Origin of the sequence: Aminobacter ciceronei (genome assembly GCF_014138625.1) — a bacterium.
GTDB classification, from domain to species: Bacteria; Pseudomonadota; Alphaproteobacteria; order Rhizobiales; family Rhizobiaceae; genus Aminobacter; species Aminobacter ciceronei.
This window is the reverse complement of the sequence record NZ_JACJHY010000007.1, coordinates 1-57,142: the sequence shown is the minus strand read 5'-3', so window position 1 is coordinate 57,142 and position 57,142 is coordinate 1. Positions and strand designations below refer to the sequence as shown.

Annotated in this window: 52 protein-coding genes and 3 pseudogenes; 29 read left to right on the top strand and 26 right to left on the bottom strand. The window is 59.1% G+C overall.

The window, feature by feature from the left end:
- Positions 1-232: 232 nt before the first annotated feature.
- A complete protein-coding gene (gene dusA, locus HNQ95_RS09215) occupies positions 233-1,228 on the bottom strand; it encodes a tRNA dihydrouridine(20/20a) synthase DusA (protein WP_182573933.1) in 996 nt (331 codons plus the stop codon).
- A 113-nt stretch (positions 1,229-1,341) separates the two neighbouring features.
- Here dusA and HNQ95_RS09210 point away from each other — a divergent pair, with 113 nt between their 5' ends.
- Positions 1,342-2,403, top strand: a complete 1,062-nt coding sequence (locus tag HNQ95_RS09210; RefSeq protein ID WP_182573932.1) for a tyrosine-type recombinase/integrase — start codon at positions 1,342-1,344, stop codon at positions 2,401-2,403.
- Positions 2,404-2,776: 373 nt separating this feature from the next.
- Complete coding sequence (locus HNQ95_RS09205; RefSeq protein WP_182573931.1) at positions 2,777-2,929, top strand: hypothetical protein; 153 nt, start codon at positions 2,777-2,779, stop codon at positions 2,927-2,929.
- A gap of 104 nt (positions 2,930-3,033) precedes the next feature.
- Here HNQ95_RS09205 and HNQ95_RS09200 read toward each other — a convergent pair whose 3' ends face one another.
- A complete protein-coding gene (locus tag HNQ95_RS09200; protein ID WP_182573930.1) occupies positions 3,034-3,495 on the bottom strand; it encodes a chromate resistance protein ChrB domain-containing protein in 462 nt (153 codons plus the stop codon).
- Positions 3,492-4,349, bottom strand: coding sequence for a Fe-Mn family superoxide dismutase (locus tag HNQ95_RS09195; RefSeq protein WP_246340638.1), 858 nt, complete (start codon positions 4,347-4,349; stop codon positions 3,492-3,494). Before HNQ95_RS09195 ends, HNQ95_RS09200 begins: the two co-directional genes overlap by 4 nt.
- A gap of 208 nt (positions 4,350-4,557) precedes the next feature.
- Here HNQ95_RS09195 and HNQ95_RS09190 point away from each other — a divergent pair, with 208 nt between their 5' ends.
- Both HNQ95_RS09190 and chrA read left to right on the top strand, forming a co-directional pair.
- Complete coding sequence (locus HNQ95_RS09190) at positions 4,558-5,544, top strand: chromate resistance protein ChrB domain-containing protein (RefSeq protein ID WP_182573983.1); 987 nt, start codon at positions 4,558-4,560, stop codon at positions 5,542-5,544.
- Between the two features lie 15 nt (positions 5,545-5,559).
- On the top strand, positions 5,560-6,975 hold the full coding sequence (gene chrA / locus HNQ95_RS09185) for a chromate efflux transporter (protein ID WP_182573928.1): 1,416 nt from the start codon (positions 5,560-5,562) through the stop codon (positions 6,973-6,975).
- Positions 6,976-7,105: 130 nt separating this feature from the next.
- Here chrA and HNQ95_RS09180 read toward each other — a convergent pair whose 3' ends face one another.
- Entirely contained in the window at positions 7,106-7,978 is an 873-nt protein-coding gene (locus tag HNQ95_RS09180; RefSeq protein WP_246719230.1) for a LysR family transcriptional regulator, read from the bottom strand.
- A gap of 98 nt (positions 7,979-8,076) precedes the next feature.
- Here HNQ95_RS09180 and HNQ95_RS09175 point away from each other — a divergent pair, with 98 nt between their 5' ends.
- The gene (locus HNQ95_RS09175) at positions 8,077-8,874 is read left to right on the top strand and encodes a phytanoyl-CoA dioxygenase family protein (RefSeq protein ID WP_182573926.1); all 798 of its coding nucleotides are present in this window, start codon (positions 8,077-8,079) and stop codon (positions 8,872-8,874) included.
- Positions 8,875-9,074: 200 nt separating this feature from the next.
- Here HNQ95_RS09175 and HNQ95_RS09170 read toward each other — a convergent pair whose 3' ends face one another.
- Both HNQ95_RS09170 and HNQ95_RS09165 read right to left on the bottom strand, forming a co-directional pair.
- Entirely contained in the window at positions 9,075-9,353 is a 279-nt protein-coding gene (locus HNQ95_RS09170; RefSeq protein WP_182573925.1) for a metal-sensing transcriptional repressor, read from the bottom strand.
- 70 nt (positions 9,354-9,423) lie between these two features.
- Positions 9,424-10,773: a cation diffusion facilitator family transporter gene (locus HNQ95_RS09165; RefSeq protein WP_182573924.1), complete on the bottom strand. Its 1,350-nt coding sequence runs from the start codon at positions 10,771-10,773 to the stop codon at positions 9,424-9,426.
- Between the two features lie 353 nt (positions 10,774-11,126).
- Here HNQ95_RS09165 and HNQ95_RS09160 point away from each other — a divergent pair.
- Positions 11,127-11,413, top strand: a pseudogene (locus HNQ95_RS09160) (HupE/UreJ family protein); the annotation flags it as partial.
- Between the two features lie 336 nt (positions 11,414-11,749).
- Here the strand turns inward: HNQ95_RS09160 and HNQ95_RS09155 are convergent.
- From HNQ95_RS09155 to HNQ95_RS09140, 4 genes are read right to left on the bottom strand one after another with little or no spacing between them, the layout of a single operon-like run.
- The gene (locus HNQ95_RS09155; protein WP_182573923.1) at positions 11,750-12,115 is read right to left on the bottom strand and encodes a RidA family protein; all 366 of its coding nucleotides are present in this window, start codon (positions 12,113-12,115) and stop codon (positions 11,750-11,752) included.
- 52 nt (positions 12,116-12,167) lie between these two features.
- Positions 12,168-13,538, bottom strand: coding sequence for an NAD(P)/FAD-dependent oxidoreductase (locus tag HNQ95_RS09150; protein ID WP_182573922.1), 1,371 nt, complete (start codon positions 13,536-13,538; stop codon positions 12,168-12,170).
- Complete coding sequence (locus HNQ95_RS09145; protein ID WP_246340635.1) at positions 13,535-13,813, bottom strand: (2Fe-2S)-binding protein; 279 nt, start codon at positions 13,811-13,813, stop codon at positions 13,535-13,537. Before HNQ95_RS09145 ends, HNQ95_RS09150 begins: the two co-directional genes overlap by 4 nt.
- Positions 13,814-13,856: 43 nt before the next feature.
- Positions 13,857-14,996, bottom strand: a complete 1,140-nt coding sequence (locus tag HNQ95_RS09140; protein WP_182573920.1) for an NAD(P)/FAD-dependent oxidoreductase — start codon at positions 14,994-14,996, stop codon at positions 13,857-13,859.
- 155 nt (positions 14,997-15,151) lie between these two features.
- On the opposite strand from HNQ95_RS09140, the gene HNQ95_RS09135 reads away from it, so the two are divergent.
- Both HNQ95_RS09135 and HNQ95_RS09130 read left to right on the top strand, forming a co-directional pair.
- Complete coding sequence (locus HNQ95_RS09135; RefSeq protein WP_182573919.1) at positions 15,152-15,502, top strand: IS110 family transposase; 351 nt, start codon at positions 15,152-15,154, stop codon at positions 15,500-15,502.
- Positions 15,503-16,799: 1,297 nt separating this feature from the next.
- Positions 16,800-17,735: a LysR substrate-binding domain-containing protein gene (locus HNQ95_RS09130; protein ID WP_182573918.1), complete on the top strand. Its 936-nt coding sequence runs from the start codon at positions 16,800-16,802 to the stop codon at positions 17,733-17,735.
- 247 nt (positions 17,736-17,982) lie between these two features.
- Here the strand turns inward: HNQ95_RS09130 and HNQ95_RS09125 are convergent, their stop codons facing one another.
- From HNQ95_RS09125 to HNQ95_RS09095, 8 genes and pseudogenes are all read right to left on the bottom strand, one after another.
- Positions 17,983-18,879: an ABC transporter permease gene (locus tag HNQ95_RS09125; RefSeq protein WP_182573917.1), complete on the bottom strand. Its 897-nt coding sequence runs from the start codon at positions 18,877-18,879 to the stop codon at positions 17,983-17,985.
- Between the two features lie 2 nt (positions 18,880-18,881).
- The gene (locus HNQ95_RS09120; protein ID WP_182573916.1) at positions 18,882-19,799 is read right to left on the bottom strand and encodes an ABC transporter permease; all 918 of its coding nucleotides are present in this window, start codon (positions 19,797-19,799) and stop codon (positions 18,882-18,884) included.
- A gap of 166 nt (positions 19,800-19,965) precedes the next feature.
- Positions 19,966-21,783 carry an ABC transporter ATP-binding protein gene (locus HNQ95_RS09115; RefSeq protein ID WP_376769252.1) on the bottom strand — a complete coding sequence of 606 codons (1,818 nt, stop codon included), beginning with the start codon at positions 21,781-21,783 and terminating at the stop codon, positions 19,966-19,968.
- Between the two features lie 129 nt (positions 21,784-21,912).
- Positions 21,913-23,442: an ABC transporter substrate-binding protein gene (locus HNQ95_RS09110; RefSeq protein WP_182573914.1), complete on the bottom strand. Its 1,530-nt coding sequence runs from the start codon at positions 23,440-23,442 to the stop codon at positions 21,913-21,915.
- Between the two features lie 322 nt (positions 23,443-23,764).
- A pseudogene (locus HNQ95_RS34160) lies at positions 23,765-24,103 on the bottom strand (Tn3 family transposase); the annotation flags it as partial.
- Between the two features lie 116 nt (positions 24,104-24,219).
- Positions 24,220-25,539 (bottom strand): MFS transporter, encoded by a 1,320-nt coding sequence (locus HNQ95_RS09105; RefSeq protein ID WP_182573913.1) that lies wholly within the window; start codon positions 25,537-25,539, stop codon positions 24,220-24,222.
- A gap of 31 nt (positions 25,540-25,570) precedes the next feature.
- Positions 25,571-26,107, bottom strand: a complete 537-nt coding sequence (locus HNQ95_RS09100) for a hypothetical protein (protein WP_182573912.1) — start codon at positions 26,105-26,107, stop codon at positions 25,571-25,573.
- A 104-nt stretch (positions 26,108-26,211) separates the two neighbouring features.
- Positions 26,212-27,738 carry a GNAT family N-acetyltransferase gene (locus HNQ95_RS09095; RefSeq protein WP_182573911.1) on the bottom strand — a complete coding sequence of 509 codons (1,527 nt, stop codon included), beginning with the start codon at positions 27,736-27,738 and terminating at the stop codon, positions 26,212-26,214.
- Positions 27,739-27,748: 10 nt separating this feature from the next.
- Here HNQ95_RS09095 and HNQ95_RS09090 point away from each other — a divergent pair, with 10 nt between their 5' ends.
- The 3 genes from HNQ95_RS09090 to HNQ95_RS09080 all read left to right on the top strand — a co-directional run bounded on the left by HNQ95_RS09090 (position 27,749) and on the right by HNQ95_RS09080 (position 31,866).
- Complete coding sequence (locus HNQ95_RS09090) at positions 27,749-29,503, top strand: ParB/RepB/Spo0J family partition protein (RefSeq protein WP_210289153.1); 1,755 nt, start codon at positions 27,749-27,751, stop codon at positions 29,501-29,503.
- Positions 29,504-29,565: 62 nt separating this feature from the next.
- Positions 29,566-30,618, top strand: a complete 1,053-nt coding sequence (locus HNQ95_RS09085; protein WP_182573909.1) for a DUF7146 domain-containing protein — start codon at positions 29,566-29,568, stop codon at positions 30,616-30,618.
- Between the two features lie 321 nt (positions 30,619-30,939).
- Positions 30,940-31,866 carry a DUF2493 domain-containing protein gene (locus HNQ95_RS09080; protein ID WP_182573908.1) on the top strand — a complete coding sequence of 309 codons (927 nt, stop codon included), beginning with the start codon at positions 30,940-30,942 and terminating at the stop codon, positions 31,864-31,866.
- A 22-nt stretch (positions 31,867-31,888) separates the two neighbouring features.
- On the opposite strand, the gene HNQ95_RS09075 is transcribed toward HNQ95_RS09080, so the two are convergent.
- Positions 31,889-32,776, bottom strand: coding sequence for a hypothetical protein (locus tag HNQ95_RS09075; protein ID WP_182573907.1), 888 nt, complete (start codon positions 32,774-32,776; stop codon positions 31,889-31,891).
- Positions 32,777-33,487: 711 nt separating this feature from the next.
- On the opposite strand from HNQ95_RS09075, the gene HNQ95_RS09070 reads away from it, so the two are divergent.
- A complete protein-coding gene (locus HNQ95_RS09070) occupies positions 33,488-33,814 on the top strand; it encodes a DUF736 domain-containing protein (protein ID WP_067965029.1) in 327 nt (108 codons plus the stop codon).
- A 185-nt stretch (positions 33,815-33,999) separates the two neighbouring features.
- On the opposite strand, the gene HNQ95_RS09065 is transcribed toward HNQ95_RS09070, so the two are convergent.
- The gene (locus HNQ95_RS09065) at positions 34,000-34,728 is read right to left on the bottom strand and encodes a helix-turn-helix transcriptional regulator (protein WP_182573906.1); all 729 of its coding nucleotides are present in this window, start codon (positions 34,726-34,728) and stop codon (positions 34,000-34,002) included.
- Positions 34,729-34,887: 159 nt separating this feature from the next.
- Positions 34,888-35,112, bottom strand: a complete 225-nt coding sequence (locus HNQ95_RS09060) for a helix-turn-helix domain-containing protein (protein ID WP_182573905.1) — start codon at positions 35,110-35,112, stop codon at positions 34,888-34,890.
- A 584-nt stretch (positions 35,113-35,696) separates the two neighbouring features.
- Here HNQ95_RS09060 and HNQ95_RS09055 point away from each other — a divergent pair.
- From HNQ95_RS09055 to HNQ95_RS09045, 3 genes are all read left to right on the top strand, one after another.
- Positions 35,697-35,981, top strand: coding sequence for a hypothetical protein (locus HNQ95_RS09055; protein ID WP_182573904.1), 285 nt, complete (start codon positions 35,697-35,699; stop codon positions 35,979-35,981).
- 472 nt (positions 35,982-36,453) lie between these two features.
- Positions 36,454-38,382, top strand: a complete 1,929-nt coding sequence (locus HNQ95_RS09050; protein ID WP_182573903.1) for a TIR domain-containing protein — start codon at positions 36,454-36,456, stop codon at positions 38,380-38,382.
- On the top strand, positions 38,379-39,935 hold the full coding sequence (locus tag HNQ95_RS09045; protein ID WP_182573902.1) for an argonaute/piwi family protein: 1,557 nt from the start codon (positions 38,379-38,381) through the stop codon (positions 39,933-39,935). Before HNQ95_RS09050 ends, HNQ95_RS09045 begins: the two co-directional genes overlap by 4 nt.
- 93 nt (positions 39,936-40,028) lie before the next feature.
- Here HNQ95_RS09045 and HNQ95_RS09040 read toward each other — a convergent pair whose 3' ends face one another.
- The 4 genes from HNQ95_RS09040 to HNQ95_RS09025 all read right to left on the bottom strand — a co-directional run bounded on the left by HNQ95_RS09040 (position 40,029) and on the right by HNQ95_RS09025 (position 47,133).
- Entirely contained in the window at positions 40,029-43,592 is a 3,564-nt protein-coding gene (locus HNQ95_RS09040; protein WP_246340634.1) for a DEAD/DEAH box helicase, read from the bottom strand.
- A gap of 63 nt (positions 43,593-43,655) precedes the next feature.
- Positions 43,656-44,603, bottom strand: a complete 948-nt coding sequence (locus HNQ95_RS09035; protein WP_182573900.1) for an aminotransferase — start codon at positions 44,601-44,603, stop codon at positions 43,656-43,658.
- 621 nt (positions 44,604-45,224) lie between these two features.
- A complete protein-coding gene (locus HNQ95_RS09030; protein WP_182573899.1) occupies positions 45,225-46,580 on the bottom strand; it encodes a phage exclusion protein Lit family protein in 1,356 nt (451 codons plus the stop codon).
- Between the two features lie 289 nt (positions 46,581-46,869).
- Complete coding sequence (locus tag HNQ95_RS09025) at positions 46,870-47,133, bottom strand: helix-turn-helix domain-containing protein (RefSeq protein ID WP_182573898.1); 264 nt, start codon at positions 47,131-47,133, stop codon at positions 46,870-46,872.
- Positions 47,134-47,268: 135 nt separating this feature from the next.
- Between HNQ95_RS09025 and HNQ95_RS09020 the strand changes: the two genes are divergently transcribed.
- From HNQ95_RS09020 to HNQ95_RS08955, 14 genes are all read left to right on the top strand, one after another.
- Positions 47,269-47,910, top strand: a complete 642-nt coding sequence (locus tag HNQ95_RS09020; RefSeq protein ID WP_182573897.1) for a hypothetical protein — start codon at positions 47,269-47,271, stop codon at positions 47,908-47,910.
- Between the two features lie 110 nt (positions 47,911-48,020).
- Positions 48,021-48,914, top strand: a complete 894-nt coding sequence (locus HNQ95_RS09015; RefSeq protein ID WP_182573896.1) for a transporter substrate-binding domain-containing protein — start codon at positions 48,021-48,023, stop codon at positions 48,912-48,914.
- Entirely contained in the window at positions 48,911-49,570 is a 660-nt protein-coding gene (locus HNQ95_RS09010) for an amino acid ABC transporter permease (protein WP_182573895.1), read from the top strand. The genes HNQ95_RS09015 and HNQ95_RS09010 overlap by 4 nt, the downstream gene beginning before the upstream one ends.
- Entirely contained in the window at positions 49,560-50,219 is a 660-nt protein-coding gene (locus HNQ95_RS09005; RefSeq protein ID WP_182573894.1) for an amino acid ABC transporter permease, read from the top strand. Before HNQ95_RS09010 ends, HNQ95_RS09005 begins: the two co-directional genes overlap by 11 nt.
- Positions 50,220-50,308: 89 nt before the next feature.
- Positions 50,309-51,058 carry an amino acid ABC transporter ATP-binding protein gene (locus HNQ95_RS09000; RefSeq protein WP_182573893.1) on the top strand — a complete coding sequence of 250 codons (750 nt, stop codon included), beginning with the start codon at positions 50,309-50,311 and terminating at the stop codon, positions 51,056-51,058.
- Between the two features lies 1 nt (position 51,059).
- On the top strand, positions 51,060-52,100 hold the full coding sequence (locus tag HNQ95_RS08995) for a succinylglutamate desuccinylase/aspartoacylase family protein (protein WP_182573892.1): 1,041 nt from the start codon (positions 51,060-51,062) through the stop codon (positions 52,098-52,100).
- Between the two features lie 161 nt (positions 52,101-52,261).
- On the top strand, positions 52,262-52,474 hold the full coding sequence (locus HNQ95_RS08990; protein ID WP_182573891.1) for a transcriptional regulator domain-containing protein: 213 nt from the start codon (positions 52,262-52,264) through the stop codon (positions 52,472-52,474).
- 130 nt (positions 52,475-52,604) lie between these two features.
- Entirely contained in the window at positions 52,605-53,036 is a 432-nt protein-coding gene (locus tag HNQ95_RS08985) for a DUF2285 domain-containing protein (RefSeq protein WP_182573890.1), read from the top strand.
- A gap of 154 nt (positions 53,037-53,190) precedes the next feature.
- Entirely contained in the window at positions 53,191-53,472 is a 282-nt protein-coding gene (locus tag HNQ95_RS08980) for a helix-turn-helix transcriptional regulator (protein WP_182573889.1), read from the top strand.
- Positions 53,450-54,376 carry a replication initiator protein A gene (locus HNQ95_RS08975; protein ID WP_210283741.1) on the top strand — a complete coding sequence of 309 codons (927 nt, stop codon included), beginning with the start codon at positions 53,450-53,452 and terminating at the stop codon, positions 54,374-54,376. Before HNQ95_RS08980 ends, HNQ95_RS08975 begins: the two co-directional genes overlap by 23 nt.
- 211 nt (positions 54,377-54,587) lie before the next feature.
- Positions 54,588-55,058, top strand: a complete 471-nt coding sequence (locus tag HNQ95_RS08970) for a DUF2840 domain-containing protein (protein ID WP_182573888.1) — start codon at positions 54,588-54,590, stop codon at positions 55,056-55,058.
- Positions 55,055-55,600 (top strand): S26 family signal peptidase, encoded by a 546-nt coding sequence (locus HNQ95_RS08965; protein ID WP_182573887.1) that lies wholly within the window; start codon positions 55,055-55,057, stop codon positions 55,598-55,600. Before HNQ95_RS08970 ends, HNQ95_RS08965 begins: the two co-directional genes overlap by 4 nt.
- 68 nt (positions 55,601-55,668) lie before the next feature.
- The gene (locus HNQ95_RS08960; RefSeq protein ID WP_182573886.1) at positions 55,669-56,004 is read left to right on the top strand and encodes a DUF736 domain-containing protein; all 336 of its coding nucleotides are present in this window, start codon (positions 55,669-55,671) and stop codon (positions 56,002-56,004) included.
- A gap of 120 nt (positions 56,005-56,124) precedes the next feature.
- The gene (locus HNQ95_RS08955; RefSeq protein WP_246719229.1) at positions 56,125-56,805 is read left to right on the top strand and encodes a lytic transglycosylase domain-containing protein; all 681 of its coding nucleotides are present in this window, start codon (positions 56,125-56,127) and stop codon (positions 56,803-56,805) included.
- Between the two features lie 106 nt (positions 56,806-56,911).
- Here the strand turns inward: HNQ95_RS08955 and HNQ95_RS08950 are convergent.
- Positions 56,912-57,049: pseudogene (locus tag HNQ95_RS08950) on the bottom strand (transposase domain-containing protein); the annotation flags it as partial.
- Positions 57,050-57,142: the final 93 nt, after the last annotated feature.

Below are 57,142 nucleotides of genomic sequence, written 5' to 3'. Positions count from 1 at the left end.
GGCAATCGGCACATGAAACCGCCCCTCCTCGAACATGCCCCCGCCAAATGATCACACAAACCAAATGGCGAGGCCAGCCCGTCCGGCAACGTCGGAGCATGAGCGGCCATCGGCGCAAACGTTTTGCATGGGGGCAGCGACAGTGTGCGGCCGAATCCTGCGCGAAGTTCGGCTTGCCAACGCGATCCGGGACGTGCCGCGGCCAGACCGGGCAAGGCCTAAGTTATGGAAGCTATGCAGCCTCGCTGCGGCTCGTCAGGTCGACGGCGGCGAAAGCGTCGCGCAACACCTGCGGCCCGGCACCTGGCTTGTTGGCGTCGGTCGACAGAACCTGACGGTAGCGCCGCGCGCCCGAGAGACCGTGGAACAGCCCGACCATATGGCGCGTGACATGACCGAGACGACCGCCTGATGCGATATGCCGCCCGGCATAGTCGGCCATGGCGTCGATCAGCACCGCATAGTCCATCTTGTGGGCCACTTTGCCATTCAGCAATGCGTCGACACCGCCGAGCACGCTCGGCGTGTGATATGCAGCACGGCCGAGCATCACGCCATCGACCTTGTCGAGATGGTCGCGGCTTTCGTCCAAGCTCTGGATGCCGCCATTGATGCCGATGAATTTGTGCTGGTAACGTGCTTTCAGGCGGTAGACCCGGTCATAGTCGAGCGGCGGGATTTCGCGGTTTTCCTTTGGACTGAGCCCTTCCAGCCACGCCTTGCGGGCATGCACCCACAGCGCGTCGGTGCCGGCAGCAAAAACCATGTCGGCAAGAATATCAAGCGCCGGCTCGGGGTCCTGGTTGTCGACGCCGATACGGCACTTTACCGTGACTGGAATGCTGACCACAGCTTTCATCGCCGAAACGCATTCGGCGACGAGCTCCGGCGTCTTCATCAGGCAGGCACCGAATGTGCCCGACTGCACACGGTCGGACGGGCAGCCGACATTGAGGTTGATCTCGTCATAACCGAAGCCTTCGCCGATGCGCGCGGCTTCCGCCAGCTTGGCCGGATCGGAGCCGCCGAGCTGAAGCGCGATAGGGTGTTCGACGGCATCGAAACCAAGCAGGCGCTCGCGCGGACCGTGGATGACGGCATCGGCCACCACCATCTCGGTGTAAAGCAGCGCATCGCCGGTGATCTGCCGATGGAAATTTCGGCAGCATCGATCGGTCCAGTCCATCATGGGTGCAATGGCTAGTATATGTCCTTGATATTGCATCATTTTTTATTAATCTCAATTAGTTAGGTCGCACCGAGTGCACACGAATGTACGCCGCACTGCGACGCTTTTCGCCACCTTTCGACGGCTGAGTGCACACGGAGCGCACACGAAAAATGGCCACTTTCACAAGACTTCATTCCGGCTCCTGGCGCGTTCAAGTTCGTCGCAAGGGCCGTTACGTCAGCGAGACCTTCTTGCGGCGAGACGATGCACGACGCTGGGCCCTGGAGGCGGAGTGCCAGATTGATCGTGGCGAAACGCCAAGCCAGTCGCGCATAGCACGCCTAAAAACCTTCGGCGATCTCATCGACCTTCATATCGACGACATGTGTGACGTCGGCAAGCCCCCTCGACGCTCGAAAGCTGCGACTCTGGATATGCTGAAGCGGCAGCTTGGAAAGTGCAACATGGCTGCGCTCGATCGCGAGCGGCTCATTCGGTTCGGCCGCGATCGAGCGGCAAAAGGTGCAGGTCCTGCTACCCTCAGCATAGACATGGGCACTATCAAGCTCATTCTGTCTCACGCGGCCGCAGTTCACGGCCTGCCCGTTACAATTGAGGCCGTAGACCTAGCCCGCATTGCTTTGAAACAGCTAGGTCTGGTTGGCAAAGGGCAGGAGCGCGACCGTCGTCCGACCCAGGACGAACTCGACCGGTTGATCTCGCATTTCGACGCAAACCCGCGTCAGATCGCGCCAATTGGCCGGATCATCCGCTTCGCTGTTGCTACCGCAATGCGCCAAGAGGAAATCTGCACAGTGCGTTGGTCGGATCTGGAATGTCGCACCCGGATGCTTCTCATCCGTGACCGGAAGGATCCCCGAAACAAGAAGGGAAACAACCAGCGTATTCCACTTTTCGCTGCATGCGGATACGACGCATGGGCCATCGTGGAGGAACAGCGCGCCTGCCGAAGTAACAACGATGATCGGATTTTCCCATTCAATGGCAGATCAGTCGGCACAGCTTTTCGTCGCGGATGCGCCGACCTGAGTATCCTCGATCTTCACTTCCACGACTTGCGACATGAAGGTACAAGCCGACTTTTCGAGGCCGGTTTCACAATCGAGCAAGTTGCACTCGTTACCGGGCACAAGGACTGGAAGATGCTGAAGCGATATACGCACCTGAAGCCAGATGCCCTCCACGCTCTACTTGCAGCCCGCGCTGCATGAGTTTGCGATTACGTTAGCTCAGACGGGGGTACGGCGGTTTCGCCTAATTCCAAGGTCGCAGCTCGAAGATTGATAAGGCGCATACCAAATTCGACAATCGACGGCAGGCACCGCTTTTCTGGAAACACATTCGAACGGCCTTCGATACAGTTCTCCAACCCTCTACCATTGTTCATGGCCAGTAATTCCGAATAGGCTGTTCCACAATCATCCTACTCACCCCCTTTCGATCACACCCGGTCACGCCACTACCCATTGAATCACCTATGTTTTCTGACTCGTCGCTATGCCGGATGGCGCAGGCAGGCTGCTGCTCGATTTGAGATGGCATGCGGTTGGGCATCGGGTTGGTCCATCCGTGATATCGGACCGGATGATCGATGGCATGGTCGCCAGACCGTTTGAGCAAGCGGTGCATTTCCCGGCGTTGATCCTGCGCCCACCGGACGGCATCAACTCTGCGCTGATCACGGACTTCGTCGCCGAGTTGTATGCGGCGCGCAATGCGCTATCCAGCGCGCCATAGGCGGTGACTATTCTGTGCGCATCGCTTCTCGCGATCGACAAGCCGATCGTCCGCAGCGCACCATGGGTCGGAGACGGGGCGCGAATTCCACCACCTTAGCGAACTTATGCCTTCGCCTTTGGGGGCCAGTTGTGCGTTTCCGCCTTGCGGCCTGACGCCCAGGCATAAAGCGCGTCGTAGATGACGAAGCCGTGCTTCAGCACCTCGTGATCGTCTGGTGTGACGTCCCGCAGCCCCATCGAAATCGCGAGCAACCCGGCCGACTGCGGCGTCAAATCATGCCGATCGGTGTCAGCACCCCGAACGATTGCGGCAATGGTGGCGATTGCGGAGTCCTTTGCCAGATCATGCTTGTCGACAAACGCATCGAAGCTGCAGCCTTCGCCGAAGTGCGTGTATTCGACGCCTGGAACGTCATAGGGCGTGGCGCCGGTCTCTTGCGCCACGGTCATGACCTTGTCCGGCGGAACGAACAGGAACTCCGGATCCTTGTCGATGAACCTTGCGATCAGCCAGGGACAGGCGATGCGGTCGATAACAGGACGTTCACGGGTAACCCACTTCATGGTTCAGTCCTCCCGGTGGAAACGGTGAATGGGACAGTCGGCCCGCCGATGGCATGCCAAGCGGCGATCCCGCCGGACAACACATGCGCATCGAAGCCAAGGCGGCGGAGTTCGTCGACCACATTGCCGCTGACCTGGAAGCCGTAGATGCAATAAGCAACGACAGGCTTGTCGCGAGGCAGATCCTCGATCCAGTCGGCGGTCGCCTCCGGAGCCCGGAACGTAGCACCCGGAAGCATGTCGCTGCGGGCTTGCAGATCTGCCGCCAAACAAACATCGAGCAGCATGATGTCCTCCCCTCGCCCAAGACGGGCAAGCAGATCCTCCGGAGCAACGCCGAAATTGGCGCCGCCATCCGCAGGCGCAGCCGACAAGGTGCCAGCGACACGCTGGAACCTTTCGCCGATGCGCTCCCAGTGGATGTTGTTCATGAAGGCATCAACATAGGCGCCAACCTTCGCCCCGAAATCGATGGCGTAGGCGTGCTCGTACATGTCGAGCGCCATGATCGGGACGCTGCCGGCGAGGCAGTTCGTGTGATCCTGTCCCCATTGGATCATCAGGCGCTGGTGGCGCTCGGACCACACCAGCAAGGTCCATCCCGACCCGCCGGCTTGCGCCTTCGCACATGCCGAAAAGCGGGAGCGCCATTTGGCCACGCTGCCGAAGTCCCGCTCGATGGCTGCAGCGAGAGTTCCTGTCGCATCTCCTCTCCCGCCGAGACCGTCGAAATAGATTTCATGCAGGATCGCCGAATTCGCAGCGATCAGCTCTTCTCGCTTCAAGCCGTTGATGTCGAAGACCGGAGCTGCTGCCCAATCCATTTCATCCAAACGACGCTCGATGGCATTCAAGCGCCTGACAGCGCCTCCGTAGTTGTTCTCATAGTGGCTTGCCAGAAGTCGCTCCGAGAGCCCATCGAGGCGCGGCGGCTTGAATGGCAGTGGCATAATCCGGTGCATGGCAGTCCTCACGTAAAGTCAGTGACTGGACCGAACGCTACGCTCGAATCTAAAATGATACAAGTGTTGCATTTTCAATCATCGATGATACAGTATGAACATGGACGATGACATTATACGGGCAGATCGGCGCTGGCTGCTTCTCATTCACCAGCTGCCCAGCAAGCCGGCCTACTTCCGCGTGAAGATCTGGCGCCGGCTGCAGGGGATCGGCGCCGTCGCCGTGAAGAGCACGGTCTATGCGCTGCCGGCAAACTCGGAGACCCAGGAGGATTTCGAGTGGCTCCTGAAGGAGATCGTCGAAGGCGGCGGCGAGGCCATGGTGTGCGAGGCACGCCTTATCGACGGCCTCTCCGACGCCCAGGCTCGCGCGCTCTTCGATGCTGCACGCGATCAAGATTATGAGGCGATAGCGAAGGAAACACGCGCTTTGACCGATCGGTTCGACGCGATTGCGACGTCCGAGGAAAAAGCGGAAGCGCGCTCATTAACCAGCCGCCTGCGCAAACGGCTCGCCGATATCGCAGCGATCGACTTCTTCGGGGCAACCGGTCGCCTGTCGGCCGAAAGCCTGGTCACGGGAATCGAACGCAAGCTCGCGGAGGATACGGAAATGGCAAAACAATCGCCGGAGGCCATGGCGCATACGCCGACAGCTCTGAAGGGACGGGTCTGGGTGACGCGCGAAGGCGTGCATGTCGACCGTATCGCCTGTAGCTGGCTGATCCGGCGTTTCATCGACCAGGACGCTGTCATCCGCTTCGTACCGGGCAAGGGATACGAACCCAAAGCTGGAGACTTGCGGTTCGACATGTTCGAAGGCGAAATCACCCATGAAGGTGATCGTTGCAGCTTTGAGGTTCTGCTGACCCGAGCTGGAATCGCCGACCCCGCTCTGCAGGCGATTTCCGAGATTGTCCACGACATTGACCTCAAGGACGGCAAATTCGGCCGCGAGGAGACGACGGGCATAGCCAGCCTGATAACAGGCGTTTGCGCGGCAAACCCGCAGGACGAGCAGCGCATCGCCCAAGGCTCGTCCGTCTTCGACAATCTCTACCAGTATTTCCGCTCGAAGCGCGCCTGATCGACAGGAAATGACATGAGCCAGATCGAAATGACCGACAAATCTCCAGCCCAGAACACGGACACACCGGCTCACGGCATCTCGTTTGGCGAAGCGGTCCGCGTATGGGCGCGTGTGGCAGCCCTCAGTTTCGGCGGGCCTGCAGGGCAGATCGCCGTGATGCACCGGATCATCGTCGAAGAGAAACGCTGGATCGGTGATACGCGTTTTCTGCACGCGTTGAACTACTGCACGCTCCTGCCCGGGCCAGAGGCTCAACAGCTCGCGATCTACATTGGCTGGCTCCTGCACAAGACAAAGGGCGGGCTCGTCGCCGGAATCTTGTTCGTGCTGCCTGGTGCTGTCGCCATCATGGCCCTGAGCTGGATCTATGCCATTTTCGGCAATGTCGGCGCCGTCCAGGCCCTCTTCTTCGGACTGAAAGCCGCAGTATTGGCGATCGTGCTCGAAGCCGTCATCCGCATTGGCCGACGCTCCCTCAAGAACAACGTGCTGATCGGGCTGGCAGCAGGGGCATTCGTTGCCTTGACGGTATTCCGGGCGCCATTTCCCCTGGTTGTTTTTGGGGCAGGCTTGATCGGATATGTCGGCGGACGAGCCGGATGGAAGGCGTTCCTCGCCGGCGGCAACCATGGCAAGTTCAGTGGCAAGGAGGTCGCGGACATCGATAGCGTCCTTGGCGAGGGGGTTCCAGACCATGCTCGCCCTCCCCTTTCCTGGTCGCTCAAGGTAGCAGCGGTCGGCCTCCTGATCTGGGGTGGGCCGGTCGTGGCGCTGCTGGTGTTTTTGGGGCAGGGAAATGTCTTCACCGATATCTCCATCTTCTTTTCCAAATTGGCCATGGTCACATTCGGTGGCGCGTATGCGGTCCTTTCCTATGTCGCGCAGCAAGGGGTCGAGCACTACGGGTGGCTGAAGCCCGGCGAGATGCTGGACGGCCTCGGTCTGGCTGAGACGACCCCTGGTCCGCTGATCATGGTGACGCAGTTCGTCGGCTTTCTGGGAGCTTATCGCGCACCTGGCTCGCTCAACCCGTTGATCGCCGGCACTCTGGGCGGACTGCTGACAACCTGGGTGACCTTCGTTCCGTGCTTTCTGTGGATCTTCATCGGCGCGCCCTTCATGGAGAACATGCGCGCCAACAAGGCGCTCTCAGCGGCACTCTCCGCGATTACCGCAGCCGTCGTCGGCGTCATCCTCAACCTGTCTATGTGGTTTGCCCTGCACGTTCTGTTTGCGCAGCTCTACGAATTCCGCGGCTTTGGGCTTGCAGTCGATGTCCCCGTCTTGAGTTCCGTGAACGTCCCGTCTCTGATCCTGACGCTGGGCGCGGTCATCGCGGTATTTCGTTTCAAGGTGGGCATGCTCACCGTGTTGGCCAGCTGTTCGATTGCCGGGATTGCCTATGGCCTCCTCACGGGCACGGTTTGATCAGATGTGAACCTTGCGGGAGTGCTGCCGGCCGACGCGAGACCGTCAAAGGTCCCATTGCCCAAAGGAGCGCAGCCAGGATCATCGAGCGCCTCCGCCCATATCGGCCAACCGTTCAGATCGGCGGTGCTCAGCCTGTCATTGCCATGATGGCAGCGCGTATCTCGGGAAGCGGTGCTGGTTGTTCGCCGCAGAAGACCAGCACGATCGGTTCCCGTGCGTGCGCATCGGCTATGGGTACACGAGCAAGCGGCTTGCCGTCGTAGCTCAGGGTGCTGACCGGGTTCGTGTAGCTGATGCCCACGCCCTCACCGTTGGCGGCAAGGCTGCGCAACACCTCCGTGGAGGCCGCGCGATGCACGATGTTTGGCGTCACGCCAATCGTGCGGAAAAGTCCCAGCATGTGCCGGATCGACAACCCCTGATCGGACAGGATCAGCGGTCGATCGGCAAGATCGGCAAGCGACACTTCGCTTGCCTTGGCCAGGGGATCGTCAGGCTGAAACCACGCCTGTGGCGACACTTGCGCATAGAGTTCGCGATGAAAACTGGCGTCGAGGCCGAGGTCATAGGTCAGGGCCAGATCGATGTCGCCGGCAAGGAGGGATTCTGCCAGACCCTCGAAAGTCGCTACCCTTGTCCTGATCTCGACGTCTGGAAACCGGGCTCGCAGCAGCCTGAGCAGTGGAGCGAGATGGGCGGGAGCCAGATCCTCGAAAACTCCAAGCATGATGCGCTGCAAGCGCCGCTGCCCGAGACCACCTGGACTCTCGAGGCGAGCCGCATCGGCCAGGAGCGCTTCTGCATCCGCAAGGAACAGCCTGCCGAAGCCCGTGAGCGTCACGGGCGCGCCCTTGCGACGTATGAACAGCTTCTGCCTCAAATGGTCCTCGACCTGGCTCAAGGCGACTGACAGCGCCGGCTGAGAAACATTCACCTGCTGGGCCGCCACCGTCAGGCTGCCTGCACGCGACACCGCCACCACATATTCCAGCTGCCGCAATGAAATGTATAACATGAGACTATATTAGTGTTTTCAACATATTATTGGAACTTAAAAAACAGCACCGGCATCCTGTGAACGTCAACAGGGAGACCGAGATGCCTCACCCGCTTATCACCCAAGAACATATCGACAGCTACCAGCGCGACGGGGTCGTGCTCGTAAAAGGCCTATTCCGAGACCATGTCGAGGCGCTGCGACAAGGCGTCGAGACCAACATGGCCGAGCCGGGGAAATACGCCGCAGAGAACCTCAAAGCCGGCGAAGGCGGACGGTTCTTCGACGACTACTGCAACTGGCAGCGCATTCCCGAATTCGAGGACGTGATCCGCTCGTCCGAGGCGGCTGAGGTGGCCGCCGACCTGATGCGATCGAGGACGGTGCAGCTTTTCCACGATCATGTCCTGGTCAAGGAGCCGGGGACGTCGAAGCCAACGCCCTGGCACCAGGATTCGCCCTACTATTTCGTCGAGGGGGAACAGACGATCAGCTTCTGGTCGCCGCTCGATCCCGTGCGGGAAGCATCGTTGCGATGCGTGGCGGGATCGCACCAGTGGGCGAAGCCGGTGCTGCCGACACGCTGGCTGTCGGAGCAGAATTTCTATCCCGACGCCGATGCCTACATGCCGGTGCCGGACCCCGATGCAGAGGGCATGACGATCATGGAATGGGCGATGGAGCCGGGCGACGCTGTGGCCTTCAACTACAAGACCCTTCACGGTGCCCGCGGCAACCAGACCCAGTCACGCCGCCGCGCCTTCTCGCTCCGCCTGTTGGGCGATGATGCCCGCTATGTGGAGCGGCCGGGCCGCACCTCCCCGCCCTTCCCGGGACATGAAATGAAGCCGGGTGAAAAGCTGCGCGAAGACTGGTTCCCGGTCATCTTCCGGCGTTAAGCCGCATATGCCTTGCCAATCAACGCGATGCCGTCAAATGCCTTCGACCAGTGCACGAGGAGCCGAGACGTTCGTGCTACAGCCGATCGAGAACGAGTTGTCGGCCAGCGCCATTATGGAAGTCAGCGCGGCCTCGACGGAATGATCTGACGCAGGGAACCGATGGTCGCATCCCAGCTACGTGGAGTGCGCCCATGCCTCTAAAGATACTTGGTGATCGCCTTGAATTCGTCGATGGACTGCCGTTGCTCGCGAGGCAGCGTTCCGACGGCTTCCTCAAGGCAGTGGTCGAGATGATCCTGGATCAGCGTGCGTTTGGCATTGACGATAGCCTTTTCGACCGCTGCCAGTTGCTGAGCTATATCAAGGCATGACCTGCCGCCCTCCAGCATCGAGATGACGCTTTTCAGGTGGCCTTCCGCTCGCTTCAGCCGCTTGACGATCTCGGGGTGGGCGGCGTGCGTGTGCAAGTCGTTCATCGTGTCCTTTGCCAGATTGCGATCGATGGTGGCGAGGGACGATACGTCGATCGACCCGTCGCCAGCAAGGTCAGTGATGATGGCCTTCCGGTTCTTCCATCCGGAAGGGTAGGCTCGACTTTCCCTTTGCGGAGCTCAAATGGAGAACTGCGTCGAACTCATGCGGTTCGGCCGGGGCCTCGGTGCTTTGGAGCGTGTGATGATCTCCGGCAACGGGCAATAGCGGCAGCTTTTCCACCTGCCCGCCAGGACGCTGGATTTCCACAACCGCGTTGAGCCCGTCGGCGTGGCTGGAAACCGTCAGGCGCATCCGCTCCCCCTGGCTTGTATCGACGATTTCCAGAACACCTTCAGCAATCGAGGATTTGACGACGAAGGGGTCGGGCGCGTGGTGGTGCCCGCCCGCATCGGCGACGACCGGCTGCGAAGGTTCGTCACCCGCGTCGAATACAATCGTTGCATTTTCGAGCGACGGCAGATGTGCCCGCAGCTCGCGTTGAACCAGCGACGATATGGTGTTGGCTTCCTCAACAGACTTGCTGTTGTCGACGGCGATCTTGAGGTCAGCATGAAGCTTGTGGCCAAGCCAGCGCGCCTTGACATCGACGACCCGCTGGACGCCTGCGACATGCTCGGCAGCATGCCGAATTTCATCGTTGAGGCCCGGTTCGATGCCATCGAGGCTGCGCGTGAGCACCGCCCGGGCCGACTGCCAGACAATGCCGAAGATCGCGATGGTGATGAGCATGCCGACGATCGGATCGGCAAGCGGGAAACCAAGCCAGACACCGATCGCCCCAACCACGACCGCCAGGCTTGTGAGGCCGTCCGTTCTCGCGTGGTAGCCGTCGGCAATGAGCGCCGCGCTGTTCATTTCGCGTCCGACCCTGATGCGGAAGACGGCAACCGCCTCGTTTCCGAGAAAGCCGATGACGCCGGCGGCTGCCACCGCTAGCAGTTGCTGAACGGGTTGAGGGTTCATCAGGCGGTCTATGGCCTGATAGCCGGCGACAAGGGCGCTGAAGAGAATGATCAAGACGATCAGCATGCCTGCCAGGTCCTCAAAGCGGCCAAGGCCATAATTGAATGTGGCGCTTGGCTTACGACGTACAAGCGTGAAAGCGATCCAGAGCGGGATGGCAGTGGCCGCATCGCCAACATTGTGGATCGTATCGGCAAGCAGCGCCACGCTTCCCGAGAAGAAGACAACGACGAGCTGGAAAGCTGCCGTTATGGCGAGGATCACGAAGGACCACTTGATGGCCCAAATGCCCCGCTCCGACGAAGCGATGCTGGGATCGATGACGCCGTGTGTGTGGCCGTGCCCGCCAGCCTCTCCGTGAGAATGGCCATGAGCACCGGTGCCACGAGCATTGTTCTGCTGGCCGAAGCCGAACCAGTCCTTGATTTCGGCAAGCATGAGAGAACTCCGAGTTTGAGCCTTCAATTACCTATCCCCCCGGATAGGATATGTCAATGTAAGGCGCGGAACGGAAATGCGCGCGTAAAGTCCGTGTCATCCGGCACGGGCCTACGTCTGCGAAAAGCATTCAAGAAGAAGATAGAGCGGTCTCCGCGACAGCCTTGATGCAGGGTCGCAACGCGGCTTGGCAACCACTTCTCAGATGTCTTTCATGTTCCAACTACGTCCGAGCGGCGGAGTATGGGGCGCGCGTACGCGTTGCCACTAGGCCCTTGCTCGCCTCGATGACCTTGATGCTCATCGCCTTAATGCCCGAACTCGCGTAAACTCACGTGTCGCCGAAGGCGACACGTGAGATCACAGGCGTTCATGTGATTTCGTTCATTATCTCGGCGCCAAGCATACGGTACCGGGATATGAACATCTGCCAAAGCATATCGGCATCTATGTGAGACTGTTTGCGTTGGGCCCCACGACAATGCTGCTTGGCGTCTGTTTTGGTTGGAACGTCAGCTCCTACCTGATCGACGCAATCATCGGCTTGCCGGTCGTGTACAAGGCCATGAACAACCTTGGTGCGTTTCTGCGCTGGCTCGGTCTCCAGCTGAACACCAACGACGCGACCTTGCGGGCAGGATCGCTCATCGACCGTTGCGCGCGCCTAACAAATGTTCCCTCGCCCTCGCGGTACCCTCAACCATCAATCCGGTCGGGATCAGCAACGAAAAACGCGATCTGTTCGCCATGGTGCCGATTCCCCTTAAAACCAGCACCACTCCAGTGTAAATCATCAAATATTAGCCGATTCCATGAGGCATTCAAAACGTCGCCTCGCACCCAGCGTTGGATTTCAATGCGGACGCCGACCCGGAACAGCATTGGCCGAGTCGGCGTCCGACGCCGCGCTTGGGAGGCGCGTCCTCAAGTCTTCGCTTGCGGCGCAACGGCCACCGTCTACACGAGCCTTTTCAAACTATTCGGTGCGGGCAACGGCCGCGGTCACGATGATTTCCACCAGGACATCCGCTGCGCCCATCTCGCATTGCGCTGTGGCACGGGTGGGCGAAGCACCTGGCGCGGTCCAGTCGTTCCAGACCGCGTTCATAGCCTCGAAATCGCGACCAATGTCCTTTAGCCAAATCTGGGCGCTGAGCAGGCGGCTCTTGTCGGTGCCGGCATCGGAAAGGTACTTCTCGACACGAGCAAGCGCCTGTTTCGTCTGACCCGTAATGTCCTGGCTCCGATCATCCGCAGCCATGCCGCCGACAAAGACGATGCCGTTGTAGACGACAGCCCGGCTGCGGCGTCTGTCTGTCTCAATCCGGAATATGTTGCTCACTAGTCTATCCTTTCTACAGTTAGGTTGTGAAAATGCCGATGGGCGGATCGGGCTATTCGACGAAATCACCAAGCATGACTGGCTTGATGGGCGGTCGAATGCGGTAGTACCCAACCTCGGTGGGTTCTACGCCGCGCTCCCGGGCTATGAGTTCGGTCACCGTCAGTCCGCACAACCGGCCCTGACAAGGGCCCATTCCACAACGACCGAACGCCTTGGTTTGGTTCGGGCCAAGACAACCTAGGCTGACGTAATGCCTAATGTTCCCGGCTGAGACTTCTTCGCACCGGCAAACCAAGACGTCATTGTCCGACGGAATCCGGTTTTCGTCCTGCGGACGGTAGAGCGCATCCAGGAACGGACGAATGTGAGTGTAGCCCGCCAGTCTGCGCCGCAGCCTGGCCGCACGCTGCGCTGAGTCGCCGATCTTTCCGAGATGCTGCGCAATCGCCAGGGCAGTCAACTGGCCTTGCACGGCAGATGCCTGGGCACCGACGATCGAACGACTGTCTCCCGCGACATAGATCGCTGTCTGTCCGAGGCGCCCCCATGTGTCTGTAACCGGCTGCCAGCACAACTGCTCGGGGCTCCAGCGATGCTGTGCGCCGAGCGACCAACTGAGCTGCGTGTTAGGAACCACGCCTTGATGCAGGAGCAACAGTGAGGTCGGGACATGTCGCCGTTTACCTCCGCTGACGAATGTCAGTCCGGTAGCCTGCGTCTCTCCTTCGACCACAAGCTTGGCGGCGCCGGAAAAGACGGGCACGCCATGGCGCCGCAGAGCAGCGAGGAGTTTGAGTCCTTTTAATAGATCTCTCCATCCTAGGAGCAAAGCGGGCAAGTGACGCAGCGCACGCAACTTATCCGAGAACGAGGTTGTATCGACGAGGGCGCCGATCTTCGCCCCGGCGCGCAAATATTGCCAAGCCAGCAAGTAGAGGAGCGGCCCAGCACCAGCGAGGACGACAGGCTCGTTTGGCAGCGCACCGGAACTCTTGAGGAGGATTTGTCCGGCTCCTGCTCCCATGACGCCGGGCAATGTCCATCCCTTGATAGGGAAGGGTCGCTCCATTGCGCCGCTCGCAATGAGAACGGTCTTACCAACGATCTGGCGTGCCTTGCGATCAGCAACATAGTCTATCACACCCTCTGGCGTAAGGTTCCAAACGGCGGCGCCGCCGATGTACTCTGATCCGCTCACACGGAACTGAGCTGCGAGCGTGAGCCCGTCGGCATAGTCCTTGCCTAAAATCTCGAGACGTTCCGCAGGCGCAGTTTCGATATTGCGGTAAATCTGGCCGCCGATTGTCACCTGTTCGTCCAATACGGTGACCGTGAGCCCCAGATCCCGCGCCTGACAGGCCGCAGCCATGCCAGCAGGGCCCGACCCGATGACGATTAGGTCCGATACCACGCCCGTCATGACGTTTCTCCGAAGCTGAGGTCAGCGAGTTCAACGGCACCATCTTGCCGACTGATCCTCATTCCTTCCCTTACGGAAACTGCGCAGCCCTGCTGAGCTGGAACGCCGTCGATCTCAACAAGGCACTCGAAGCACACTCCCATCATGCAATAAGGCGCTCGTGGAGCTTGCCCCACGACGCTGGACCGAAAGTGGCGAGCGCCGCTCGCGAGCAGGGCGGCCGCGACACTGATTCCCGCGGGTACTTTCAGGGGATTGCCTTCGAATGCGATCATTACAGTCTCAGGCTTAGCCGATGATGAAATTGCAAAAAGTGACTTAGTGGTCATGGGAAAAACTCGCATTGGGGTCCCGGAAGCGGTCACCCAAAAAGCACTCGATGTCAGGAGGCGCACAGGTCAGACCTGCCATCCAGGGGGCGAGGACGAAAGCGTGAATCGCAGCAAGCGTCACGCCGCTGTGGCAGGTGGCGACAAAAGCGCCAGGGCATGACGTAGAACCCTGATAGACAGGATAGCCGTCTGCCGTGAGCGGTCGGAGTGCCCCCCACGCGCGCACGAGGCGAGCATTTGCCAATGCCGGAAAGGTCGCGACCGCGCGTCGTGCGAGCCACTCGATCTTGTCGGTGGTCGTTCCGTCGTTGAAGCCGACGTCTTCAGAGGTTGAGCCAATCTGGACACTGCCTTCGCGCGTTTGCCTTACCTTGTTCGTTGGAAAGTCGAGGAATGGCTTGAGCCGCTCTGTAATCAGGATCTGACCCCGCGTGGTGGTGATCGGTACTTCTAGCCCCACCTGTGGTGCCAAATTGGCGTTGCCGAGCCCTGCAGCTAGCACCAGTCTATCACTTTTCCAGCGTTGACCGTCGCGTCCAATTATTTGGAACTGAGTCGTGTCAGGATCGCGTCGAATCTCGGTGACATCGACACCTGAGATTGTTTCTGCTCCCTTCTCCTTCAGACCCGCGTGCAGCGCTCGAAGCAACATGAGAGGATTTGCGTGTCCGTCCAGCGCGCAGAAGCTGCCGCCAACGACAGCCGAGCCTAGCCCGGGCAGAAACTGCTTGAGTTCGGAAGGCTCCATCATCTTGAAGGGGATTTCCCCGCCAACCTCGCAATTGATGCGCTTCAGCAAATCCGCGCGCGCTTCGACGTCCTGCTCGCTGAAGCCCAACCAGAATCCGCCGGGTTGATGAAGTCCGGTGTCAACGCCAGTCAGTTCCAGCAGTTCTTTGTGCAACTCGGGCCAGATTGTCACCGCTTCGCGGCTCCAGCGGGCATAACGCGGCATCTTGTTCCCTTTGCTTGAGACCCAGACAAGCCCAAAGTTGCCCCTGGACGCTCGAAATGCCGCGTCACCTTGATCCAGCACCCTGACCGAAATGCCAGATCGCGCTGCGCCGTATGCGATTGCCGCACCGACGAGACCTCCCCCGACCACCGTCAACTGCGCAATGCTCATCAGGCAACCTCACGATGGCGCTGAATCATCTTAAGGATTGTTTGGGCGTTGGGCCCGCGCCGCCGTAACGACCGCCAAGTCTGCTCGCTTCTCGAGGCCTCAAATGAGACTTGCGGCGATGATGTAGCCGGACGTTCCAGACGAGCTAAAGGAAGATGCGCCACCTCGACCAAGATGCGTCCGGAGCGCCGATTGCTGAGGACTTCGTGAGGGTTTCCTTGCTGGTCGAGAACGGGTTCGTCTTCACGCCGATTCATCCCAATGCTGTCAATGCATGCCGGCCCCACCACCTCACCGTGGCCGCCAAGTGCGACCTTGGCGACGCCGACATCTTTGCCGTCATCCTGCGCCCAGACGGCCACCGACTGGCGCCGCTCAGGCCAAAAATCAAGGTCCTGCGGGCGCTGGTGCGCACTCAGCTCACCGCCGAACTGGGCGATGCGCGCGCCCGCTTCCAAATCGAGGATCACCTCGTCGCCGAGGCCGGCATCGCGCCGGTCAGCTAGCAAAGCTGGCGATCTTGTAGCGTCGGTTCGCAATGGGCGCGCAACAATCGGCTGCGCGCCGCCGTCATGTGCTTCGCTAACAACTCCCGGCAAGCCAGCCCATGGGCCGCCAACGCTCGCGCTTGGCTGCGTATCCGCTGGAATGCACCGCACTACGCCGTGCCCAACGATCCTCGCAAACGTCCCGCCGCTCGAGCCATTCTCAAAACTGGTTGCCACAGGAAGTCTCATTTCTTGCTCCCGACCACGGAAGTATTTCCTTTCAAAGAACCTAAGTCGCATCCACAGCAGTCACGACCACTCGTCGCTTCACGCTAAGTAGCGGCACTCCAAGGAGCAAATAGAAAAACGCATAGGCATCATACGTATGAGATATGGGATCATTTCCGCAGGTAGCTTATCGGAGCCCTTGAGGCGGATATTGATCATCAATGAATTCAACAGGTCGTCACACGTGGCCATTTTGAAGCGCCTTAAACGGCGCTCATGGCTACCTGAAGGTTTTCATAGAGATGATCGAAGCGGGGAAGGTCTTGCCCTTTGATGTGGCATCAGAAGCTTCGCGGTTAAGAAAGCGTCAAACACGGGCAGTAGATCCTGTGATCGATGAATCGATTGTGGCGTGGTTAGCCTTCACTGTTGATTCAATATCCACGTTGATGGAAGTGGTTGCTGGGAAGGCCACCCGCCGGAGCGTTCGGCCGCTCGCACACCGCACCTAGGACTGACGTGAGCGCGCTACCAGTCCGGTAAGGCTCACCAGGGCAAGGTCAGCCGCGCTGGGGCTACAAACTGGCCCTCACCGCTCCCTGCATTCCCTGCTCGTGCTTTCGAAAAAATGGTCAAGCCGCAGGGCGTTGGCCCGCAAGTTGGTCGTTGTCCTGTCGATGGGCGAGGCGATCTCGTTGGCAGTCCCGAACCTGCCGAAACAATGTTCGCAAGGTCGTGAAACAGATCGAGCCGTCTGGCTCTCCTGCCCCAAATAGGTAGCGGTCCAAGCGCCAATCGTGCAGAGGCGAAAATAGCCCGCGGAGCGGTCCGAGAATCGTGCAGGAGCACTACGAACCAATCAGAGAAGCCTCTTAGAGTCATGCTTTACGAGCCGCATTTCCTCCCGACTAATGCAGTCACGTATGACTTACGCATGCTGGGCGTTGGTAGCGTATAAACACAAGATTCAGATTCTATTCGGCAAATAAACTTATGTATGTGGCTTATACGCTGATGATATGGTAAAAACCCATATGAGCGCTTGGCCTGTTGGAGAGTCTTGAGTGCAAGTTAGGGAGACCTCCCGATGATAAAATTGAGCTACTTCGAAACTTTCAACGCCGTGATGCTTTCAGGCTCGATGACGGGGGCAGCCAGCCTGCTACACACCTCACAGCCCAACGTCAGCAGATCGATATCGCGACTTGAAAAGGAAACGGGCCTTAAACTTTTTGAACGCGTGCCCGGCAAGCTGCTTCCCACCGCTGACGCTATTGCGCTCTTCGAAGAGGTGCAGCGCAGCTTTGTCGGCCTGCAAAAATTGACCGAAACCGCAGGTCGCATACAGCGATCGGGTAGTGGAATGTTGCGGGTAGGAGCAGTACAGGCTTTGTCGCTTTCTCTTATTCCCCGAGCGGTGAAGCGGTTTGGAGATGCCTTCCCCGAGGTCAGGCTGTCAATTCAAACCAGCCATTCTGACGTTCTTTCGGGTTGGGTGCGAGAGCATACGTGCGACATCGCGGTGATCTCGCACCCGGATGGAGACGACATGCTTCAACGGGAAATCCTCTACACGGCCGATGGCGTGTGCATCATGCACGCCACCCATCGGCTGGCCAACAAGACTGTCGTTACGCCTGAGGATTTGGTGGGGGAAAGACTCATTACGTTTCCCCAGGGCGATCCTCCACGCGCGGCGATGGATCGAATATTGCTCGATGCTGGCGTCAGTGTGTCGGCAGTTATCGAAACCTCGTACAGCGCAATAACCTGTTCGCTCGTCATGCAAGGCGCAGGCGTTGCTGTCGTCAACCCACACGTCGCGCGGGAGTATCTTCACGGAAGTCTAATTGTGAGGCCATTCGTTCCAGCACCAAGACACAAGGCCGTTATGATATTCCCAAAGGGAAAACCGCTCGGTCGCCCTGTTGCGAACTTTGTGGAGATACTGAAAGCACTAGTCGTCGAAGACCGGCAGCAAATCGCGACGCTGCTTCCAGCGAGGCCCGAACTAATCCAGTAGTGCTTTTCTCAGATCAGTCCAGCGGGCATCGCTTTTGTGCCGTGCCCGCTGGCCTCCAACTACAAGAGCCACTCGTGGGCTGATGGCTTACGCAACCTGAAATCGGCCATACCTGACTTGCTCCGATTGCCGTTGCCGCTTGTCTTTGAGGTTCGCCTATAGCCGAGCGAACAGGGTCTGCGGAATCTCTCCACTGCACCAGAGCGGCTTGACAGGTCCCCGGAGGTTTTGCCGGTACAGCTTGCGATCAGCGAGCTGTAACAACGCCAGCCGACCGAATGCTGCGACTTACCCTTCCAAGGCTGGGATCAATCGCGTCGCGCAGGCTGTCACCGACGATGTTGAACCCCAAAGTAACGAAGAGAAGACAGAGACCAGGTATCAGGACCAACTGCGGATTAGAAAAGAGATGCACCCGCGCCTGTGCTATCATTAGACCCCATTCCGCCGCAGGAGGCTGAGGACCCAGGCCGAGGAAACTGAGACCGCTTGCCATAAGAATCGCTTGACCGGCATCCAAGGTGAATTGCACGATGAGCGGGGATAAGATGTTCGGGAGGATATGTTTGATGAGGGTGACCCTATCATAGTTTCCAATGGCTCTCGATGCCTCGACGAACACGGCACTGCGCAGGGCCAAGGTCGAGGCTCGCGTTATGCGCGCGAAACTCGGGATGGTCGACACACCAATAGCCAATGAAATGCTGAACTCGCCGGGACCGAGGATTGTAACCACGATGATGCCGAGCAGTATTCTCGGCATGGCCAGGAGGACATCCATCAATCGCATGATGGCTGTCGAAATCGGGCTCTCGGAATAGTAACCCGCAAATAGACCAATTATTACGCCGGGAAGCGCGCCGAGAACCGCGCTCGTCAATCCAATGACCAGTGAATTCTGGCCGCCCCAGATAATGCGCGCGAGCATGTCTCGCCCGAGTTCGTCGGTTCCCAGCAAAGTACCCCTCTCACCCGGGAGTAACATTGCCATCGAAAGATTAGGCATTGTCGCGGCGGAATATGGGACTATCAGTGCTCCGCCTAGACAAAGCACGATAAAGAATAAAACCGCAAGACTGCCGGCGAGGGCCGCCTTGTCTCCTCTGATGGCAGCTATAATTCTGGCGACGTCACCGTTACCCATTTTCAGTTTCCTTTAATTCTTGGGTCAACGAATGGATACGACCAATCGACAAACCGATTCACGAGGATAATGACGATCGCAAAAGCGAGTATCGATCCCTGTGCGAGGGGGTAATCCCGCCACTTTACCGCGTCGACCAGCACTGACCCGAGCCCTCCTCTACCGAAGACGGCTTCTATGATTACAGAGCTTCCGATGAGATAGCCGATGTTCAATCCTACGATCGTATATACTGGAAGGATCGCGTTTCTTAGCGCGTGTTTGTAGATGACCACTCTTTCGCTCAAGCCTTTCGCTCTCGCCGTCCTGATGTAATCCGTGTTTAGCGCGTCGAGCATTGTCGAACGGGTTAGACGGGTAATCAGCGCTGTATTGTAAAGACCCAAAGTGAGTGCGGGCAGAACAAGCTTTGAGAGCGATCCTCTTCCCGATGCCGGAAACCATCCGAGCCTCATCGAGAAGATATACATAAGGCATAAGCCCGCTACGAAGATCGGGGTAGAGATGCCCAAAATGGAGGAGAAGGTCGCGACTTTGTCGATCAACTTTCTCCGGTGCAGGGCGGATGCAATACCGAGCGGAACGCCGATCAGGACGGAGATAGCCGTTGCGGCGACTGCTAGTTCGATACTTGAGGGAAGCCTGATCAAGATCTCCTGCATTACCGGCTGCTTGAAATGGATGGAGAATCCCAAATCGCCTTGCAGGGCTTTCGTCAAGAAGGTCCAGTATTGCACGACGAGAGGCTGGTCAAAGCCCCACTCCGTCCGTATGGCCGCGACAACTTCTGCCGGAGCGTCCAATCCGGCGAATAGCCTGGCCGGGTCGCCAGGAATCAAGCGCGGCACCATAAATGCAATAAATGACACGCACAGCAGCAGGAGTATTAGTTCGGTCATTTTCTTGGTGAATTGTAACACTGGAATCCTCATTCCTTAGGTTCGGTACGGGTGCAGCACCAAACACGTGGCTAACGCGATGCCTTTGGGTAGCCGATGCCCTACTTTTCTCGCCAACCCCCGTCTGAATCGAAGCGGGGTGGAAGGCGGCACTTCTACTGAAGACTCTAACCGCGTGTCCCGATACCTAATTCGGCATCAGTTCGTCGTACGAAACCATCACCGAGTGGCCGGGTGACACCTGACGGAACTGACGCACGGGCGGGACATAGTCTGGTGACCTGACTGGGCTTTTGATCTCCCCGTTCAAGGCGGCCCTTCTCTCGGGCCGCCGCGTCGGATCGGCTACCGGCACCGCCGCCAACAGTCGTTTCGTGTATGGGTGCTGCGGGTTCTGGAAGATCGCCTCACGCGACCCGATCTCTACAATCTCGCCTAGGTACATCACGGCCACGCGGTGGCTGACCCGCTCTACAACGCCCATGTCGTGAGAGATGAACAAGTAACCCAAGCCCATGCGGGCCTGCAGGTCTAGCATCAGGTTCACGACTTGGGCCTTGACGGATACGTCGAGTGCCGAAACGGCCTCGTCCGCCACTATCAGCCCCGGCTCAAGCGAAAGCGCTCGCGCGATGCATATGCGCTGGCGCTGTCCGCCTGAGAACTCGTGCGGAAAACGTTCCGCCATCTCCGGCTGCAAGCCGACCTGACGGAGAAGATCGGCCACCTTCTCCCGCGCTTGGGAGCGAGTAGCAAGCTTGTTGGCTAACAGAGGTTCCGCGACTGCGGCGCCGATGCTCAATCGCGGGTTCAGACTGGCGAACGGATCCTGAAAGATCATTTGCATTTGTCTGCGGGCGTTCCGCAATTCAGCCTTGTTGAGCTTCATCAGATCAACACCGTTGAGCGCCAAGGTTCCTGAATCCGGATCGGACAGCCGCAACACTGCGCGTCCAGTCGTCGATTTACCGCAACCCGACTCGCCGACTAATGCGAGCGTCTCGCCAACATTGACGTTAAACGAGACGTTCTCCACCGCATGGACTCTGCCTTTCACAGGCGAGAGTATGCCCGAGCGCATGTCGAAGCGCTTTGTTAGGCCCTTGACCTCTAGTAGCGGCCTCTGCGTGATCTTGACGGTATCGGGCACTTCGACCGGAACGTCGCACTCACCTGTCACGCGATTGACGACAGGAAATCGCATAGGCCGCTTGCGACCTTCCATGGATCCAAGCCTGGGCACAGCAGCAAGCAGCGCACGCGTATAGGGATGCTTCGGATGCGCGAATATGTCAGCGGTAGCGCCCGTCTCAACGGCCTCGCCATTGTACATCACGACGGTCCGGTCTGCGATCTCCGCCACCACGCCCATATCGTGCGTGATAAAGAGAACAGACATACCCTCTTCCTTTTGAAGAGACTTTATCAGATCGAGGATCTGCGCTTGAATCGTCACGTCGAGCGCGGTAGTAGGCTCGTCGGCAATCAGAATCTTGGGGTTGCAGGCTAGGGCCATAGCAATCATGACGCGCTGGCGCATGCCGCCAGAGAAATTGTGCGGATAGTCCCGGATTCTCGACTTCGCAGTCGGTATGCGGACCTTTTCAAGCAGGCGGATGGTTTCCGCCTTGGCTTCCGAATGCGAGAGCCCGCGATGCGTGATCAAGGCCTCACCAATCTGGGATCCAATGGAATAGACCGGATTGAGAGAGGTCATCGGCTCCTGGAATATCATGGCGATCTTGTTGCCGCGGATTTGGCGGATCTCGTCGTCCGGCAAAGTGAGCAGGTTCTTGCCCTCAAACCAGATGGCGCCCTCAATCTTGCTCGAGTTGGGCGGTGTCAGCCGCATTATCGAGAGGGCCGTGACGCTCTTTCCGCTACCCGATTCTCCAACGACTGCGAGGGTTTCACCTTCCTCGATATAGAGCGATACGCCATCGACGGCATTAAAACCTCCTTCGGCGGTATCAAAGGTTGTAACCAGATTTTCGATTTGCAGGATTTTTGCGGCCAACTTAACCGACCTCCATGATTACGTTGACGCGAACTTGCCGCACCAATGTGTGAGCCTATTATTCGTCGGGAGCAGGAGTGCAGGCCTTCAAACAGCCAGCACTCCTGCTTTATTTTCTTACTGCTTCACGACCCGGTCTAACCGCCAATCCTGATTGCCGTAGAACTTGTAGCCGGAGAAGCCTTTTCGCACTCCGACCAACTGGCTTTGGCCGAACAGCCAGAGTTCTGGCGCGTCTTCCCACACGATCTTTTCCGCCTGCGCGTACAGCTTGTTTCGCTCCTCAAGGGAAAAATTCTGGCTCGCTTCGGATAGTAGCCTGTCTACCTCGGGGTTGCTGTATTGCGAGGTGTTAGGTGGAAGATGATCTTTGTCCGGCATTTTCTGGGTGCCCCAGATTCTCTGGATCCTCCAGTGAGCCGTCGGAATCGAGGAACCCAACATATGCATGCCACGGTCAATTAATGTGCTTTGGAACTCTGTCACGTAAGTGGCCCATTCGCTCATCTTGAGCTCGACATTTATGCCCACCTGCGCGAGATACCCCTGCACAGCTTCACTTACTTCCCGTGCCTTCATGTATCGACCCTCGGGCGCAAGCGCGATTGTCGAAAAGCCGTTAGGATACCCGGCCTCCGCAAGGAGCTCTTTTGCTTTCTCGGGGTTGTATTCGTAACCGCCGAAATCAGCGAAGGCCTGCACGCCGGGCGAGAACGGGCCCTTCGGAACGACGCCATATCCGCCCAATATCGTCTTGACGATGGCTTCGCGATCGACGGCATACATCATCGCCTGACGGACAAGCTTGTTGTCGTATGGCGCGCCCTTCCACATCTGGTGCGTAAACGACACCATCATGGTGGACGGTTTGCTGATCACTTCGATATTCGGATCCGCTTCGAGTGGAGGTAGACTTTCCGGGCTCAGGCCCGTCGCGATATCGACTTCGCCGGTCTGAAGCATGATGACGCGGGCCGAAACCTCTGGAACCGGTGTGTAGGATATTCGATCGGGAGTTCCGGGCGTTCCGTAATAATTCGGATTTCGGACCAGCACTGTCTCGCCGGAAATGTCGTAGGATTCGAGCATGTAGGGGCCGGTGCCAACCGGCTTCATGCCATATTCCAACACAGAGTACTTGCTGGTTGCACTCCGGCTTAGCATAGCCAGATGGTACGTCGCCAAGTTTTCGAGCAGCGGAGCATAAGGCTTTCGCGTGGTGATCTTTACAATGTAGTCATCGACGACGTCGACCTTGGAGATTTCAGCGACCTTGGCCCGATTCGGCGAAGCCGTCTTAGGGTCGAGGATGCGCTCGAGGGTGAATTTGACCGAATCTGCGTTGAAGGGCGAGCCGTCAGAAAACTTGACGCCCTTTTTCAGGTAGAAAGTCCACGTCAGACCATCCTCGCTGTTATCCCAACGCTCTGCCAGGCTCGGAACAATGCTTCCATAATTCTCGTCGCCAAAATCCACGAGCGTGTCGTAGATGTGCATCGCCACCGAGAGACTTGTCACCTCGAGCTGCGGGTCAAAGGCATCGAGGTGGCTGCCGCCTGCGATCCTTACCTCCTCGGCTTCACTTTTGGCGGCGCCGGCGGACCCCATCAGAGCCGCGGCAATCAAAAGTACGAAAGCTTTTTTCATGTTCAACCTCCACTATTTTTTTGTTACTCGGGCCGCCGTTTCAAGCCAGAAACCGCGGAGGTCTCCGCAACTTGGATCCATGTCGTAAGGCCGGACATCCGATCGATCCAAGCTAAACAGCTTTGTAACACCCGGAGCAAATCGAAATACTTATACAGTCCATCCGCTTTTGATATGCCGCTGAAAGCACGATCGACCAGCTTGTTCCCTTTAGGCTCGACCTGCGGCTAACCGCGCGTGGCGACGAAGCCATGCCGGCGACTTGAGTACCTACTCGATCATGGAGAGCCACCGCTCGAGCCTACCAAGCTCCCGTAGCCCGAAGAGGAAACATGTCGCGGATTTGGGTGTTAAAGTCCTGCAACGGACGGAACCTCGCCCACGCTCACCGAACGATCAATGTTGCAGCTTCAAGGGCGAACCCCTTCGGGCTTCCCACTAGTTCCCGATAGGCAAGCCGTTTTAGGGGTTTAAATCCAACATTTGCCGGGCTTCGGCGAGCCAGGCCGCGCCACTCCCTTGGGCACAAAGACCGAGGCGGTCGTGAATGTTGAGCGCGGCATCAGATGCTCGTCGATCGGTCGGAACCATCGGCTACATTGAGCCAGATGTCAGCGGAGCGAAGCCTGGCTCGCGATGCGGCAAGCGTCGAAATATCATATGGCGACGATCAGCTATTCTGCTGCCGGAAGGCTAAGCTTCGATCTGCTGACAGTGACTTGGACGCGATCGGGAAGTGCAAAAGGCTATCTCCAAGCTCCACAAACCTTTTGATAGCTAGGCCCGCGGCCAAGCCGTATGGCGATCATCAATGACATAGCCATGGGAATGCTCGTACCCGCCCTCCGTCCATACGGCATCGGCAAGATGCTCATGGTCGTGAGGCAGATCGTCGTGTGTATGCGCCACAACGTCTGGATCATGACGGGGCCAGAGCCATAGTGCGGCAACATAGGCAACAGCACTTACGATACCTAGCAGGATGAAGGTTGCCGGCAAGCCGACAAGAGCGCCAACCCGACCAGCAATCGGATAGGTGATCAGCCAGCAGGCATGCGAAAGCGCGAACTGCGCGGCAAACAATGCTGGCCGGTCGACTGGGGCGGCCGAACGGCGGAGCAGACGACCCGACGGCGTCAGGGTCAAGGAGAAGCCCAAGCCGAGCACGAACCACAGGATAAGGAGTTTCGGATAGCTCATGGCCAATGGCCCGACGAGCACGCCGACCACCATGAGGCCCGCTCCGGTCAGCATGGCAACGCGATCGGCCATGTTCTCGAGCAAGCGGGGCAGCGACAGTGCGGCGAGCATCGAACCTGCACCAAAAGCTGCTAAGGCCAGCGCCGTCTGACGTTCGCCAAGCCCGAACTGCCCCTGCACGAGCACGACGGTATTGACGATCACCATCGCGCTCGCTCCCGCGACCGCCATATTAAGCGCCAGAAGTCCCCGCAACCTTGGCGTTGCAAGGTAGATGCGGATACCCCGTGTCGTGCGTTCGTAGATCCCGCGCGGTTGCGAAGGATGGGGGCTTGGCAGCACGACCGAAAGAACCAGGGCGGCCGACGCCAGGAAGCCGACAACAGTTCCGGCAAACAGGCTGTGGAAGCTGATGACCGACAAGAGAGCGGCCGCGAGCATCGGGCTGGCGACGCTTTCAAGGTCATAGGCCAAGCGCGAAAGAGACAACGCGCGCGTGTAGTCTTTCTCCTCCGGCAACACGTCCGGGATCGTCGCCTGAAACGTCGGGGTAAAGCCCGCAGAAGCAGCCTGGAGGAGGAAGATCAGCACATAGATTTGCCAGATCTCCGTCACGAAAGGCAGGGCAACCGCAACAGCTGCGCGGACAAGATCCAGTGCAACCAGCATCGACCTGCGCGGCAATCTTTCGGCGAAGGCCGCGGCAATCGGCGCAACGCCGACATAAGCGATCATCTTGATTGCAAGGGCAGTCCCAAGGACCGCACCTGCATTTGCTCCTGCCAGTTCAAACGCAAGCAATCCGAGAGCGACTGTCGCCAACCCGGTACCGATAAGGGCTATCACCTGCGCCAGGAACAGGTGGCGATAGACACGGTTTGACAGAACGCTAAGCATGGGGTCCTCGGAGAGATTATCAGTGGGCTGGTCAGTGGCGGGTTCGAGACGCGATCGAACTCGCCATGACCATGTGCCGGGCGGATGGCGATACAGGTGCTGTAACCTTGACCAATTGCCGGCGCCCCCCGGCTATCAGCACGTAGACCCTGGAAACCTGCAGGCCATCGCTTTCCTCGCCGAACTTCTCGGCGTCGGTTCGGACAAGGAAGCGTTCTTCGAATGAGGCAAATTGCCCGTCGAAAAATGCGATTGTGCAGCTGTCTATTGCCTGGCCACCCAAAGTTGCACTGGCGGCGCCGATCAGTACTTTCGCCCCAAGCCCGGTCACATCAGCCGTCCATGACTTCGAGACCTCCCAACTCGGAACGGGGACAAGCGCAGCAATGGTCGCGGTCGCCTCCCAGGATTCTCGGCTTGCGGTCTCGGACACGCGCACGAAGTCGGATTCGGCTGCAAGACAGGTTTCGTGGAAGAAGTCCAAGGCAATGTCCGCGTCATCAGCCCAGCAAGGTGGCGACATCAGACAGGCCGCAGTCATTCCTGAAATGACGATCTGTCCAGTCACGCTTCAGTCCTCAGGCCATTTTCCAGATAGCTATCGCCTTATGAATTCTCCAAATGCTATCCCCCTGGATGGGATATTTGTCAACAGCACCCGTGGGACCAATCTCAAATTGCCGCCAGAAACATCTCCGGCATCCATGCAAGGCATGGATCGAGCAAGGCACCCAAAAATGCGATCGCGACAGGCGGCCTGCCGGCATCCTTGCGTGCTTTCGACACCTCTTCGTAATTCCGGCTGGCGCTATCAAACTCGGGGTTGATACTCAGCGCCTTCTTGAACTGCGCCTCAGCTTCCCCAAGACGGCCCAGGCTCTGCAACGCCATGCCAAGGTTGTTGTAAGCCTCGGCAAATTGTGGGCTCAAGCCTATAGCCATGTCGTAGCAACGCGCAGCATCTTCAAGCCGGCCTGTCGCGCGCATTGCATTGCCGAGATTGTTGTGGGCGGCCGGATGCCCAGGATCGGCCTCGATCGCACGTCCGAGATAGATTTCGGCCGCGGCGAACTCCTGCTTTTGCAGGCAAGCGACGCCCATCATGTAGTTCGCCCTGAAATGTCGTGGCGCCTGCGCAAGCACCGATGCATAGATCTGCGCCGCCTGCCCCACACGACCGGCCCGGTGCAGCTCGATCGCCTTGGCGAGGATCGGCGCCGTCTCGGCCTCGATCAGTCGCAGAAGCTCGAGAGCCTCCTCAAAGGCATCATCCACCTCCTGTATCTGTCTGCAGCCGATCGACGCAAGCTTGGATTCTCCTTCGCGGTGCAGCCGCTTCGCCCAGGAAAAGACTGACCTGAGCGTTCGGCGGTCAAGCCGTTCGCCGAGATTGCGAGCGCTCACCGTCGAGATGCTCGTGCCTTCGATAAGCCTCTTCTGGGATCCGAATGCCGCCTTGTACCCGTAGTTTCCTGTTCCAAGATCGTAGCTGACAAAGCCGTTGGCGATGGCCCATCGCATCGTGAATATGTGCAGGGCAAAGCCGGGCGGAAGCTTGGTGACGGCCGGGTCGCGGCCAGCAAGGAAACAGTGGATGGTGCCCTTTTCCCTATCGACGAAATTGAGATGGACACCGATCGGCACGCCGTCTTTGCGAAGCACCAGAACGAGCAGCCGCCCGTCCCGGAACAGACCAGGCAACATCGCGCGGCAGTTCCCAATGAGACCGCGTGCATAAGACGGGTCTCTATCCTGCCAGCGGCCCAGCCAGAACCGGAAAAGTGTGTCGACGTCCTGCCCGATTGTATGCGGGTCGGAAATCGTCACCCCGTACTCGCTGTTTTCATCGATCAAGCGCAGATAATGCCTGGCATTGCGCCGAGCCAGCCTGCCGAGACGAACGGTAAGATAATGCTCCCAGTCGGACGGCAACTCGACATGGACGAACACGTCGTGGTCGATGTCCTCGCCGCTCTCGGTAACATGCGGCCTGCGAACGATCTTCTGCTCGACAAATTGCGTCCCGTGGAAGTGCCTGAGAAACAGGTCGCGCCGTTCGGGTGAAACGTGAAAATCCTCCAGTTGCAGGCTTCGCCAGTTCATCCGCTGGATCTGCCAAGCAAGGGCCGCAACCGCATCATCTTCATGTTCAGGCCTGCACAGCAGACCCGTGTAAACCGCGAAATAGGACCCAGCCATCCGAAGGCTGTTGTTACATCCTCTCGACCAGTTCAAGGCGTTCAAGCGCATGCTGGAAAATGGAATGTCGAAAGAAGAAATCGCCGACGCGTATCGAACCACGCCGCGCTACATTGCCCAGCGCCTTCGCCTCGTCGCGGTGGCCCCATCCTTACTCGAAGCGTATGCGCGCCAGGAAATGACGCTCGCGATGCTGGAGGCATTTACCGTCAATCCCGATCATGCGCGACAGCAGCAAGTATGGGAGCGCATCTGCGGCTCTTGGCAGAAGGAGCCGTGGCAGATCCGCCGCCTACTGACAGACACGACGGTCCCAACGACTGACAAGCGTGCCCTCTGCGTCGGCATCGATGCCTACAGGGCCGCCGGCGGTATCGTCCTGCGAGATCTCTTCTGTGACGACAACAGCGGTTGGCTGGAGGATGTCCCCCTCCTCGACCGCCTCGTCGACGAGATGCTGCAAGGCATCGCAGACCAACTGGCCAAACAGGGCTGGAAGTGGATCACGGCACATGTCGAACTTCCCTATGGCCACAGCAACGGTCTGCGGAAGTTGATCGGCGCGACCGAGGCACTCAGCGAAGAAGAGAGCGCAACCCGCGAAGCGCTGCGCAACGAACAGGAAGAGCTGGAAGTCGAATACAGCGGAGCCGACGAATTGCCCGACGCCATCGACCAGCGGCTTGCTGAAATCGAAACGGCACTCTCGGCCTTCGAAGTCAGGCCCACGACATTCGACCCAGCCGACATCGCTCGCGCTGGCGTCTTCCTCAGCATCAGTCGGCAGGGGGAGCTTGTTGTCGACCCAGGTTATGTCCGACTAGAGGACGAGGCCCCGAGGGTTGCCAACAGCGAAAGCTGTGAAGACTCCAACGAGGACCCTCAGTTGCGAGACGTTGACCGTGACGGCGTTCAGCGCACCGTCATCTCCATCGGCGGCCAACTGGTCGATAAGGAGGAAGTGGACGACGAGGTTATCAAACCCCTTCCCGATGGCCTGGTCGGCGAACTTACCGCCCACCGCACGCTCGCGCTGCAGAACGCACTCGCCGGCAATCCCCATGTCGCAATGACGGCGCTGCTGCATCGCATGGTGATGGAGCGCTATCATTTTGCGGCTCCCACCGGATGCCTGGAAATCTCGGTGCGCCAGGCCTCCTTCTCGGCGCAGGGCACAGATCTCAAGGAAACGCCATCGGCCAAGGCGATCATCGAGCGCTACGACGCATGGAAGTCAGACCTGCCTTCTGACGAAAGTGCGCTCTGGGACTGGGTCGCCGCGCTCGATGATACAAGCCGGATGGCCCTTCTCGCCCATTGCGTCAGCTACGGTGTCAATGCGGTCCATGAGCGCCCAAACCCGTATGGCAGTTCCGGCCCGACCCCGCACAGCCTCAATTGCCGTCTCACTGGCGCGGACCGCCTGGCGCGCGCTACCGGATTCGACATGGTGAACGACGCCAACTGGAAGCCGACCGTCGAGAACTATCTCGGCCGGGTCACCAAGGCGCGGATCCTTGCAGCCGTCCTCGAAGGTGCAGGTGAGCGCGCCGCCTCGCTCATCCAGCATTTGAAGAAGGGCGAGATGGCGCAAGAAGCTGAACGTCTCCTGCGCGATGCTGGGTGGCTGCCCGAACCGCTGCAACCCCTCGCAGCGACAGACGTCGAAGACGTGACGGCAGACGGGGGCGCAACGGCCATTGGCGAAACTGACGCCATGCATGACACTGATGCCGACGAGGTTCCTCCCATCGCGGCCGAATGAAGCCACCCTGCCCAAATACCTGGCCCGCCGGCGACGGCGGGCCAAATCTTTTGAGGCCTATCATGGTTGAGACACCACGCGATCTCGCTACTCGCCTTGCAATTCGGGTTGAGGCAGTGTGCCGGCACTATCTGTCAAATGGACATCGCCAAGGTCGCTACTGGCTTGTTGGCGATGTCCGAAATGCGCCTGGCCGCTCCATGTTCGTCCGTCTGAAGGGACCGGGATCAGGAAAAGGAGCTGCGGGAAAGTGGACGGATGCCGCGACCGGCGAGCACGGTGACCTGCTCGACGTCATCCGCGAAAGTCTTCACCTCGTCGACTTCAGGGACGTTGTCCAGGAGGCAAGATCATTCCTCTCCATGCCACCTCCTGACCAGGGCAAATGGATCGCCGGCCATGGATCAGCACCACTGGGATCGACAGAGTCAGCACGCCGCCTCCTTGCCATGGCGCAGCCTGTCGGGCGAACCCTCGTCGAGGAATATTTGCGCAATCGTGGCATTACGGCCCTGCACGACACTGGTGCTCTCCGTTACCATCCACGCTGCTATTACCGCCCAGACGAATACGCTCCCACCGAAACCTGGCCGGCGATGATCGCTGCCGTCACCGACCTTTCCGGCAAGCTGACGGGTGCGCAGCGCACGTGGCTCGATCCTAGAGGCTTCAGCGAAGCCAATCTCGGCCGTGCGCCTCTCTGCACGCCCCGGCGCGCCATGGGCAACCTGCTCGGGCACGCAGTCCGTTTCGGCACAGGCAGCGATGTCATGGTGGCCGGCGAAGGCATCGAAACGACATTGTCGGTCAAATCCGCGTTGCCTCATGCAGCTTCGATGGCGGCGCTTTCAGCCGGACACCTATCTGCGATCATCTTTCCGCACACGCTGCGCCGGCTCTACATCGCACGCGACAACGATCCGGCAGGCGATAAGGCGATCGCAACACTGCTCGCGCGCACCCGTGCGGTAGGGATCGAGGCGATCATGCTCACGCCACGGCTTGGCGATTTCAACGAAGACCTCAGGCTGCTCGGTCTCGACGCATTGACCGCGAGGTTGAAGTTGCAGGTCGCTCCTCAGGACATCGCACGCTTCATGCCCTCGGCCGACTGACGGTAGGGGATCGAGAGCGGCGCCGCAGCATCGTGCGCTGTCGCGTGACGGAGGCCAGCCTTCAACGCTGCGAAGCCGCATCCACGGCCTTCAAGTGGGCGATCGGGCGTCAGCCAGGCCGGACAGGCAATGGCATCATCCGACGATTTTCCGGCGCGCCTCGATGAGGCGCTTTCCATCGCGAAGCAAAATCGCCGGCCGTCGCCATCCTCCACGGCGTTCCGGCCTTCCGCTGCGCTCCAGGTGCAGGTCCACCCCGGCCGACGCCTTCGTCGCCAAGAAGGCCGCGCTGGGTGTGGCCACGAGCGAAGGAAGACCTCCATGACCGAAGAGCACGACACGGCCAACGAACCGCACCACATCTCCCCGACCCAACATGTCCTCCAGGAACTCCAGCTCTACGGCTACCGCCCTTTTGAGGATGAACCTGATCCACGCCCCCTTCCCGAAGGCCACGTCGTCTCTGGCAGCATTACCGACATCTTCGACGCCCTCGTGGTGGCACTTTCTGATACCCGCCTCGAGCCCGACCTAGAAGAACTGCTCTGGGGCACGGTCAATCTCTTTCACCGCGCAGTCGGTCGAATTGAACGCGAGCTCGACGACAACGAAGTCGCCCAGCACCGCCTCCAGCGCGAACAGGACGGGTCTGAAGTGAAATCGGTCGAACTCGAACGCCTGACTGCACAGGGGCAAACCATTCTCGAGCGGCGCAATGCTTTCGAACTGATGCGCGACCAGGCAGCAGAACAGTTCGAACGCTCCACCCACTCGATCTGGCGGCCGCGCACCGGCTCGATGGTCAGCCATCGCAACCTTACTGCAGCACTGATCGACAGCCGGGACTTCCTTGCCGCCAAGCGACGCGCCGAGAACGAGACACTCCTGCCGGCCGGACCCAAAATTGCCTTCACTGGCGGGGTCGACTTCAACGACCATCGCCTGATCTGGGCCAAGCTCGACCAGGTCCATGCCAAACACCCTGACATGGTGCTGTTGCACGGCGGAAGCCCGAAAGGCGCCGAACTCATTGCCGCCAAATGGGCAAGCCATCGCAAGGTTCCGCAGATCGCCTTCAAGCCCGACTGGACCAAACATGCCAAGGCCGCGCCGTTCAGACGCAACGACGCAATGATCGAGGCGATGCCGATCGGCGTGATCTGGTTCCCCGGCACGGGAATTCAGGACAATCTCGCCGACAAGGCTCGCAAGCTCGGCATACCTGTCATGAGAGCTAGCGGCGCATAAGCACGGCTCTCAGATTACCCGGTTACAAGACAAGCTTCATTGCTTTGGCCGCCTCGGCGGCGAGCTTCTTGGCTCCATTGTTATCAGGATGAATTTCATCGTGCCAAAGTCGTCCGATGGTGTTTCGGAAATCCACGACCAGCGCACGCCCTTCGCTTCCCCTGGCAACCTTCAACAGCGCATCGTAGAAGCGATTCACGAGGATCTTGACTATTTCGCGCGGCAAGAGGGTAGCCGTATCAAACCCCAATTCTTCAAACCTTCGCCCTAGATATTGACCGTTGGGTTTTGGGATCGAGTAGTCGTATCCATGCATGACAAGCTTAGTACTCTTAGGTGCACTCCACTTTACGGTCTCGCGAAGAATGGTGCGATAATCGCGGACTACCCCGCGGAGAAAGTAATCGAACTCATCCTTGACATAGGTTTGGGCGTTTTTGGAGCCGCCCCCTTCGCCATACGGGCGCACAAAATTCTTCATGGCGTCGCCGCCAAAGAAGTCGACACCGCCACCCGAAAAGACAAAGAAATCGAACGTTCCCGCACTCAGCGGCTGCTTGTACTGCTTCGCCCCGAACGTCTCTCGAAACGTATCTCCAGGCCAGCCAATATTGTTCACATAGTATTTTCTGGCGATCACATCAACGAAGGTGTCAGGCTGCCCTGGGATATTTGTAAGTATATTTACCCATGAATCTCCCTCAGCCAGGATCCTCTTCTTGGTCGAATACGATCGATCAGGCTTGTCACTGAATGCCCTCTCGAAAATGGCTTGATCTGAGGCGTCTTGATGCTCTTTGCTGACATTCTTCTTGCGCCGGATGATCAAAATGAATGCGCGATCTGGATCTGGAACTACCTCGATCCCTGATGCGATTATCTTCCCACGCTCTTCGTCATAAGCAGCCATTGTGCATCCCCCAAAGTTGTGAAATTCACAGCAAGTATATTGTCTCCAAATATTTGAGATGTGAAGCGCCCACCAGGAACCAGGCCGTACGTTGCTGGGCGGCACCGCCGGTTCATCGGCACGAAGTACAAAACACTGCCAGTGAGATGTCCCAGCCTTCATCGTCACCGGTTTGCGCAAGGAGCAGCACATAATTCCTGCCATCAGCAACACCTTCAGGCGGGGTCGCACCCCACCGGGCATTCTCGGCCATATCGAGCGACGAAGCGGCGGCAGCCACGATCCCCACGGACTCAAGTGATGTTGTCACGTGGCGCGAATGCGTTTGACGAGACTTTGATGCGGCCGGACTTGCAGAGTTTCGGACGATCCGCACGGCGCGCAGTGTTGGCGGCGAGAGATTAGGATGGCACGAGGTTCCCAGAGGTACCTGCTTGATCCATCACACTGACGCGCACCAAAGCGGTCTCATCGATGGGTGCTTTTTGCCTGGGGCCGGCTTCGCCTGATCGCCTTCGGCGCAATGGCTTATCGCGACTTTCTTCCCCTGCCGCTGCGCGCCATTCCTCGCGGGCAACAAAGTCGCGCCAGCGCCATCCTCCGCTTCCGCTTCGGCCCCATGGGTGCGCCGTCGATCGCCTCCAGCCTGTCGATCACCATCGAGACCGCAATGGTGCGGGCTCGAAACAGACTGGATCAAGGAGAAACACCATGGCTACCATCGGCACCTTCAAGAAGTCCGCCAACAACGAGTTCACCGGCGAAATCGTCACCCTCAGCGTTCAGGCCCGCAGCGTCCGCATCGTCCCCGAAACCCGTGCCACTGGCGACAACGCTCCCAGCCACCGGGTCTTCGTCGGCCGGGCCGACATCGGCGCCGCCTGGACCAAGCGCTCCAATGAGGGTCGCGACTACCTGAGCCTCAAGCTCGATGACCCGAGCTTCAATGCTCCCATCTTCGCCAACCTCTTCGACGATGAGGACGGTGACGGATACAGCCTCATCTGGTCTCGCCCGGGTCGCCGCAAAGGCGAATAAGGCCCCTCTCAAGCCCCGCCCGGATAGTCCGGGCGGGTGCTTTTCGCCCAAAACAGCTAATGGCTACATAGTCGCCTGGCGTCGAAGAAGACGAGTGCTGGCAGTTTCCCGCTACCGATCAGGCGCGCACCAGATGACGCGTACCTTAGCTGCCCCAACTGGGCCATTCTGGTTTCTTGGTATTGTCAGGGGTAGATTTCCCCTCGCCGCACAGCTTCCATAGCCGCCTGGATGGTATTTACCGCGTCGAACTTCTCTCTGACATTGCTCAAATGTCGCTCGACGGTGAATCTCGAGATTCCCAGGATGCAGGCCACGTCCTCAGCCGCCTTGCCGGCCGCTATCCATGTCAGCACTTGTCGCTCTCGATCAGTCAGATTGATCTGGGGGGATTGCCCGCCTCCGCCATTCAGCCGGCGCAAGGCCCGGTAGGCATGCACGCAAACCGTTTCAAGGATTGGAACGTCCTCGGGCAAAAGCTCGATACGCTCACCCGCCGCTGTCACGACCGACGGAACTCGTCGAGGCTCATGGACAGGAACACACAGGCCGTCCCTCAGTCCGAACTCCGCGGCCTCGCCCATGACCCGTAATTGTCCAGTGGTTATCTCTTTGGGCGACAAGTCACGCCAGACAAAAGGCTGTCCGACCAAGCGGCTGCGTGAGGCGCACGGATCTTGGGTGAAATGCTCGCTGGCAAGGTAATGTTCGAGCCACTCCACCGGCCATCCGTCATAGAGGATTTCGCGCTGCCAGGGCCCAACCTGCGGTGACGGCAGGCCGGTGATAAGCAGATGACGAAATCCGAAAGGGCGCAATATGCCGACAAGTTCTTCCAAAACCTGAGCTGGCGTAACCGCGGCGTCAATTCTGGCGAGCGCATCAGTAAGTGTTGCGAACACCTTGAGGTTCATCGACCACACCCTCCCCACCGCTGCGGAACTTGTCAGCGTTGATGATGGCAGGGCAATTCAAACTCGTCAGGTGTTTTTAGCTTTCTTTCAGCAGAATGCTAATTATAGATTGCATTCGTATGTACTTTAAAAGCGTGGCGCCAGCATACGTCTCAACAATTATCTCCCTTCCCCTGCCGGATACTTCAATAGATCTGCAGGTTCCACCTCCAGCACCGTCGCCAGCGCTTCCACCATGTCTAGAGTTGCATTGCGACGCCCAGCCTCAGCCCCGCTGAGATAGGCGCGGGCACAACCGGCAAGATGAGCCAGTTGCTCCTGCGATAACCGGCGCTCACGGCGTCGCCGCTGGAGATTCAGACCAAATACACCACGAAGGTTCATCTCGTGAATTTGTCGACTATGCATTGAGTGGAGATGGCGACAGATAGATCGTCCGCAAGAATCCCCAGCAGCCACGCCACATGGCTTCCGGGCAGCTTCAACGGCCCCGGGCTGGCGCTCCAGAATGAGACTGCCACCCAAGCTCCCTTATCAGCGTGGAAGCTGCATGGCAGTGGGTAAGCAGACCAGCTGCTGCCGAGCAGAACACGGCCAGAGACTTGCCCGCTTTCGGTTACGTTGATTGAGCTGTGCCCTACTGGCCTCGGAACGTCGTCCAGCAATCTCCTCGACCACTCGAACCGCGTCCATTCCCATCCGTCACGCGGCTCTATTGTAACAAGGTTTTCGGTTTCGCGAACAGGAGCGCAAGGCCAACCCGGAAGCGACGCCAACCATTTTTCATCATAGATAGTGTTGGCGACCACCCAATTCTGGATACCCCAGATGCTCCCCCGCCAATTGCGCAGCGCGTAACGCCTTGACTCGGCCTCGTGGCTGGTCGCTGAGATACCCACCCTCCTCCAGAAAGTCCTTCCAGTTACCAGACCACCGTGGAGGCAACCTCGATCATCCTCGAACACCCCTTGAAGAAGCTCGCCGTGATGCGCGGTCACATGCCCTTCGGCCAGCGTTCCCAGCCCCAATCGGCGATCGTCGGCGGCGTCTGCCATAGCCCAGTCTCCGAACAACGAGACTTTTCGAATGATGGGACTGCTTCTCCAGTACGTCACTTCCAGGATACTGGTTTTGACTTTGAAAACTGCGGCCTTACGCTGGGACCCTCAGTAAATGTGAAGGCCTTGCTGATTCCAGCTGACCATTCGTCGGAGGCGATCAGTCCCGGTTCCTCCTACGTGGCGCTATGCTGAACCTCCTTAGGTCGCCTTGCTAACCGATCGAAGTGGCCGCGAATTTGCTCCGACATCATCCCGGCATTGTTGTCCTGTCAGACGTGCCGATGTCTTCGCTTTATGCGCTGCTTTCTTTTGCGCCGGCACTGTACAGGCGTACCGGCCGTTGGTGCTCCAAGCCGCGACGCTTCGCGGACTGGGAAGTCCGTCTAGGGGCCGGAAGAAGACGGGCAGCTTGTAGGAGCAAACGAGCGATAAGCTGCCATCTAGCGGACACCGAACCGAAATGGGAAAGGAGACCTCGTGAACGCAGCCACCTCCGATCCATGTCATTTGCTATCCAGCTTTTTGTTGATGTTCGCGTCCGACTGCGCGGCTCAAGAGGCTATGAGCAATTGTCGGCTGTTTAGTTGTTGGCAAAGACTAGTCGCCACGGAATAGCACGCCTGATTGCTTGACTGCTCATGAATTGGGCACTCATCTTAACACGATGGCATATGACTTCTCGAGTTTGTCACACAGCGAGTTTGAGGATTTGGCCCGCGACCTGATCGGTAGCGAGATCGGAATGCGTTTCGAGGCGTTCCCCGAGGGGCCAGATGATGGGATGGACGGACGCCATGCTCTAGCAGATGGCGCGATCGTCCTGCAGGCCAAGCACTATCACCGCACCGGATTCTCGGGCTTGAAGTCCAAGATGGCGAAGGAGCGGCAGTCCATAGACCGGCTGGCGCCGAAGCGCTACATCCTCGTAACATCGGCGCCGCTCACGCCGAAAAACAAGAGCGCGTTATCCGAGATCATCGGCCCCTCATTGCAAACACCGGGCGACATCTTCGGTCCAGGCGATCTCAATGCGCTCCTGCGTAAGCATTCGAATATAGAAAAAGCCCATCAAAAACTATGGGCGCAAAGCACATCAGTTCTGGAAACGGTTGTCACCGAAGCGGTCGGGAAGGCCCTCGCGAAGGCGGGCTCGATTCCCGTTGTCCTCGCCAGTCTGCTGCCCCCTAGGGTGCCAAACGGGAACGCAGCGCCTGTCGAGAATGCGGTCCGCGACACGATCTTTCTGATCAAATCGTCGCCGATCGACGACGAATTTACCCTTTGGCTCGCGCCCAAGCTCGAGGCTGAAGGGTATCGCGTTTTCGCCGACATCTTGACGCTTCAGCCGGGCGACAGGTGGCGCCGGCTGATCAATCAGGCGCTGCAATACCGAGCAGCGAAAGTTCTTCTCATCTGCCGCGATGCCACGCTCGACGACCCGAATGTTCAGGACGATCTCGACATCGCGCTGGAGGTGGCGAAGGAAATCTCCGACCCTCGCTTCATCATTCCGCTGCGGCTCGGGGCAGGCAAGAAGGTCAAGGGCGTTGGAGACGCGGTGACCGTCGATTTCGTGCGCGGCTGGGGAGAAGGCGTCGGCCTCCTGCTTGATGCCCTCCAGCGGCAAAAGGTGCCGCGATCCGCCGGCCCGCCAGTGATCGATCCTAACTGGGAGATCTTCCGACGGCGCGGCGCGGTACCGCTCGTCGAGGAGGCCGAGCGTTTGACCTCGAACTGGCTTCGGGCGGCGGAGGCACCAGATGTCATCCGATACTTCGAAAGCACCGGAGTGATCGAACAAAGACTTCTGGATCGCACACTTGAGGCCTTTCCCTATCCGTGCGCCGTTCAAGGCTCCGGCATTATCACCTTCGCCGATCAATCGGAGATTGATGCGGCGTTTGCATCCGCAGGGCGCTTCAAGCTCAAGCACGAGATCCCGTTGCTGGATTTTGTCGACAACGGTTTCCCTCCCCTCGGGATGGAGCGACAGGTCGCATCCAACCTAGTCATTGCGATGATCAAGAGAACTTGGCTGTCCTTCTGCCGAGAGAAGGGCTTCGTCGAATACCAATACTCCAACGCTATCGGTTTCCACGCTTCGGTCATGCAGGCGCCAACCGGGCAGCGCATTCCGTGGGGCAAGCAAGGCGATCGCCGATCCTCGATGCTTCGGAACGTCGCAAAGGGACATATCTGGCAGTTCGGCGTCACCGCGATGCCCTATTTCTGGCCGTTCTGGCACCTAAAACTCAAGTCACGGGTTCTGTTCTCGGTCGACAACGGTAAGCCCGAGGGGCTCGGCATCGATGATGCCAGAAAGCTGCATCGTCTGCGCCGAAGCATTTGCAAGGGTTGGCGCAACAAGCAGTGGCACGGTCGCATGCTCGCTTTCATTGAGCTTTTGTCAGGCGAATCGGCCTACATCCGGCTGGCTCTGTCGGCGAAGTCAGCGCTTGCAATCGAGGCGGCGCCCATGCTGTTCACTTCGCCGGTGAGTACCATGCTTCCCGATGTTCTCGACACCGATGAGGAGGAGGCGGACATCAGCACGCTGGGGCGGCCGGACAACGACGAAGAGGTCGAAGCATGAGATTTCCGGAGAAATCGCTTCGGGTCGAGCACTTCGACGAACCGCAGCTGGAATTTGCATTCTCGCAGCGCAGTCCGCATCCCAAGGACGGACTCTTTTTGTATGGGCCGCACGCGAAGGCGAAGAAGAGCCGCGAGATCCGGGTCGGCGTGGTGGGCACCACCGATGGGATCGGGCATTTTCGAAGATGGGGACGCAAGCTCCATTCGGTTGTGCAGGTTCCGCCGCCCGGGAAAGGCGAAAAGGCTGACCGGCTGCACCTGGCGAATTTCCCCGGTCTCGATGAGGCGTTCGGGATTTCTTTCGAACCAGATGAATGCAGCACGCTGTCGATTGCGTGGAAAGACATCGATCGCGCGACGCGCATCATCAACCTCAATGAGGCCGTAGACAAGGTCGCGCGGCTTTTCATCGATCGCGTCAGGCGCCATCTGCGCAATGACGAGCGATCAGTCGACGTCTGGATCTTGGTGCTGCCGGAGATCGTCTACGAGCGCTGCAGACCCCAGGCCAAGCGAACCGGCCTGCCAATGGAAAAGGGGGATTTCACCAAGCGGCAGAAGTCCAAAGAAAGCATTCCGCTACTCTCCGCCATGGGCGTCATCGATCAAACCGAGGAGGCGATTTTCGAAGACGTTCCCGATTTTCATCGCAGGATCAAAGCCGAGTTTCTGAAGATAGCGCCGACGCAGCTCGTTCGTGAAACGACACTCGCGCCGGAGGCTTTCCTCAACAAGGCCAACTATCCGGTCCGCAAGACCCAGGATGCGGCGACTGTCGCCTGGAACCTCGCGACCGGGCTCTACTACAAGACACAGCCGAAACCACCGTGGCGGCTGGCGGACGTGCGGCCGGGCGTTTGCTACATCGGCATGGTCTATAAGAGCCTTCCGCATGACCCCGACGGACATGCCTGCTGCGCCGCGCAAATGTTTCTCAACGAGGGAGACGGTGTCGTCTTCCGCGGCGCCAATGGACCGTGGAAGACCGGCGACTACGATTTCCACCTCAAGGCGCCGGCGGCGAAGAACCTGCTTGCCCTTGTGCTCGAGACTTATTCCGAGACCCATGGGGGGCCGCCCAAAGAGCTGTTCATTCACGGACAGACCTATTTCAACGACGAGGAGTGGAACGCCTTTGTCGACGCGGCTCCGAAGGAGACTAACGTCATCGGAGTGCGGATTCGATCGACCGGTGGCGAAACGAAACTCTTTCGGGATGGCGACTATCCCGTGCTGCGCGGGACCGCGCTCCTGCTCGATGATCAAACGGCCTATCTCTGGACGACGGGCTACGTACCGCAGCTCAACACCTATATCGGGCCGGAAACACCCAATCCGCTGCACATCACCGTGATGCGCAGCAAAAACTCCAAGCCTGATATCAGCACGGTCTTGGGAGACATCATGGGTCTCACCAAGATCAACTACAACTCGTGCAATTTCAATGATGGCCTGCCCGTCACCGTGCGGTTCGCACGGATGGTCGGGGACGTACTCACGATGGGTTCGGCGAAGGGAGAGGAACGCCAGCCGTTCAAGTTTTATGTCTGAGCGCGCGTTCAAATTCGATAACCGCAGGCGTTCAGCAGTGGCGGAAACCATCAGCGGGTTTGGCTTTGAAAAAGCAGGTGTCCTCCGAACATGTCAGAAAGTCCTGGTTACCTCTGGGTGGTGACCTGCCGCTCCAAGCTGGAAGTCGTACCGGAAGATCTCTGGACTCCGCAGAAGGCGGCTGCGAGCGGAAACAGCGAGCTGATATCCAGCCGGATCGATCCACTGGATGAGATCAGGCCTTTCAATGGGGATAACGGAATATTGGCCATTGCGACCGTCTGTTCCCTCGAGATCGGCGGGCAGTGACCTGAACCGCGGTTTGTCGGTGGCAGCAGATGTCCGACCGCGCGCCCACTGCAGGAAATTCTGCGGGTCGATCAGTGCTTCGCTGTCCTTCGGATCAAAGTCCTCACGTTGGTGCATCCAGTCGAGGAATTCGGTTCTCAGAATGCCCATATCATCACGTGACCTGGCGATCCCTTGGGACATGGTAAAAGCAACAAAAGGGTCAAGCGTTCCCCAACGGAGTAGTTCTTTGGCCCAGAATGCAAACCAGGGCAGGTCCGACGTCTGACGCCAGGTGGCCAGATTCGGCGTGGCGAAAGGGTCAGGGTTTTCTTCAGACCATCGCTGTGCAACAGCAGCGCCGATGGCCACTCCAAGCCTGAATTCCAGATTGTCAGCCACAAAAATCTGCCATGACCGAAGATCGTTAACAGGTGGCTGGGGAGCATCCGTGGCTGCCATCCACCACGCAAGTACTTCATGCCACCGCTCAAAAAGATTGCGCCCGGTCACAGTGTCCCTGATGGAGAACCCGAAGCCCCGATCATCGGCAACGATGTTTCCGAGCTGATGGAATATCGCCAGACGATCATCGCTCTGCATGGCGCCGTAGCGGTCCGTATAGTGCAGCACATCGATCAGCAGTTCAGCCGCCGGCCGGAAACGCTGGCCGATGCATGGAGTGTAGCCATAGGTGTAGAGACGCTTTCGCTCCTGCGAGTCGGGATAAACAGTTTCCACAAGGCCTTTCCCTCGCTGGATAAATGCGCGCTCCATCCAGTCTTCGTAAGCGGCAGCGACACGCGAGAATGTGTTTTGCCATACATTTGTCAGAGTTGCTTCCAGCTGCGCAGCTGTTAGCTGTGCCGGCTGGAGGCTTTGAACCTCCTCAATAGCGGACAGTATCATACCGTCCAACTCATCTATGCTGTCGGCGAGACGGGCTCCGGCGGCGGGAGAAGCTGTTCCCGCTGCCGGTGATACCATCAGTGGAGCCGCAGTTTCGAGCCAGTCGGTGAAATCGGCTGCCGTCGATACACCCAGCTGCACGGCACGCTGGCGGATTGATTTCAGCAGCACTGACAAAGGACTATTGTGCTCGCCACCGCCCGCGGCTTCAGCACTAAGACGTGCGAACAGGCGATCGTACTCCGCCCGCCTAGCGATCACTTGGTTCTGTTGCGTTCGCCTTTGTCCCGGAGCGGTTGTCCACACGGCAGCTGGCAGGACAACAAGCGTTATGCCCTCCATCCCTTTAGCGGCGCCTGGGCGTCCTGCACGTCCAGCAAGGTTGCGGAACTCGGCTGTGGACATTGGGTGCTCGGTTCGCTGCCCAGTTGCAACGTCAAAGGAGCTCCTGATTACCGACGGCAGGAGGATAAGATCGAACGGCAGGTTCACACCTTCGGTTAGCGTGGCTGTCGCAATGGTAATCCGGCAGATTGACCGCTCGATCAGCGCTACCATCATGCGCCGCAGGCGCTGGGGCATCTGGCCGTGGTTGGTGGCAATTCCTCGATCCAGGAGCGTCAGCTCGTGAGACTCCACGCCACAGTAATCGGCACAGACCATCCTCGTCGTACGGAACAGCTCGGCATCCGGTCCGTCGGCCGGCGGTGTGAAAGGTGGTGCGTCCTCCCAGCCATTCAGCGAGAACGCCTCGGCATACCATCTAATTGTGTCCTCTGGGCTCTGGGCTACTGAAACCAGAATTCGCCGCTCTCCTTCAACCAGATGGAGAGCAGTCCACAGGATCGCCAGCTGCGTACAATGATTGAGACTGCCCCGAATGCGCGCAAGGGGCTGCGGCATCTGTGGGATACGAAGCCGCATGTATACATTCTGGGCACGGCCGCGCACCGCCAATATACGGTCGTTCAGCATGTCGAAGAGAATTTCCGGCGCCGCGTTTGGGCGCACTTCCAAGATACCGATAGCCTGCCGGGTGCTGCGGTAGTAGGACCCGACAGCGGTGGCATCAGGATTACCCTCAATCCATTTTGCAACGGGGTCTGCTGCACCGCCCGCCACGGCGGTCAGGGCGACACGGACAATATCCGGCTTACGCGCGAGAGTCCTAGAAATGAACGTTTCCAGGCGAACGGCACGGTTCGTATGCTCGGCGAGACTTTCCTGTTCATAAACGGTATCGTCGATGACGACTTGGTGTGCCTCGTCCACCAAAAGGAGCTTGAGGCGTGCGACAAGCATTGGCCCCAGGTAGCGCATCAGAGCATCTGCCTTTTCAACCGTGGCGATTAATACGGTGGGTTGATCCGCTGTAAACCAAGCATCCGTGATACCCCAGTCCGCCCCTCCATAAAGCCCCGTGACGATAAATTCGCGACCGAGCTCGGCGTTCAGTTTGGCTTCGACCTCCCCTGCGAGTGCCCTTGATGGTACGATGTAGAGTGCAAGAGGTGCGACACGTCCGTCCGCAACAAGAAGGAGTTCCTTGACGATCGCTAGATTGGCGACAAGCGTCTTGCCTGATCCGGTGGGTGTGCAAAGCGCAAACGATGAATTCTGGAGAAGGCGCTCTATACCCTGTTGTTGGGATTGCCACAGCACTCCACGCCCCTGGGCATACTGTCTGCGGGCGAAGCCGTTCAGATAGTCGAGATACGCAGGCGTGAAATCGGCCAGCTGGCGTAACGGCCGATAGATGCTTGCTTTGGAATACCGCTCTGCGGCCGACCGGATGAAGAAGGCGAGCATTGCTACATCTTCTGGAGCGTATCGCACCAGAAACAGCTCGACCTGGCGCAGATGAAGGATCGCGGCGTTTAACCTTTCATGGTCACCGATACGCAGACTGTTTGCTCCGAGCCCCACCGATCTCACGAGTTCGACTGTAGCCAGCCATGAGAGATCGGTGCCGGGATCTTTAACAAAAAAGCCCGCACCAGCTTCCCGCACCGTTAGTTCCGGGTTTGTCTGCCAGAACGCGGCGACACGCTCTATGACGTTGTCAAAATTCGCACTCAGAAAGTCAGCAAAGAGCAGTAATCCGTCATTCTCTACCCTGCTCTGGCTTAGAAGCCCCGCTGCCATGGCCGGGAGGCCGCCCAATTGGTAAGCGCCGGCAGCGAAGAGAGCGAGGGGTACAACCTCTCTGAGACTGTCGTTGGATCGGGCAAGCCACTCAAAGAGTTCGCCTGCGCGGCGGAATGCCAGTGCTGCGTCTGCAGCGCTGCCTCCCGCAACGGTCTGAAGAACGTCGCCTGCATGAAGGAGCCTGTATGCTTCATCCAAGGTTTCCGCGGAATCATTTTCTGACCATTGGATCGTGCCGACCTGCCAGGTGGTTTGGATTGAGCGGACGAAAGCACGAGCCTGTCTTGCCGTCAGGATCTGATTTTGGCCCAATGAGCTTCGGGTCCTGTTTGCAATGGCAACTCGCTCTGCGTCCCTGGTTGGCATCTGCTCCCCTTACGGCCACATGCCTTCGTACAAGGCGTCGATGAGCGAATCACCGTCAGATAGAATGATCTCAACAACCTGGAGGTCTCTATCCTTTGTGTGCTCTATGGGCTTGTTCTCCCAGTCCAGAAGAGACTCCCCAACGTTTCGCGAGGCGGCACTGCCGCCTGCCAGAAGGATCACGTCGGTTCTGTCGACCGGATCAGGATTTTCTAACTGAAGAATCCTGTCGAGGGACAGAATTACGTCTGCGTACTCATCCGGTGCCAGCTCCTGCAGAATTTCCTGCAGCTGCCGTACGCCCATTGGGACATCGACGGACCGATTGATTTCAAACCAGACGCCTTTCCCATTATGAACCTTCACACCTGACCCTGCCGGATCATCAATTTTATCGCCCAGCATCACGATGTCGAGGACCGAGGGGGTCCACGTCTTCCGCCACTTCGCCTCCCCGGCGATAAAGCGCGTTACGGTGCCTTCGTCATTGATCACTACACCGATGAAATCATCGCCCTTTCTACCGAATTGCTGCCGCTTTAGCGATGAATCGCGCGAAAGGTTATAGATAAACAGCCTAACATCCTCGTGGTTTCGAAAGAGGAAAACGGGCACAACCCATTCGTGCTCGCCTACGAAATCCATCGCTTCGGCCATCATGCCTGAAATTACCTCTCCAAATAGGCCACGTCTGGTAGTGGGATGGAGGCAGTTTGGGTACTTTGCGTCACATCCGGGCGAACCGGCATCCGGATGCAGGCTCATTCCAGCATATGCGTGGAACTTCTGTCTGGCATCGGCGTGCGCGGATTCAAAATATGGTCGCAGGCCCTCACGGATGCTGTCATCTCCCGGCGCCTGCTGCTCGAGCAGAATATGGCCATACCGTCCCTTGATGGTCGGATATGCCTTCAACCATGTATTAATAACTTCGAGTGGCGGCGCTTCGGTATGCATGTTTCACGTTCAATGTTCTTGTTGTTGCTGTAATTGTACAAGCAATCCCTTGGGCGGGAGGTATACCTTACTATTTTGGTAGTGCATTGCTAAACGACGGCTTCTGGATCATTCCACTGAGTTCCGTAGCGTTGCCCTCGCTCAAAGTCGAGTGGCACGGCAAGATCGCCCGAACAGATGCGCACTTGCTTCTACTCTTCCCATTGGTTGTGAAGATTAAGCCTCACCAAGGAGGGGCCTCGGACCCATAGCGATACGCCCAGTCCGGATTGAAGCGGCGTCCAGCCGGGACATACACACAGACTGTGTGCGCTTGTGTTTCCAGCGGCTGATTACGACACGGCTCCTGATAGCTTGGCCGGACCGGGGGATGTGGAATGTCGGCTTTAGGAAGTTGATTGGCTGAACTGGGGCGCTTTGCAGACTGGCGAGCTCGGTCGTGGTTGAACAGCTTACCCGACCGGCCATGCACATATGTGTTCACCTCACATGCTCCCGCTTTTGAAATCAAGGCGGATGGCGGGCAGGTTCGCCCTCGCTACTTATCGCACGTGAGGCCGGTTCGCGACGTAAGCTGACTTGCCGATCGTAAGCGACCGAGTGTGCATTCTGGCGGCTGCTCTATGCAGCAAGACTCGCCAGAAGCTCCTCGTCACTGAGTGACTGCACGTGATCTAGAACGGTATCGAAGAAATCACGCGCATAGCGTTGCAGCGTGCTCGTATAGAGGTGCTCGCCGGCGTTTATTAGCTCCAGTCGCCTCAGGCGCTCATTGGCCCGCGGATGTGTGTCCATGCGCTCCAAGAACGGCACCCGGTTACCCAACCTATCCCTAACCAGCTCCCCAGCTCGCTGGATAAAGTCCATGTAGATAAACAGTAGGTAGGCCGCACCAAGGGCACGCTGGTGCTCGTGCAACTCGAACGCCACGTCAGTCTTGAGATTATTATTCGCATTTGGCTGCCGATCGTCGCTACCTATTTGCTTCATGCGACCGATCAGTCTTGAACGCATCAGGCCTAAGGCGAATGTGTCGGCTCCAAATTCAAATTCGTGCCGAACCGTGGTGACGTCTCCACCCATTTCCTTTGCAGCCTGAAAACGCTTCGGATGGTTGAGGGCGACGTGGCCGAGCTCATGACTGACAATGAAGTCTACCTGATCGCTAGTCAGGTTGTGTAGCATTACCGCCATGTCCTCGCCATAAAGCACAACCGAAGGCTCGACGAGCTTCGTCGCCACAACGTCTGACCAGAAGTGCAGTACTATCGGCACGATCCCGCGCCATGCACGCGAGAGCCTTGCCGGCCCAGCCATCTTCTGGGTGGAGTGGTAGTGAAGGAGGTATCGGTTGAGCTGCTTTAGAATTGGCTCAAGTGCGTAGTTCAGCGCAATGACATGCCTCTCATCGAACCCCCACGTGGTCGCATTGAACTTGGCCTTCTTCACGAGCGCGACGGCTACCTTGTCTAGCCCGAACCGCGCGACGTTCTCCGTCGGCAAGTTGACCATCACCCGCAGGAAGGCAAGCCGCCCCCAGTAAGGCAGAAGACCTTCCGCAGACGAGAACCGGCCCGCGATCTCACCTACCCACGTCGTCAACACCTGATTGAGGACAAAGTCGAACGCGGCCGCGTAGCGGATGTCTTCTTCATTCCGCGGCTCTGGCCACGTGAACTGGAACAATGATCGCAAACCCAGAAAGAGCATTTCCTCCGCGCGGACCGGCGACTGCTTTTGGAATTTTCGGATCTCAGTGGCCTGCGCTTCGTCGAACCCGTCAAAGCCGGCGTAGTCCGCCACCTGGATCTGCTCAAGATCGAGAGCGGACATCAAAGGCGTGGGTCCATCGCCAAGCACTCCCCGAACCTGACTCCCCACTGCCGCAAGGATGCCGAAGATGCCAGCCTGTTCGATCACCGGAAGACACTTGTCGTTGTCTTCACTCAGCCAGCGGGCATACGGATTATCGATCATTCTGCCACCTTAACAGGGCCGCCTGAGACGTTCCGGGTAACTTTGGTCACGGCGCGAACAATGGATCCCGGAGCTGACCGTTGCTTGACCGCGAGGACCAGTTATAGGGCTACAATCCAGCAGGCAAAGCAGAATGTATGGCAGCTTTCGAACGTCTTTGATCACACGCGGAATGTCCGATGTGGGGCGCGTTGCTGACTTTTCGCTTGCAGCGCGCTGGTGGCCAGGGAATGCAGACTATGCGCCCCTCTTCCAGCTCGAAGCCGGATAAGGGGTCATCGCTTCAGCGCTAAGTTCTAAAACGAACACCCACGCCGCCGCCGTTTTTAGAAACGAACTCAACGCCGGCGGCTTCCAATGCCTGTCGAATGGCCCTCACGTTCGCCGCAGTGAGGGATGTTGCGCCATCTTCAACTTCCGCTCGACTCACAGTTGCAACGCCAATACCAGCAGTCTTCGCAAGCTCTTTTGCGCTCCAATGCACCAGCGCACGGGCCGCGCGGATTTGGGCTCCGGTGATTTCGTTGGCATCATCTGATTTCGAATTGATCAATCTAAACTCGTGTGCTACCTAGCTGTTACTTGAGACTGTAGTTCACTCTCGCGGTATCAAAGGAACTGCGGCTGTATCCGGTGCAGGAACACCGAATACAGCCTGACCAAACCTAAGCTGGTTGGAGCTCGGATCATGGCTGATTCCGACAATACCACAGCTTTGCCTTTCGTCACCCAAGGGGGACGAAGGAAGAGCTGTGCTGTGGATGACGATGGGGCAGTTGGCGATAGTGTACATCCCGTGCGTTTGCGAGCGCCCCTCGACCCGTGTGTTGTCCTACTGCAGGAATGGGAACAAGCACACCACATGGCCGTGGTTTTGTGCCGGCTTCAGCAACGGCTGGAGATACGGATCAGGAACGCACTGGCTTCTTCCTTAGCCCGTGGTGAATCTGAGAACGACCAGCACAGCACACCGCAAGCGTCGGTGCTGATCGATCGTCAGGCACGTTGGGACGAGCTCGACCGGGAGGTCGGATACTCGCGAGCCCGAGCAGCCGAGGCACAAGCCGTTGAGGCCGAAGATGACATCCTCGACGCTGTTGCCACCACACCCGCCCAGTCACTTGCCGGGGTGATCGCCAAACTAAAGATCATCGTCGGCGGTGGCGAGAACATGGGGGACACGTCGGCATTCCCCTGGCCGCAAATCCAGTCGGTCTTGGCGGACCTCAAGGCATTGGGCGAAGGCGGCCTGGACCTTGAGACCAACGGTCTTCGCCCATCCGTGTCCAACAGCACCACAGTCACAAAAAGCCATCCACGGCGAAGCTGAATGCACTGCCGGATCGCGGGAGGCGAGGCTGCGATGCCACGCGGCCACGCATCAGGCGCGCCTGCATCGGCCGGCCGCCGGCACAACTTTTACAACAATGGGAGAGAGAAATGACCTTCAGAAGTTCTGTACGCCTGCGGTTTGCGCTCATGTGGAGCGCATTGATTGTGCTGATCTTCGTCTTGCCTGGCGGCGCGGCCTTGGCCGAGCCGACGAAGGAGCGTGTCCTGCGCGAAGGCAAGATCGTCATCGGCATCCACAACCGGACCCCATGGGGTTTTCGCGATGAAGCCACTGGCGAGGCAAAAGGATGGCATCCGGACCTGCTGAGGGCTGCCTTCTCCGAACTCGGCGTCAAGGAGCTCGACATCAGGGTCACCGAGTTCGGGGCCCTGATCCCAGGCCTGCTCGCAGGCCGCTTCGATGCGGTGGCCTCCGGTCTGTCCATCACGCCGGAGCGCTGCCGGCAGGTCGCCTTCGGTGCACCCGATCTGAAGGTGCGTGATGCAGCCATCGTGCTCGCCGGCAATCCAAAACAGATCCATGGCTTCGAGGACATCGTCAGCCAGAAGATCATCATGGGTGCCGGGCGCGGCAGCGTGTCTGTCAGGAATGCGACTGCCGCCGGTGTGCTCGAAAGCAACATGCTGCTGTTCCCCGACATTGAAGCGAACATCTCGGCGCTGCGCTCTGGCCGCATCGATGTGACGGTGCTGTCGTCTCCCACCGCAATCGGGCTGTTTGCGAGCGGCAAGCTTCAGGGACTGGAGAGTGCCAAACCCTTCGTGACGACAGATGAACAGGCAACATATGCCGCTGTCGCCTTTCGCAGCGAGGACCAGGATCTGAGGGCGTTGTGGGACGAACGGCTTGTTGCCCTGACGAAGGACGGTACGGTCACCAAGGTCATGGCCAGATATGGCTTTGGCGAGACCGAGATCGTGCCCGATACCGTCACCGTCGAGAAGCTCTGTGGCGGTGGCACGGCTGGTGCCAGCAAATGAGTGTTCTCGAGATCTGGCTCGGTATCCTTCAGGGGTTTCGCGTCACCGCTCTGGTGACGCTCTATGGCCTTGTCTTTGCCATCCCCTTTGGCCTCATCTTTGGCGTTGCCCAACATCTGACCACGGGCCCGGCACGGTTCGTGGTGACATCGGTCATCGAGTTCTGGCGCAGCTCCGCCGTCATCATCCTGCTCTTCGTGTTCTATTACGCCCTGCCTTTGGCCGGTCTGGCACTATCGGCGATGACGGTCAGCGCCATGGTGCTCGGGCTCAACATTGGCGGTTATGCCAGCCAAGCGGTCAGAGCCGGCCTGCAGGCGCTGGACCGTGGCCAGAAGGAAGCTGGCCACGCATTGGGGCTGTCTCGTTCCACCATCCTGTTGCGCATTGAACTGCCGCAGGCGCTGGTGGCGATGAGCCCGACCTTCATCAACCAGCTCATCCAGCTGGTGAAGGCGACATCGCTTGTCTCACTGGTGACGCTGACCGACATGACCTTCCGCGCCAAGGAGATCTCGCAGATCGAGTACGACCCGGTGCCGATCTACACCTCGCTGCTGCTCGCCTACTTCATCGTCTGCTATCCGGTCGCCCTTTTCGGGCGCTGGGTAGAACGGCGCATCAACCCGGCAAGGGAGGCGCGTCGTGCAGTTTGATGTCGCCTTTGCGCTTTCGACGGTGCCGACCATCCTTGGGGCCATCGGCATGACGTTGCTGGTGGCAGCAAGCAGCTGCGTCGGTGCCTCGGCAATCGGCTTCGGCTTTGAGCTCATCCGCCGCTCTGGTGGCTGGGGCGGCCTCCTCGTCGGCTTTGTGATCGACTTCATCCGGGCGACGCCGGTGCTGGTCTGGCTCTACTGCCTGTATTTCATCTTGCCGTTCTACGGCATTCGCCTTGGTGCGCTTGCCACAGGCATGATCGGGCTCAGCCTCTATTACAGCGGCTATCTCGCGGAGGTGTTCAAAGCCGGCATCGATGCCATCCCCAATGGCCAGGCGGAAGCCGCAAAGGCATTGGGTCTCGGCAGGATGGATATGACCATCTTTGTCATCGCGCCGCAGATGCTGCGCAACATCGCAGCGCCCATGGGCAACTACTTCGTCTCGATCCTGAAGGCGACGCCCTATCTGGCGGTGCTTGCGGTGCCAGAGATGTTGGGGCGTGCCTTCGACATTGCATCCGACACCTATCGTTATGCCGAGCCGCTGACGGTTGCCGGCCTCATCTTCCTCGGTCTCGCACTCCTCATTTCGCAAGCCATCAAAAGGCTCGAGATCAGGCTGCTTGGCCCGACAGCCAGGTAGCCGACCGGCCGATGCCCCAGCGGCCAGCTACATCTTAGATAAATCAATTGTTTAGATCGCTGCCTTCAAGCGAACTCTAGGGAGTCTCCATGACCCAGACAGACGACAAACCTGCCGTCCAGATCGCCTCGCTCAACAAGTGGTATGGCGCTTTCCATGTGTTGAAGGAGGTCAACCTGACCATCCCAAGCGGATCCCGCGTCGTGATCTGCGGACCCTCCGGTTCGGGGAAATCCACCCTGATCCGCTGCCTGAACGGGCTCGAGGCCTACCAGCAGGGAACCGTGACTCTGGGCACGATTGAGTTGGGTGCCAACGCCAGGGAGACAGTGCTGGCCCGCCGGCAGACTGGAATGGTGTTCCAGAGCTTCAACCTGTTTCCACATCTGACGGTTTTGTCGAATTGCACGCTGGCGCTGCGCCGGGTGCTTCGCATGCCACGCAACGAAGCCGAGAGCCTGGCGCGGCATTTTCTGGAAAAGGTTCGCATTCCCGAGCAGGCCACCAAATATCCCGCGCAACTGTCAGGCGGACAGCAGCAGCGGGTGGCGATCGCGCGTGCGCTCTGCATGAACCCGCGGCTGATGCTGTTCGACGAGCCGACCTCCGCGCTTGATCCCGAGATGGTCAAGGAGGTGCTCGACGTTATGACCGGGCTGGCTCACGAGGGTATGACGATGATCTGCGTCACCCATGAGATGGGTTTTGCCCGCGAGGTTGCCGACCAGGTCGTGTTCATGGATCAGGGCAGCATTGTCGAGCAGGCCTCACCGGTGGCCTTCTTTTCGACGCCAAATCATCCGCGCGCCCGGTCTTTCCTCAACACGCTGCTGCATTGACATGGAGATGTCGCCGGCGGGCGAAACGCGTATCTGGACAACTCTTAACTTCGACCGGGATGGCAAGCAGCACGATTGGCTGCGACTGCCGTTCTCGACTGACCAATCCGCCTATGGCGTCATTCCGATCCCGATCACCTGCATCAGGAATGGCACCGGACCGACCGCACTGCTGATTGCCGGCAATCATGGCGACGAGTATGAGGGCCAGGTTGCGTTGAGCAAGCTGGCTCGTCAGCTCGACCCCCTCGACATACGCGGCAGAATCCTCATTCTTCCTGCGCTCAATTATCCCGCCGTCGTTGCGGGGCGACGCCTCTCCCCTCTCGACGAAGGCAATCTCAACCGGCTGTTCCCGGGCGAGGCGAACGGCACTCCAACCCAGATGATCGCCCATTATGTCAGCTCGGTTCTGCTCTCAATGGCCGACATCGTCATTGACCTGCATTCAGGCGGTAGATCCCTGTCATATCTTTCCTGCTGCCTGATACGCGTTGGCAAAACGGGAGCCGAAACGGCAAGGCTCATGGAACTCATGCAGGTCTTCGGCGCCCCGATCGGATCCATTAGCGACGGCACCGGTGGCGGAGGGGCAACGACCCTCTCTGCAATTGCCCAGGCTCGTGGCGTTCCAACCCTCACAACCGAGCTGGGAGGAGGCGGCACCTTCTCAACCACTGGCGAGGCAATTGCCAGCCAAGGTATCTACCGCGTCCTCAAGCACATCGGCGTCTTGCCCAATGCCGAAACCAAACCGGCGCCACCTGTCCGGCTGATGCAGGTCGCCGGGAGGGGCGCGTTCACCTATGCCCCCATTCATGGCATCTTCGAACCTGCTGTCGAACTCGGCGACTCTGTCGACACCGGTCAGACCGCAGGCTTCATTTTTCCTGTCGAAGGCTCCCAGAAGCCGCTCGAAGAAGTCTGCTTTTCTCAGCCAGGCCTCGTGGCCTGCCGCCGCGCGCCAGCCCTTGCCGCCCCCGGAGACTGCCTGTTCAAGCTCGTGACCGATGTCGGGGCGATGTGCGTGGCCAGCACATGACAAAGCCTCAAGAGAAAACAGGGTGGTCGGGCGGCGACTTCATCCCACGGCCTGAGTAAGCGCGCAGCCCATCAATCACCTCCGGTCAATCCCGGTTTTTTGGGATTCTCTCTGCTTTTCCACTGCTTTACGCGGATGGTCCGCAAATCGCAGGAGGATGCATGAAGCCGGATTCGTCTGAGTGGCGTAGCTCGCAGGCCTACGATTTCATAAGCAATGTGCCTCCAGATGCCCTCGCCTGGGAATTCCTCCGCCGCAATCCAGCCTATCAGCGCGAATTCGCAGACATGCAGCAAATCAACCCCACGCCGAATTCCCTCTCCCCGAACGAACTGCGGTCGCAGTGGGGGCTTCGATTTTCCAGCAAATCCTGATCGCCCGGCAACCAAGCAGCCGGTTTACTGGACACCCGAGGTCGATCCTGGTGTCATCCTGCTCATCAACACGCCGCCGCTGCTGGCAGACGACGCGGACGTCGTCGCCGCTTTGCCGCCGGCGGTTTCAATGCGTGACGAGCTGGGCGAGCACCTGCGTCCCCTCTCGACAGCAAATGGCTGCCAGATCACGCTGCTTTACGGCACCGACTGCGCGCATCCCCTGGCTGCGATAGTACCCCTCGACGCCAAGGCCTCCGAACGGCTGTCATCCCTGGATAGATTTATCAGATCGTCCATGGGAAGCAGCGTACCCGACAAACGGCTGACATCATCGCAACGCACTCGCCTCGGCCATATGCTTCGCGCTCTCGACGGTCGAATCGAAGGGGCTTCCCATTTCGAGATAGCCCACGCCCTGTTCGGTCCCCGCTTCATTGTCGCTGACGAATGGCAGGATTCGCCATTTCGTTACACAACGCTGCGCCTGGTTCGCGATGGCCACAGAATGATTGACGGCGGCTACCGCCAGCTCCTGCGGTTCCGGCGGCGTGAAGCCTGACTGCTCGTTGCCAAAGTCCGGTGGCAATGTGCCTGTCCGTGCGAAATAGGCTCCATCCATTCCGCACCTGAACAACGCCGGAGCCCTTCTCCATCATAGCCCATGTCCGCCGCTCGATCTCAGCGGCTTTCACAAAAGTAATGGAGATGCCCCGATGAACGGTCGAAACGCCGGCTTGCCGCCGCGCTTTCTGCGCACCAAGGAAGCGGCTACGTTTCTAAGCCTGTCGGCCAGGACGCTCGAAAAACACCGCACCTACGGGACAGGCCCCAGCTATCGCAAGCTCGGCGGCCGGGTCGTCTATGCCATCGACGATCTCCAGGCCTGGGCCAATCGCGGAGCCATGACCTCAACGTCCGACCCGGGGGGTACCGTCCTCCCGGCCAAACGCCACCCCCTTATGCCTGCGGCACATGCCGACCGCTTGGCCCGTTGATCGCTCGGCTGCCCCCTTGTCGGCGCGGAATTGCCTACCTTCTGAGCGCGGACAGCTTGATCTGTTCCATGCGCTCCCCGGCGACTTCGTTCCCCGCGATGCACAGGACCTCATGGCCTATCCATTCTTTTCCCTCGCAAAATCCAGACGGACAGCACCCATCGATTTCAAGGCCGGTGGCGTAACCATCCGGGTCGAAGCCATACCGGATCATGGCATGGCAACGATCTGGGACGCCGACATCCTAATCTGGGCCGCCAGCCAGATCGTCAACGCCCGTGATGCCGGACTACGGACATCAAGGCTGATGGCTGCGACGCCCTACGAGATCCTAACCTTTACCGGGCGCGGCGTCAGCTCACGCGACTATCAGCGCCTGAAAGCCGCGCTTGATCGTCTCCAGTCGACCACGATCGCGACCTCCATCCGCCAGCCAGCCGAGGGCCGGCGCCATCGCTTCTCCTGGCTCAACGAATGGCAAGAGCGGACCGACCGGGATGGACGGCCAGTCGGCGTCGAACTGATCCTGCCGGATTGGTTCTATCGCGCGGTCCTCGATGACGCGCTCGTGCTGACCATCGACCGGACATATTTCGATCTGACCGGGGGCCTCGAACGTTGGCTATACCGCATTGTCCGCAAGCACGGCGGACACCAGCAATTCGGCTGGAGGTTCGACTTCGTCCATCTGCACCATAAGTCCGGCAGCCTCTCGCCGCTCAAGCACTTTGCATACGACCTGCGCGACATCGCCCGACGACAACCCCTGCCTGGCTACCGCCTCGGCATCGAACACCAGGTCGACGGTCCGGACGTCCTCACCTTCGTCGCCACCAATCCGGCCGCTTTCACCTCGCCACGCCTGGCTCGGAAACCATCAACCCGCTTCGGGGACAAGCTGTGAATATGCTCGTGCTATCGGGGACGACCCCAGTCGTGCCATCGGGGACCCGACCTTCGTGCTATCGGGGACCGGAATTGACGATTCCTCGTCGGATTCCAGTGCCTTGGAGCCGCCGTAACGTCTCTAACCCAGATTCTTTCAGAATCTTTCTAACGCACCCCTGCCTTCGCCGGCATGAGGATGACGGCCCTACAACTGCGGGGAGCTCGTCATGAACGCAGCACTCCTCACCCATGTCGAACTGACCTTTGTCGAGAAGAGGATCGAGCACTGGATCCGCTTCGGTCGGGCAGCGCACGAACAACGTATCGATCGCCGCCGTCGCATCCTCTCCTTCCAGCCCGGCACGATCTTCGCCTTTGTCCGCTGGGCTTCCAATGACTTCGGCACAGTGATCTCACGGATCGACATTGTGCGTGCGGTCGCCCGCGGCGAAGCCTATCAGACGCTGCCTTTCGTCCGTCCAGGCGGCGACATCCTGCTCAAGATCGATAGCTGGCCCAAAGTCGAGCGCGTGCTTCAGGTGATCGATGCGATTGAACGTCTCAGTATCGATCCCGAAGCCGTTTCGCCCGATCACTGGCGACACATCCACAACCGAATGACAGCTGGCCAAGAGCCACGGGCGTACACGCTCGACCAGCACCGCGGCTTCCTTCTGCGCCTGAAGGCGAAGCCATGAGCCGCCTCAGCACCGTCCTGACGACGGCACTCGCGGCGACAGGCGTCGGCTATCCGGCGCTCACGCCTATGCCGATCAGGCTGATCTGGAATACTTCGGCCAGTGCACCGATCGGCCTCTACTCGGTCGATTTCAACGGTCCGCTTGAGGTCACCGATCTTGTCGCCGTCGATCCTACTGAGCCGCTCGCGACCTTCCTGGCCGAGCGTGGCTATCTGCCGAAAGGTGTCCCGCTCGTGAAGCGCGTTCGCGCGGTCTCCGGGCAAACCGTCTGCCGTTCGAACGTTCTCATCACAGTCGACGGCATCGAGGCTGGCACCGCGCTCGAGCACGATCGCGCGGGCCGTACATTGCCGACCTGGAGTGGATGCCTGCGCATCCCCGCTGACGAAATCTTCCTCATGAACTGGGAGGTCCGCGACAGCCTCGACGGTCGCTACTTCGGCCCCATTTCCATCGACCGCATCATTGGCCGCGCCATCCCTCTTTGGACCGACGAGGAAGGTGATGGCCACTTCGAATGGCGCGCGTCAACGCGGTGAGCGCGCAATTGGCTGCGTACGTCTCACCGCCGCCCCTCATCACCGCCGAACCAGCAAGGGAGTTATCCATGCCACAGATCGGACTGTTCACGCGCGACGGACACAGCTTCTCGGGCCACATCCACACCTTCACGCTCGACCTCGCACTCACCATCGTACCGATCGAACCAGGCGACAGTGATAACACACCCGACTACCGCGTGCTGCGCGGCGCCGATGACGGACCGGAGGTCGGCGCAGGCTGGACTCGGACCAGCGAGAAAGCCGGGGAGTATGTTTCGTTGCAGCTCGACGACCCGACCTTCCATGAACCGATCCGCGCACGCCTGTTCCGGAAGGGTGACGACGCGACCTCATGGTCATTGCATTGGAGCCGTCCACGCGACCGCAGCGAGACGGCTTGAGTCATGCCCTGCCGCGACGTTCCAATCGCTTCTCGGCTGCGCCCAACGCGCAGCCGATCGGTCGCCGGACAGCGACAGCCGGTTCGCCGGTTCGCGCTTCGTCTTCTTTCCGGCCTCCTTTTGTCGGCCTGCTCGGTCGGCCCGTCCATTGCGCAAGCCAATGCGGTACATCAATCGGAGCCCAGTGATCCTTATGCCGCCCACATCGCCGAAGCTTCTCGACGCTTCGCAGTTCCGGCTGCCTGGATACGCGCCGTCATACGCAAGGAAAGTGCAGGCGACGCGCGCGCCGTGTCCAGCGCCGGCGCGCTTGGCCTGATGCAGATCATGCCTGGTACCTGGGAGGAGCTACGCGGTCGATGGCCGCTCGGACAGGACCCGTTCGATCCGCGCGACAACATCCTGGCGGGCACCGCCTATCTCAGTGAGATGCACGATCGCTTCGGATCGCCGGGTTTCCTCGCGGCGTATAATGCGGGCCCGGCACGCTACGAAGGCTATCTCGCCGGCCACCCTTTACCGGCCGAAACCCTTGCTTACGTCGCAACGGTTTCCCTCCTGATCGACGGCGGTTCACTCACCGAGCCGGCATCGACGCCGGTGGCACCTGGTGGCGCGGAAGCGCTGACGTGGCGCCACTCGCCGCTTTTCGTTCGAGCCCCCGTGGGCACTGAGCCGACGCTGTCCGAGCGCGAGAATCATGCAGCCGCGGAGCGCTCCGTTATGCCCGATGCCGTTGCCATCACGCCGCGCTCAAACGGCCTCTTCGCCGCGCGCACCGGCATGGGAGACCAGTTTTGACTGTCGTCGCAGGATGGCGGTGTGTGGGGGGCATCCGGCAGCGCTGGGGAAGGTACGGCGTTAGTGCTGGAGAAACGACGTATGCGTCCGGGGGCTGCACGTGATGTCAGCTCTTGACGGGATTTTGCGCTTTCCACGCCCATGGCAGGAGTTCATCGAGGCTGCTGACGGGATGCCCATCGAGCATGCGCTGCAGTACGTCGGCGAGATAGGAGTAGGGCTCGACATCGTTGAGCTTGGCAGTTTATGCCGACCGTCGAACTATGCCGAGTGCCTCTTTGACCATGGCGGTTGGAGTGCGCTTCTCCCGCCGTTTTGGCCGGAGATCAGCCGTTGG

Bases quoted from the DNA above. Each gene is read 5' to 3' on its own strand.
- dusA (WP_182573933.1), bottom strand. From the start codon at position 1,228: ATGATGCAATATCAAGGACATATACTAGCCATTGCACCCATGATGGAC.
- HNQ95_RS09210 (WP_182573932.1), top strand. From the start codon at position 1,342: ATGGCCACTTTCACAAGACTTCATTCCGGCTCCTGGCGCGTTCAAGTT.
- HNQ95_RS09205 (WP_182573931.1), top strand. From the start codon at position 2,777: ATGATCGATGGCATGGTCGCCAGACCGTTTGAGCAAGCGGTGCATTTC.
- HNQ95_RS09200 (WP_182573930.1), bottom strand. From the start codon at position 3,495: ATGAAGTGGGTTACCCGTGAACGTCCTGTTATCGACCGCATCGCCTGT.
- HNQ95_RS09190 (WP_182573983.1), top strand. From the start codon at position 4,558: ATGGACGATGACATTATACGGGCAGATCGGCGCTGGCTGCTTCTCATT.
- chrA (WP_182573928.1), top strand. From the start codon at position 5,560: ATGAGCCAGATCGAAATGACCGACAAATCTCCAGCCCAGAACACGGAC.
- HNQ95_RS09175 (WP_182573926.1), top strand. From the start codon at position 8,077: ATGCCTCACCCGCTTATCACCCAAGAACATATCGACAGCTACCAGCGC.
- HNQ95_RS09170 (WP_182573925.1), bottom strand. From the start codon at position 9,353: ATGAACGACTTGCACACGCACGCCGCCCACCCCGAGATCGTCAAGCGG.
- HNQ95_RS09165 (WP_182573924.1), bottom strand. From the start codon at position 10,773: ATGCTTGCCGAAATCAAGGACTGGTTCGGCTTCGGCCAGCAGAACAAT.
- HNQ95_RS09150 (WP_182573922.1), bottom strand. From the start codon at position 13,538: ATGACGGGCGTGGTATCGGACCTAATCGTCATCGGGTCGGGCCCTGCT.
- HNQ95_RS09145 (WP_246340635.1), bottom strand. From the start codon at position 13,813: ATGATCGCATTCGAAGGCAATCCCCTGAAAGTACCCGCGGGAATCAGT.
- HNQ95_RS09140 (WP_182573920.1), bottom strand. From the start codon at position 14,996: ATGAGCATTGCGCAGTTGACGGTGGTCGGGGGAGGTCTCGTCGGTGCG.
- HNQ95_RS09135 (WP_182573919.1), top strand. From the start codon at position 15,152: ATGCGCCACCTCGACCAAGATGCGTCCGGAGCGCCGATTGCTGAGGAC.
- HNQ95_RS09130 (WP_182573918.1), top strand. From the start codon at position 16,800: ATGATAAAATTGAGCTACTTCGAAACTTTCAACGCCGTGATGCTTTCA.
- HNQ95_RS09125 (WP_182573917.1), bottom strand. From the start codon at position 18,879: ATGGGTAACGGTGACGTCGCCAGAATTATAGCTGCCATCAGAGGAGAC.
- HNQ95_RS09110 (WP_182573914.1), bottom strand. From the start codon at position 23,442: ATGAAAAAAGCTTTCGTACTTTTGATTGCCGCGGCTCTGATGGGGTCC.
- HNQ95_RS09105 (WP_182573913.1), bottom strand. From the start codon at position 25,539: ATGCTTAGCGTTCTGTCAAACCGTGTCTATCGCCACCTGTTCCTGGCG.
- HNQ95_RS09095 (WP_182573911.1), bottom strand. From the start codon at position 27,738: ATGGCTGGGTCCTATTTCGCGGTTTACACGGGTCTGCTGTGCAGGCCT.
- HNQ95_RS09085 (WP_182573909.1), top strand. From the start codon at position 29,566: ATGGTTGAGACACCACGCGATCTCGCTACTCGCCTTGCAATTCGGGTT.
- HNQ95_RS09080 (WP_182573908.1), top strand. From the start codon at position 30,940: ATGACCGAAGAGCACGACACGGCCAACGAACCGCACCACATCTCCCCG.
- HNQ95_RS09075 (WP_182573907.1), bottom strand. From the start codon at position 32,776: ATGGCTGCTTATGACGAAGAGCGTGGGAAGATAATCGCATCAGGGATC.
- HNQ95_RS09070 (WP_067965029.1), top strand. From the start codon at position 33,488: ATGGCTACCATCGGCACCTTCAAGAAGTCCGCCAACAACGAGTTCACC.
- HNQ95_RS09065 (WP_182573906.1), bottom strand. From the start codon at position 34,728: ATGAACCTCAAGGTGTTCGCAACACTTACTGATGCGCTCGCCAGAATT.
- HNQ95_RS09060 (WP_182573905.1), bottom strand. From the start codon at position 35,112: ATGAACCTTCGTGGTGTATTTGGTCTGAATCTCCAGCGGCGACGCCGT.
- HNQ95_RS09050 (WP_182573903.1), top strand. From the start codon at position 36,454: ATGGCATATGACTTCTCGAGTTTGTCACACAGCGAGTTTGAGGATTTG.
- HNQ95_RS09045 (WP_182573902.1), top strand. From the start codon at position 38,379: ATGAGATTTCCGGAGAAATCGCTTCGGGTCGAGCACTTCGACGAACCG.
- HNQ95_RS09035 (WP_182573900.1), bottom strand. From the start codon at position 44,603: ATGCATACCGAAGCGCCGCCACTCGAAGTTATTAATACATGGTTGAAG.
- HNQ95_RS09030 (WP_182573899.1), bottom strand. From the start codon at position 46,580: ATGATCGATAATCCGTATGCCCGCTGGCTGAGTGAAGACAACGACAAG.
- HNQ95_RS09020 (WP_182573897.1), top strand. From the start codon at position 47,269: ATGGCTGATTCCGACAATACCACAGCTTTGCCTTTCGTCACCCAAGGG.
- HNQ95_RS09015 (WP_182573896.1), top strand. From the start codon at position 48,021: ATGACCTTCAGAAGTTCTGTACGCCTGCGGTTTGCGCTCATGTGGAGC.
- HNQ95_RS09010 (WP_182573895.1), top strand. From the start codon at position 48,911: ATGAGTGTTCTCGAGATCTGGCTCGGTATCCTTCAGGGGTTTCGCGTC.
- HNQ95_RS09000 (WP_182573893.1), top strand. From the start codon at position 50,309: ATGACCCAGACAGACGACAAACCTGCCGTCCAGATCGCCTCGCTCAAC.
- HNQ95_RS08995 (WP_182573892.1), top strand. From the start codon at position 51,060: ATGGAGATGTCGCCGGCGGGCGAAACGCGTATCTGGACAACTCTTAAC.
- HNQ95_RS08990 (WP_182573891.1), top strand. From the start codon at position 52,262: ATGAAGCCGGATTCGTCTGAGTGGCGTAGCTCGCAGGCCTACGATTTC.
- HNQ95_RS08985 (WP_182573890.1), top strand. From the start codon at position 52,605: ATGCGTGACGAGCTGGGCGAGCACCTGCGTCCCCTCTCGACAGCAAAT.
- HNQ95_RS08980 (WP_182573889.1), top strand. From the start codon at position 53,191: ATGAACGGTCGAAACGCCGGCTTGCCGCCGCGCTTTCTGCGCACCAAG.
- HNQ95_RS08975 (WP_210283741.1), top strand. From the start codon at position 53,450: ATGCCGACCGCTTGGCCCGTTGATCGCTCGGCTGCCCCCTTGTCGGCG.
- HNQ95_RS08970 (WP_182573888.1), top strand. From the start codon at position 54,588: ATGAACGCAGCACTCCTCACCCATGTCGAACTGACCTTTGTCGAGAAG.
- HNQ95_RS08965 (WP_182573887.1), top strand. From the start codon at position 55,055: ATGAGCCGCCTCAGCACCGTCCTGACGACGGCACTCGCGGCGACAGGC.
- HNQ95_RS08960 (WP_182573886.1), top strand. From the start codon at position 55,669: ATGCCACAGATCGGACTGTTCACGCGCGACGGACACAGCTTCTCGGGC.